The organism is Pseudomonas moorei (assembly GCF_042846945.1).
Taxonomy (GTDB): Bacteria; Pseudomonadota; Gammaproteobacteria; order Pseudomonadales; family Pseudomonadaceae; genus Aquipseudomonas; species Aquipseudomonas moorei.
The window spans coordinates 5,298,795-5,354,960 of sequence record NZ_AP035776.1 but is presented as its reverse complement, the minus strand read 5'-3'; the positions used below and the strand labels follow the sequence as shown (position 1 = coordinate 5,354,960).

At 62.2% G+C, this 56,166-nt stretch carries 50 protein-coding genes, 1 tRNA gene and 1 pseudogene (2 of these 52 running past the window's edge); 29 read left to right on the top strand and 23 right to left on the bottom strand.

Annotated elements, in window-relative coordinates:
- The 3 genes from ACGJAX_RS24990 to ACGJAX_RS24980 all read left to right on the top strand — a co-directional run.
- On the top strand, window positions 1-815 hold the 3' portion of the coding sequence (locus ACGJAX_RS24990) for an AMP-binding protein (protein ID WP_390956538.1). Its footprint begins 733 nt before the window's first position; 815 of the gene's 1,548 nt are visible here — the last part of the coding sequence; the start codon falls outside the window, past its left edge; its stop codon occupies window positions 813-815.
- A 13-nt stretch (window positions 816-828) separates the two neighbouring features.
- Window positions 829-1,992 carry an acyl-CoA dehydrogenase family protein gene (locus ACGJAX_RS24985; protein WP_390956537.1) on the top strand — a complete coding sequence of 388 codons (1,164 nt, stop codon included), beginning with the start codon at window positions 829-831 and terminating at the stop codon, window positions 1,990-1,992.
- Between the two features lie 110 nt (window positions 1,993-2,102).
- On the top strand, window positions 2,103-3,359 hold the full coding sequence (locus ACGJAX_RS24980; RefSeq protein WP_390959990.1) for an MFS transporter: 1,257 nt from the start codon (window positions 2,103-2,105) through the stop codon (window positions 3,357-3,359).
- A gap of 36 nt (window positions 3,360-3,395) precedes the next feature.
- Here the strand turns inward: ACGJAX_RS24980 and ACGJAX_RS24975 are convergent, their stop codons facing one another.
- Complete coding sequence (locus ACGJAX_RS24975) at window positions 3,396-4,349, bottom strand: LysR substrate-binding domain-containing protein (RefSeq protein ID WP_390956536.1); 954 nt, start codon at window positions 4,347-4,349, stop codon at window positions 3,396-3,398.
- Window positions 4,350-4,638: 289 nt separating this feature from the next.
- On the opposite strand from ACGJAX_RS24975, the gene ACGJAX_RS24970 reads away from it, so the two are divergent.
- The 3 genes from ACGJAX_RS24970 to ACGJAX_RS24960 are packed head-to-tail and all read left to right on the top strand — an operon-like array spanning window position 4,639 to window position 6,606.
- Complete coding sequence (locus ACGJAX_RS24970; protein WP_390959988.1) at window positions 4,639-5,934, top strand: DUF1329 domain-containing protein; 1,296 nt, start codon at window positions 4,639-4,641, stop codon at window positions 5,932-5,934.
- A complete protein-coding gene (locus ACGJAX_RS24965) occupies window positions 5,934-6,320 on the top strand; it encodes a DUF202 domain-containing protein (protein WP_390956535.1) in 387 nt (128 codons plus the stop codon). Before ACGJAX_RS24970 ends, ACGJAX_RS24965 begins: the two co-directional genes overlap by 1 nt.
- The gene (locus tag ACGJAX_RS24960) at window positions 6,313-6,606 is read left to right on the top strand and encodes a DUF202 domain-containing protein (protein WP_390956534.1); all 294 of its coding nucleotides are present in this window, start codon (window positions 6,313-6,315) and stop codon (window positions 6,604-6,606) included. Before ACGJAX_RS24965 ends, ACGJAX_RS24960 begins: the two co-directional genes overlap by 8 nt.
- A gap of 17 nt (window positions 6,607-6,623) precedes the next feature.
- Here ACGJAX_RS24960 and ACGJAX_RS24955 read toward each other — a convergent pair whose 3' ends face one another.
- Together ACGJAX_RS24955 and ACGJAX_RS24950 are read right to left on the bottom strand one after the other, a co-directional pair.
- On the bottom strand, window positions 6,624-8,585 hold the full coding sequence (locus ACGJAX_RS24955; RefSeq protein ID WP_390956533.1) for an alkyl sulfatase dimerization domain-containing protein: 1,962 nt from the start codon (window positions 8,583-8,585) through the stop codon (window positions 6,624-6,626).
- 100 nt (window positions 8,586-8,685) lie between these two features.
- Window positions 8,686-9,603: a LysR substrate-binding domain-containing protein gene (locus ACGJAX_RS24950; RefSeq protein WP_390956532.1), complete on the bottom strand. Its 918-nt coding sequence runs from the start codon at window positions 9,601-9,603 to the stop codon at window positions 8,686-8,688.
- An 80-nt stretch (window positions 9,604-9,683) separates the two neighbouring features.
- Here ACGJAX_RS24950 and ACGJAX_RS24945 point away from each other — a divergent pair, with 80 nt between their 5' ends.
- The 5 genes from ACGJAX_RS24945 to ACGJAX_RS24925 are packed head-to-tail and all read left to right on the top strand — an operon-like array spanning window position 9,684 to window position 15,538.
- Window positions 9,684-10,922, top strand: coding sequence for a 3-hydroxyacyl-CoA dehydrogenase NAD-binding domain-containing protein (locus tag ACGJAX_RS24945; protein ID WP_390956531.1), 1,239 nt, complete (start codon window positions 9,684-9,686; stop codon window positions 10,920-10,922).
- Complete coding sequence (locus ACGJAX_RS24940) at window positions 10,919-12,694, top strand: acyl-CoA dehydrogenase C-terminal domain-containing protein (protein WP_390956530.1); 1,776 nt, start codon at window positions 10,919-10,921, stop codon at window positions 12,692-12,694. Before ACGJAX_RS24945 ends, ACGJAX_RS24940 begins: the two co-directional genes overlap by 4 nt.
- A 35-nt stretch (window positions 12,695-12,729) precedes the next feature.
- On the top strand, window positions 12,730-13,893 hold the full coding sequence (locus ACGJAX_RS24935) for an iron-containing alcohol dehydrogenase (protein WP_390956529.1): 1,164 nt from the start codon (window positions 12,730-12,732) through the stop codon (window positions 13,891-13,893).
- Window positions 13,893-14,357 carry a thioesterase family protein gene (locus ACGJAX_RS24930; protein ID WP_390956528.1) on the top strand — a complete coding sequence of 155 codons (465 nt, stop codon included), beginning with the start codon at window positions 13,893-13,895 and terminating at the stop codon, window positions 14,355-14,357. Before ACGJAX_RS24935 ends, ACGJAX_RS24930 begins: the two co-directional genes overlap by 1 nt.
- Window positions 14,354-15,538: an acetyl-CoA C-acyltransferase gene (locus ACGJAX_RS24925; protein WP_390956527.1), complete on the top strand. Its 1,185-nt coding sequence runs from the start codon at window positions 14,354-14,356 to the stop codon at window positions 15,536-15,538. The genes ACGJAX_RS24930 and ACGJAX_RS24925 overlap by 4 nt, the downstream gene beginning before the upstream one ends.
- 354 nt (window positions 15,539-15,892) lie before the next feature.
- Here the strand turns inward: ACGJAX_RS24925 and ACGJAX_RS24920 are convergent, their stop codons facing one another.
- From ACGJAX_RS24920 to ACGJAX_RS24900, 5 genes are all read right to left on the bottom strand, one after another.
- Window positions 15,893-17,074 carry a hypothetical protein gene (locus ACGJAX_RS24920; protein WP_390956526.1) on the bottom strand — a complete coding sequence of 394 codons (1,182 nt, stop codon included), beginning with the start codon at window positions 17,072-17,074 and terminating at the stop codon, window positions 15,893-15,895.
- Between the two features lie 95 nt (window positions 17,075-17,169).
- Window positions 17,170-18,819 carry a dipeptide ABC transporter ATP-binding protein gene (locus ACGJAX_RS24915; RefSeq protein ID WP_390956525.1) on the bottom strand — a complete coding sequence of 550 codons (1,650 nt, stop codon included), beginning with the start codon at window positions 18,817-18,819 and terminating at the stop codon, window positions 17,170-17,172.
- 2 nt (window positions 18,820-18,821) lie between these two features.
- The gene (locus tag ACGJAX_RS24910; protein WP_247257260.1) at window positions 18,822-19,658 is read right to left on the bottom strand and encodes an ABC transporter permease; all 837 of its coding nucleotides are present in this window, start codon (window positions 19,656-19,658) and stop codon (window positions 18,822-18,824) included.
- Entirely contained in the window at window positions 19,655-20,608 is a 954-nt protein-coding gene (locus tag ACGJAX_RS24905; RefSeq protein WP_090323348.1) for an ABC transporter permease, read from the bottom strand. Before ACGJAX_RS24905 ends, ACGJAX_RS24910 begins: the two co-directional genes overlap by 4 nt.
- Before the next feature lie 76 nt (window positions 20,609-20,684).
- Window positions 20,685-22,319, bottom strand: coding sequence for an ABC transporter substrate-binding protein (locus tag ACGJAX_RS24900; protein WP_090323346.1), 1,635 nt, complete (start codon window positions 22,317-22,319; stop codon window positions 20,685-20,687).
- 552 nt (window positions 22,320-22,871) lie between these two features.
- On the opposite strand from ACGJAX_RS24900, the gene ACGJAX_RS24895 reads away from it, so the two are divergent.
- From ACGJAX_RS24895 to ACGJAX_RS24865, 7 genes are all read left to right on the top strand, one after another.
- On the top strand, window positions 22,872-23,804 hold the full coding sequence (locus tag ACGJAX_RS24895) for a LysR substrate-binding domain-containing protein (protein WP_090323344.1): 933 nt from the start codon (window positions 22,872-22,874) through the stop codon (window positions 23,802-23,804).
- A 245-nt stretch (window positions 23,805-24,049) separates the two neighbouring features.
- A complete protein-coding gene (gene aldA / locus ACGJAX_RS24890; RefSeq protein WP_390956524.1) occupies window positions 24,050-25,474 on the top strand; it encodes an aldehyde dehydrogenase in 1,425 nt (474 codons plus the stop codon).
- Between the two features lie 84 nt (window positions 25,475-25,558).
- Window positions 25,559-26,875 (top strand): nitrate/nitrite transporter, encoded by a 1,317-nt coding sequence (locus tag ACGJAX_RS24885; protein ID WP_247257263.1) that lies wholly within the window; start codon window positions 25,559-25,561, stop codon window positions 26,873-26,875.
- 1 nt (window position 26,876) lies between these two features.
- Window positions 26,877-28,094, top strand: a complete 1,218-nt coding sequence (locus tag ACGJAX_RS24880; protein WP_390956523.1) for an enolase C-terminal domain-like protein — start codon at window positions 26,877-26,879, stop codon at window positions 28,092-28,094.
- Window positions 28,095-28,257: 163 nt separating this feature from the next.
- Entirely contained in the window at window positions 28,258-29,865 is a 1,608-nt protein-coding gene (locus tag ACGJAX_RS24875; protein WP_390956522.1) for a GMC family oxidoreductase N-terminal domain-containing protein, read from the top strand.
- Between the two features lie 113 nt (window positions 29,866-29,978).
- On the top strand, window positions 29,979-30,389 hold the full coding sequence (locus tag ACGJAX_RS24870) for a response regulator (protein WP_247257266.1): 411 nt from the start codon (window positions 29,979-29,981) through the stop codon (window positions 30,387-30,389).
- Window positions 30,390-30,442: 53 nt separating this feature from the next.
- Window positions 30,443-31,111, top strand: coding sequence for an HAD-IA family hydrolase (locus tag ACGJAX_RS24865; RefSeq protein ID WP_390956521.1), 669 nt, complete (start codon window positions 30,443-30,445; stop codon window positions 31,109-31,111).
- Between the two features lie 117 nt (window positions 31,112-31,228).
- Here the strand turns inward: ACGJAX_RS24865 and ACGJAX_RS24860 are convergent, their stop codons facing one another.
- Together ACGJAX_RS24860 and ACGJAX_RS24855 are read right to left on the bottom strand one after the other, a co-directional pair.
- The gene (locus ACGJAX_RS24860; protein WP_390956520.1) at window positions 31,229-32,296 is read right to left on the bottom strand and encodes an alpha/beta fold hydrolase; all 1,068 of its coding nucleotides are present in this window, start codon (window positions 32,294-32,296) and stop codon (window positions 31,229-31,231) included.
- Between the two features lie 158 nt (window positions 32,297-32,454).
- Complete coding sequence (locus ACGJAX_RS24855; protein WP_390956519.1) at window positions 32,455-32,865, bottom strand: cupin domain-containing protein; 411 nt, start codon at window positions 32,863-32,865, stop codon at window positions 32,455-32,457.
- 324 nt (window positions 32,866-33,189) lie between these two features.
- Between ACGJAX_RS24855 and ACGJAX_RS24850 the strand changes: the two genes are divergently transcribed.
- Both ACGJAX_RS24850 and ACGJAX_RS24845 read left to right on the top strand, forming a co-directional pair.
- A tRNA-Gln gene (locus tag ACGJAX_RS24850) sits at window positions 33,190-33,264 on the top strand.
- 344 nt (window positions 33,265-33,608) lie between these two features.
- A complete protein-coding gene (locus ACGJAX_RS24845) occupies window positions 33,609-34,709 on the top strand; it encodes an extracellular solute-binding protein (protein WP_390956518.1) in 1,101 nt (366 codons plus the stop codon).
- Between the two features lie 65 nt (window positions 34,710-34,774).
- On the opposite strand, the gene ACGJAX_RS24840 is transcribed toward ACGJAX_RS24845, so the two are convergent.
- Window positions 34,775-35,053: a Rho-binding antiterminator gene (locus ACGJAX_RS24840; RefSeq protein WP_090323329.1), complete on the bottom strand. Its 279-nt coding sequence runs from the start codon at window positions 35,051-35,053 to the stop codon at window positions 34,775-34,777.
- A 193-nt stretch (window positions 35,054-35,246) separates the two neighbouring features.
- On the opposite strand from ACGJAX_RS24840, the gene ACGJAX_RS24835 reads away from it, so the two are divergent.
- The 4 genes from ACGJAX_RS24835 to ACGJAX_RS24820 all read left to right on the top strand — a co-directional run bounded on the left by ACGJAX_RS24835 (window position 35,247) and on the right by ACGJAX_RS24820 (window position 38,787).
- The gene (locus ACGJAX_RS24835; protein ID WP_390956517.1) at window positions 35,247-36,467 is read left to right on the top strand and encodes a helix-turn-helix domain-containing protein; all 1,221 of its coding nucleotides are present in this window, start codon (window positions 35,247-35,249) and stop codon (window positions 36,465-36,467) included.
- Window positions 36,468-36,502: 35 nt separating this feature from the next.
- Window positions 36,503-37,135 (top strand): glutamine cyclotransferase, encoded by a 633-nt coding sequence (locus tag ACGJAX_RS24830; RefSeq protein WP_390956516.1) that lies wholly within the window; start codon window positions 36,503-36,505, stop codon window positions 37,133-37,135.
- A gap of 178 nt (window positions 37,136-37,313) precedes the next feature.
- A complete protein-coding gene (locus tag ACGJAX_RS24825) occupies window positions 37,314-38,021 on the top strand; it encodes a TetR family transcriptional regulator (protein ID WP_390956515.1) in 708 nt (235 codons plus the stop codon).
- Window positions 38,011-38,787: a pyrroline-5-carboxylate reductase gene (locus tag ACGJAX_RS24820; protein WP_390956514.1), complete on the top strand. Its 777-nt coding sequence runs from the start codon at window positions 38,011-38,013 to the stop codon at window positions 38,785-38,787. Before ACGJAX_RS24825 ends, ACGJAX_RS24820 begins: the two co-directional genes overlap by 11 nt.
- 63 nt (window positions 38,788-38,850) lie before the next feature.
- Here ACGJAX_RS24820 and ACGJAX_RS24815 read toward each other — a convergent pair whose 3' ends face one another.
- Window positions 38,851-40,887: an FAD-dependent oxidoreductase gene (locus ACGJAX_RS24815; protein WP_390956513.1), complete on the bottom strand. Its 2,037-nt coding sequence runs from the start codon at window positions 40,885-40,887 to the stop codon at window positions 38,851-38,853.
- A 252-nt stretch (window positions 40,888-41,139) separates the two neighbouring features.
- Here ACGJAX_RS24815 and ACGJAX_RS24810 point away from each other — a divergent pair, with 252 nt between their 5' ends.
- Window positions 41,140-42,048, top strand: coding sequence for a glycine betaine ABC transporter substrate-binding protein (locus ACGJAX_RS24810; protein ID WP_390956512.1), 909 nt, complete (start codon window positions 41,140-41,142; stop codon window positions 42,046-42,048).
- A 22-nt stretch (window positions 42,049-42,070) separates the two neighbouring features.
- Here ACGJAX_RS24810 and ACGJAX_RS24805 read toward each other — a convergent pair.
- From ACGJAX_RS24805 to ACGJAX_RS24790, 4 genes and pseudogenes are all read right to left on the bottom strand, one after another.
- Window positions 42,071-42,298 (bottom strand): annotated as a pseudogene (locus ACGJAX_RS24805) (CAP domain-containing protein); the annotation flags it as partial.
- Between the two features lie 90 nt (window positions 42,299-42,388).
- Complete coding sequence (locus ACGJAX_RS24800) at window positions 42,389-43,033, bottom strand: MarR family transcriptional regulator (protein ID WP_390956511.1); 645 nt, start codon at window positions 43,031-43,033, stop codon at window positions 42,389-42,391.
- 19 nt (window positions 43,034-43,052) lie between these two features.
- Entirely contained in the window at window positions 43,053-43,682 is a 630-nt protein-coding gene (locus tag ACGJAX_RS24795; protein WP_390956510.1) for a hypothetical protein, read from the bottom strand.
- Between the two features lie 112 nt (window positions 43,683-43,794).
- Window positions 43,795-44,583: an alpha/beta fold hydrolase gene (locus ACGJAX_RS24790; RefSeq protein ID WP_390956509.1), complete on the bottom strand. Its 789-nt coding sequence runs from the start codon at window positions 44,581-44,583 to the stop codon at window positions 43,795-43,797.
- Window positions 44,584-44,679: 96 nt separating this feature from the next.
- Here ACGJAX_RS24790 and ACGJAX_RS24785 point away from each other — a divergent pair, with 96 nt between their 5' ends.
- The 3 genes from ACGJAX_RS24785 (at window position 44,680) to ACGJAX_RS24775 (ending at window position 46,906) form a co-directional block, all read left to right on the top strand.
- Complete coding sequence (locus ACGJAX_RS24785; protein WP_390956508.1) at window positions 44,680-45,624, top strand: aldo/keto reductase; 945 nt, start codon at window positions 44,680-44,682, stop codon at window positions 45,622-45,624.
- Between the two features lie 119 nt (window positions 45,625-45,743).
- Window positions 45,744-46,397, top strand: coding sequence for a peroxiredoxin (locus tag ACGJAX_RS24780; RefSeq protein WP_090320045.1), 654 nt, complete (start codon window positions 45,744-45,746; stop codon window positions 46,395-46,397).
- 143 nt (window positions 46,398-46,540) lie between these two features.
- A complete protein-coding gene (locus ACGJAX_RS24775; protein WP_390956507.1) occupies window positions 46,541-46,906 on the top strand; it encodes a type 1 fimbrial protein in 366 nt (121 codons plus the stop codon).
- A 338-nt stretch (window positions 46,907-47,244) separates the two neighbouring features.
- Here ACGJAX_RS24775 and ACGJAX_RS24770 read toward each other — a convergent pair whose 3' ends face one another.
- The 5 genes from ACGJAX_RS24770 to ACGJAX_RS24750 form a co-directional block, all read right to left on the bottom strand.
- Window positions 47,245-47,646 (bottom strand): heme-binding protein, encoded by a 402-nt coding sequence (locus ACGJAX_RS24770; protein ID WP_390956506.1) that lies wholly within the window; start codon window positions 47,644-47,646, stop codon window positions 47,245-47,247.
- A gap of 18 nt (window positions 47,647-47,664) precedes the next feature.
- Window positions 47,665-48,882 carry a glycolate oxidase subunit GlcF gene (glcF, locus tag ACGJAX_RS24765; RefSeq protein WP_248915177.1) on the bottom strand — a complete coding sequence of 406 codons (1,218 nt, stop codon included), beginning with the start codon at window positions 48,880-48,882 and terminating at the stop codon, window positions 47,665-47,667.
- 3 nt (window positions 48,883-48,885) lie between these two features.
- Window positions 48,886-49,950, bottom strand: a complete 1,065-nt coding sequence (gene glcE / locus ACGJAX_RS24760) for a glycolate oxidase subunit GlcE (protein WP_390956505.1) — start codon at window positions 49,948-49,950, stop codon at window positions 48,886-48,888.
- A complete protein-coding gene (gene glcD / locus ACGJAX_RS24755) occupies window positions 49,950-51,449 on the bottom strand; it encodes a glycolate oxidase subunit GlcD (protein WP_390956504.1) in 1,500 nt (499 codons plus the stop codon). The genes glcE and glcD overlap by 1 nt, the downstream gene beginning before the upstream one ends.
- 79 nt (window positions 51,450-51,528) lie before the next feature.
- Window positions 51,529-53,292 carry a lactate permease LctP family transporter gene (locus ACGJAX_RS24750; RefSeq protein ID WP_390956503.1) on the bottom strand — a complete coding sequence of 588 codons (1,764 nt, stop codon included), beginning with the start codon at window positions 53,290-53,292 and terminating at the stop codon, window positions 51,529-51,531.
- 179 nt (window positions 53,293-53,471) lie between these two features.
- On the opposite strand from ACGJAX_RS24750, the gene ACGJAX_RS24745 reads away from it, so the two are divergent.
- Window positions 53,472-53,708 (top strand): hypothetical protein, encoded by a 237-nt coding sequence (locus ACGJAX_RS24745; RefSeq protein WP_090320064.1) that lies wholly within the window; start codon window positions 53,472-53,474, stop codon window positions 53,706-53,708.
- Window positions 53,709-53,833: 125 nt separating this feature from the next.
- Here ACGJAX_RS24745 and ACGJAX_RS24740 read toward each other — a convergent pair whose 3' ends face one another.
- Together ACGJAX_RS24740 and ACGJAX_RS24735 are read right to left on the bottom strand one after the other, a co-directional pair.
- Complete coding sequence (locus ACGJAX_RS24740; RefSeq protein WP_390956502.1) at window positions 53,834-55,366, bottom strand: amino acid permease; 1,533 nt, start codon at window positions 55,364-55,366, stop codon at window positions 53,834-53,836.
- Window positions 55,367-55,545: 179 nt separating this feature from the next.
- On the bottom strand, window positions 55,546-56,166 hold the 3' portion of the coding sequence (locus tag ACGJAX_RS24735; RefSeq protein ID WP_090320072.1) for a DUF3445 domain-containing protein. It continues 420 nt past the right edge of the window; the window shows 621 of its 1,041 coding nt (coding positions 421-1,041); its start codon lies off the right edge, out of view; its stop codon occupies window positions 55,546-55,548.

Below are 56,166 nucleotides of genomic sequence, written 5' to 3'. Positions count from 1 at the left end.
GCGTCACCCGGTTATTCCTGGTGCCCGCGATGATCAACCGATTGGTGAATTTCCCGGGCGTGGAGCGCTACGACCTCAGCAGCCTGAGTCTGGTCATGTACGGCGCTGCGCCGATGGCGCCTTCTCTGGTCAAGCGCGCCATCGAAGTGTTCGGGCCGATCCTGGCACAAGGTTATGGTGCCGGCGAAACCTGTTCGCTGGTCACGGTACTGACCGAGCAGGACCACCTGTGCGAAAACGGCGACTTTCGACGCCTCGCCTCCTGCGGGCGCTGTTACTTCGAGACCGACCTGCGGGTGGTCAACGAGGACTTCCAGGATGTGCAGCCGGGCGAAATCGGGGAGATCGTGGTCAAGGGACCGGACATCATGCAGGGCTACTGGCGCGCGCCAGAGCTCACCGCCGAGGTCATGCGCGATGGTTACTACCTCAGTGGCGACCTGGCGACAGTCGATGATCAGGGGTATGTGTTCATCGTCGACCGCAAGAAGGAAATGATCATTTCCGGAGGCTTCAACATTTATCCGACGGAAGTCGAGCAGGTGCTCTACAACTTGCCTCAAGTCTTCGAGGCGGCGGTCGTTGGCGTGCCGGACGAGCAGTGGGGCGAGTCGGTGCGAGCCGTTATCGTACTCAAGCCGGGCACCGCACTGAGTGAGGTCGAGGTCATCGATCACTGCGCGCGAAACCTGGCCGGGTTCAAGAAACCCCGTGCCGTGGATTTCGTCAGCGAACTCCCGAAGAACCCCAACGGCAAAGTGGTTCGCCGTCTTATTCGCGATGCCTACTGGCAAAACTGCGACCGCCGCATCTGACAAGGAGATCACCATGTATCAGCCAAGTGAAAAAGCCAGCCAAATCATCGAGGCCATCGGTGGCTTCATTCGCGACGAAATTCTGCCCCTTGAACAGCGCGAAGGCCTGAGTTGGGCCCAGCCCCATCCTCGCGACGTGCTGCAGCAGGTCTGGCAGCGTTCCTGCGACCAGGGTTTTTACAACATCATGCTGCCCGAGGCCATCGGAGGCGCCGGGCTGAACGTTTCAGACCTGTGTGCAGTGAAGGAGTCCACGGTGCTGAGCGGTTCCATGCTGGCTCCGCACATCCTCGGTGAGCTGTCCGGTCCACCGCGCATCGGGCATCTGTTCAAGGTCGCCAGCCCTTGGCAAATCGAATCTTTCCTGCAGCCGGTGTGCCGTGCCGAGAAGGCCGTGTGCTTCGCGCTGACCGAGAGTGAAGCCGGCTCCGATGCAACGGCAATCAAGACGAATGCACGCAGCGACGGTGAAGATTATGTGCTCAACGGCAGCAAGCGTTTCATCTCGGGTGCTCCCTATGCCGATATCGCGGTGCTGCTCGCCGTTACCGGACCAGGCGCCGGCGCCCAGGGGATTTCGGCGTTCTTCGTCGATCTGAAGGCGCCAGGCGTGCGCATAGAGAGCGATTACGCGGTGATGTCCGGCGGTGGCGCCCATGGCGATATCTTCCTGGAAGAAGTTCGGGTGCCCGCGGCCCAGCGCATTGGCGAAGAAGGACAGGGATTCAAGCTGGCGATGGGGCGGATCACCCTTAATCGCTTGCTGCATTGCCCGACCTTGCTAGGCCTGGCGGGCCTGGCGCTGAACCTGTCGATCGACTACGCCCGTACACGCAAGCAGTTCGGCCAGCCGATCGCAATGTTCCAGTCGATCAACCACATGATTGCCGACATGGCGACCGAGTTGCATGCGGCGCGCAGCATGGTGTACGCGACAGCCGCGGTGAATGATGCCGGTGGGGATATCCGTACCCAGGCTTCCATGTGCAAGCTGTTCGTGTCCGAGACCGCTTTCCGTATCGCAGACCGCGCGGTGCAGATTCACGGCGGAGCGGGGCTGCTGCGTGGCCATCCGGTGGAGTGGATTTTCCGCGCGACCCGTATGATGCGCATCCTCACCGGCACCAGTGAAATTCAGCGCAACACCATTGCCAAGGGTGTCCTGATGCCCGAGTAGCTGTGCCCGCCGCACGTCCGGTCGCACCTGACCGGACGCTCTGACAAGAACAATAACGAGAGACAACCATGACTCACACTGACAACACCGCACGTCTGGGCACGGCCTGGATGGTTGCGGTACTGCTGGCACTGCTGATGCTGGTCAACTTCCTCGACAAGGTCGTCATTGGCCTGGTTGCAGTGCCGATGTCCAAGGAGCTTGGCCTGTCACCGACCGAGTTCGGTCTGGTAGGTGGCGCACTGCACTGGTTCTTCGCGATTTCCGCAGTGATCGGCGGCTTCGTCGCCAATCGTCGCCCCACGCGCACCCTGCTGTTGGGCATGGGCGCGTTCTGGGCGCTCATTCAGCTTCCGATGCTGTTCGTCACGTCCATGTGGGCAATCGTGGCCTGTCGTGTGCTGCTGGGCATTGGCGAAGGGCCGGCGTCGCCGGTGGCCACCCACGCCTTGTACAAATGGTTTCCCAACGACCGTCGCAACCTGCCGGTTGCAATGCTGCATACCGGCAGTGCCTTTGGCCTGCTGGTCGCGGGCGCGATGATCCCGTGGATCAGCGTGCATTACGGATGGCGCATGAACTTCATCGTCCTCGCTGCAATCGGCGCGGTCTGGTGCGTGTTGTGGTGGTTGCTGGGACGCGAAGGCACGCTCGATCGCATTCGCCCCGGCCAGCTCGCGCAGGACGAGGAGCGCGTGCCTTATAAACGATTGCTCACGGACAGTACGGTACTGAGCAATTACCTCTGTCATTTCGCTGCCAATTGGTCTTTGGCGCTGACGCTGACCTGGGTGCCGAGCTATCTGGAGAATGGCCTGGGTGTCGATCCGATCATGACCGGCCGGGTGTTTGTACTGTTCGTCATCGTCACCACGCCGCTCAGCCTGTTCATGGCCTGGTTATCGCAGCGCATGATGCGCGGCGGCATGGCGACGCGCTGGTCACGCGGTGCGTTCGTTTCGTTCTGCCTGATTGCCAGTGGTCTTCTGAGCGCCGCGCTTTTCCTGCCGGGACTGTCGAGCATTGAGCGGATCGTCTGCCTGACATTCAGCGGCGGCCTGGCGCTGGTGATGTATTCGGTGGGGCCGGCCATGCTCGCCGAGTTCACGCCGGGCAGCCAACGCGCAGGCATCCTGGCGATTGGCAACGGCATCGCCTCGCTGGCCGGTTTGTCGGCGCCTGTGGTCACCGGCATCCTGGTGCAGGGCGCGGGCGCCGAGCACCCGGCCGGTTACGGGGAGGGGTTCCTGGTCTGCGGCGCGGTGTTGGTGGTCGCGGGGCTGATCGGGTTGTTCCAGATGGATCCTCAGAAAACCCGGGAGCGGCTGCATCAGGTCGTCGGTGTCGCCGAGCCGCGGGTCAGTTGACACCGCCGGGCGCTGCGCAATTGAGGCGCAGCGCCCTCAGCGATGGGCCTGGCTCGAGTCTTCCTCGGGCGTGCGCTCGATCAAGCTGCCTTTCCAGCGGGCGTCGACCACCGCCTCGATGAGTAGACCGCGCACCAGATCGCGCATGCAGGTTGCCGCAAACGACAGCGGCTTATGCTGCGAGTAGGCCAGGGAAATGGTTCGGGTAATCCGGGGCTCCACGATCAGCCGTGCCGATATCGGTTCCAGCAGCTCCGTCAGCGGCGGCCAATTGCTGATGGTCGCCGCCAACCCGGCGCGCACCAGGCTGCTGATGCCCGGGGCAGACTGCTGTTCATAGCTTGAATCGAGCGTCACCCCGGTTTCCATTGCCGCTTGCTCGATACGCCGGCGCAGGTGCAGGGCGCGCGGGGGCATCACCAGCCGGGTCGCCGCGGCTTCGGCCAGAGTAATGGGCGAGTTGTCAGCTTCTTGAGCCGGTGTGCCGACCCAATACAGGTCTTCGGTGAAGACCGGTTCGGCAATCACGTGTTCCAGTTCTTCAGCGTTTGGCACTACCCCGAAATCCACTTTGCCCATTTCGATCGCCTGGCCGCCTTCGCGACTCAGGCCATCCCATATCGTTAGCTTGATCCCCGGAAACTTGGCCTGTGCCTGGGTGATGATGGTGGGCAGCAGCAGAGCCGACGCTGTCGCGGGTATGGAAATCGACACATGACCCATCGGATTGCCCTGGCTCGATTTGAGTTCGTCCTTCACCGAGTCGAGCTTCTGAATCACCGATCGCGCCACTTCGTACAACTGTCGGCCGGCATCGGTCAATTCAATGCCATCGTGCTGGCGGGCCAGTAACTGCATGTCCAGTTCGCTTTCCAGTAAACCGATCTGGCGGCTCAAGGCGGGCTGGGCGATGAACGCCCGGCGTGCGGCATTGGAGAAGCTTCCCGCTTCTGCAATGGCGATCAAGTAACGCAGTTGTTTCAAGGTCATGGGCAAATCTCTGGCTATGCCGAACTGATATGGCAACTATCTGAAGACGCTATTTGTCGGGGCCCAAGGCCCTACTTAGTATCCATTGATACTCAAGAAGAGGCTATCGGACCCCCCATAAAGATTGATCTTTCCACCTGCCCCGTCATGCGTTTGAAGCGTAATCGGTGGGGCATGCATTTGTTCACTCTCTGATAAACACAATAAGAGGTTAAGAGTGATGACAACCCGCACCCGAGGTTTTTTTCGGTCGTCGATGGCCCCCTTTTCCTGCTGCCTGCTGCTGGGAATGTCATGGACGACGGCAGCGCTGGCCACAGGCGAGTTGCCCCCTGAGCTGACGCCCATAGGCGCCCAACGAGGTGCTTCCGCTGACGGTCGAATCCCGGCCTGGCAGGGCGGGCTCACGGCAGCACAGCAACGATTGGAAAGTAACGGCACGCCGATCGACCCCTTCGCCGATGAGCGACCGCTGTACGAAATCACTGCGCGCAATTACAAGCAGTATGAGGATCAACTGTCGGCCGGGCAGATCGCTTTGCTCAAGCGATTTCCCGAGACGATGAAACTGCCGGTCTATCCCACCCATCGCAGTGTCGCCGTCCCTGCGGCGCTTGCCGCATCGGCTGCTCGCAATGCTCAATTCGCGCAACTGGCGGATCAAGGCAATGGCCTGCGCGGCTTTGCCGGGGCGATCGCTTTCCCTGTTCCGCGCAACGGCCTGGAGGTCATCTGGAATCATCTGACGCGCAACCGCAACGCCAGTTACAGCCTTGTCTCCGACAGCGTCACGCCGTTGGGCAACGGACGCTTTACCCTGATGAGCGCACGTCAGGAATTCGCCCGCCCGGACGGGCTGCCGGACGCAGGGGCCGACAATATCCTTTATTACTTCACTTACCGCATGACCGCGCCGTCGCGGCTCGCCGGAGATGCGATGGTGGTGCATGAAACGCTCGACCAGGTCGCCGAGCAACGACTGTCCTGGGTCTACAGTTCCAGCCAGCGACGGGTCAGGCGTGCTCCGGGTATCGACTATGACACGACCGGTCCCGGGACGGCGGGCCTGCGCACGGCCGACAGTCGTGACATGTTCAATGGCGCGCCGGATCGTTATGACTGGCATCTGGTGGGCAAGAAATTGCTGCACGTACCCTATAACAGCTATCGCCTGGCTTCACCCCACCTGCGTTACAGCGAGCTAATTCGCCCAGGGCATGTCGACCCCGTACCGACCCGCTACGAATTGCACCGGGTGTGGGAGGTCGTGGCGACCCTGAAACCCGGTGCCCAACACATCTACGCCAAACGTCATTACTACATCGACGAAGACACCTGGGCGATTCTCGAGGCTGACGTTTACGATCAACGGGGAACGTTGTGGCGCACGTCCGAGGCGCACAGTTTTTACCACCCCGGCGGTGAGGCTGCCGTCAATGCCATGGAGGTCACCTATGATTTGAAGAGCGGCCGTTATCACGTTTCGGGTTTGATCAATGAGCAGCGCAAACCTTATGTCTTCAATCTGCCGACCAGCCTTTCGTACTTTTCACCGGGCGCATTGCGCAGCTTCGGTGTGCGCTGATGGGGATGCCGCAAAAGCGCCGTACCTTGACTGAAGCCCTGTTGGGCGCAGGTGAGTCGCCTGATCCGCGATTCACGCTGGCCAATGAGCGCACCTTTCTCGCCTGGATTCGCACTTCACTGGCGCTGCTTGGGGGAGGGATCGCCGTCGAAGCACTCGCCGGGGAGGTCTTCGAACCTCGGCTACGCATGGTCATGGCGATCAGTTTGATGCTACTGAGCCAGGTGGTGAGCATCGGTGCATGCGTGCGCTGGCTCAAGGTGGAGCGAGCGCTGCGTCAGCGCCAGCCGCTGCCTCTGCCGACGCTCGCGCCGCTGCTGGCATTGGGATGTCTGACGGCGGTCGTGCTGATCGCCAGTGTGCTTTGGCCTCGCTGGCATGGGTGATCCGGGGCTGCAGGCGGAGCGCACCGAATTGGCATGGCGAAGGACGTTGTTGGCGTTGCTGGTGGTGCTGGTTCTGGCGGGGCGGGCTGGTGACCTGATGTCGGTGGGGATGGGCGGTGTCGTCGCGCTGACTTTGCTTGCAAGGCAAGGCCGCCGCTATCGTCAGGGATTGGCGATGCTCCAGTCGGAGCGGGCAGCGCCAGCCTCGCCGGCGATCCTGGCATTAGGCGCGTCGGTGTGTTTGCTGGCGCTCATCGGCATCATCGGGTTGCTGAGCGGCGCCTGACGCGCCGCCCACGCGGCTCACGGTGTGACGATATTGAAACGCGCGTCCGCTTCCTCCAGCCCACCCATGAAACGCAGGAATTTAACCCGTTCACCCTTGATCGTGATATCGCCCAGCGTTGCTTCTTTGAGAAAACCCGTCTGCTTGAGTGCGATGCGATCCAGCGTCGATTTCTTCATGCTGATTTGCACGTCGGCCTGGTCATGTCGTGCAAGGTCGCGGTGGGTGAGTACGCCATTGCGCAGGGTCAAGGCGTAATCCTCGTTCAGATCGGTGAAGCGCCAGTTGATGGTCAGGTCGTTGTCGGCAGCTTTCAGTGCATCGACGCGAACGCCGAGGTAATCGAAAAACATCGTCGGTGTCAGCGCCCGCACCATGTCATCGGTATTGCCGCCGCTGCCAGTGGCGGCGGCCACGCCATCGCGCAGTTCCTGGGCGCCGCTAAGGTAGGCATTGCGCCAGGTGGCGTTCTCGCTCTGATAGCCCAGTTGCTCCAGTGCATCGGCCTGCAATTGGCGCGCAGCGGCGTTGTCGGGCTCGGCAAATACCAGATGGTTGGTCAGTTGCGCCACCCAGCGATAGTCCCCTTCGTCGAAGGCTTTACGCGCGTGGCTCAGGACCTGGTCGGCACCGCCCATGGCTGCGACGTAACGCTTGCCAGCCGCTTGGGGCGGCAGCGGATTGAGGTTCGCCGGGTTGCCATCATAGAAACCCATGTAACGCTGGTACACGGCGCGCACGTTGTGGCTCAACGAGCCGTAGTAATCGCGGCTGTACCACTTGCTGGCCAGGCGCGGCGGCAACGAGCTCAGGGTCTCGGCGATTTCCATTGGCGTCTGGCCCTGATTGATCAGGCGCAGGCTCTGGCTATCGATGAATGCATACATGTCGCGCTGGTCAGCCAGATAATCGCGTATCTGCGCGCTCCCCCAAGTGGGCCAGTGGTGCTGGGCGAAGACCACCTCGGCCTGATTGCCGTAGCGCACCAGGGACTCGTCGAGGTAATGCGCCCAGATCTTCGGGTCGCGAACCAGTGCACCGCGCAGGGTCATCACGTTGTGTTGGACGTGAGTTGCGTTTTCGGCCATGCACAGCGCCTTGAACCGTGGGAAATAGATGTTCATCTCTGCCGGCGCCTCGGTGCCAGGCGTGAGCTGGAATTCGACTTCAATTCCCTCCAGGGTCAGGCGTTCCAGTGGCTTGCTGATTTCCCGGGTGGGGGCGATCAGGCTGACCGTCGCGTTTGCCGGTACGCCCTTGCCCAGCCCGGCGTCGACCTGGCCCCGCTCACCGCGCGGCAGCCCGGCCCCGTACATGTATTGGGCACGACGTTTCATCGCCGGTCCGGCCAACACGTTCTCGCCGATGGCGTGCTCAAAAAAGCCTTGGGGCGCGATGACCTGAACCTTGCCGGCCTTCACGTCCGCTTCGTCGATCACCCCACGCACCCCGCCGAAATGGTCGACGTGCGGGTGCGTATAAATCACCGTCGTCACCGGTTTGCGCGGACGGTGCTTGAAGTACAGTTCCAGGCCGGCTCTGGCGGTTTCCACCGCCAGCAGCGGGTCGAGCACGATAAGCCCGTTATCGCCCTCGACAATGGTCATGTTCGCCAGGTCCATGCCACGAATCTGATAGATACCCTCGGTGACCTTGAACAGACCGGCAAGCGTATTGAGCTGCGCGATGCGCCACAGACTCGGGTTGACGGTCCCGGGCGCCTCTTTGCGGTTCAGAAACGCATATTGCTTCAAGTCCCAGACTGTTTTGCCCCCCGCGTTACTGACGACATCCTCATACCGCTCGATCAGGCCCCGTTCAGCGGCCTCGAAATCTCCACGATCGGCGAAAGGCAGTCGCTGCAGCCATTGCTGGTTGTTTTGCAGGGTGATGGTTGTCGCATCCTTGGCAGGCGTAGTGGCGAGACTCGTCAGTGGTACCAGCATGGCGAGGGTGAGCAAAGGCTGTGAAAAACGCATGGAGCAGTCCTTGTTATTGTTCGGGCGATCCACTGTAGGGAGCGGTTCGGGTCGCAGCCAATACCAGAGCGGCATGCCAGCCATCGCATTGGGTAATGGCTCACCCCGGTTGAATGGCCAGGACCTGCGCCTCGAACCAGGTCAGCGCCGGGTCGTGCTGGCGATGGGTCAGACGTACCAGCTCAAGATCGAAGGGCGGCAGCGCGAACGGCAGTTCATACAGCTTCAGGGGCAGCAGCCGGGCGAACTGCTGCGCCAGTAGCGTCGGCAACACGACACAGAGTTCGGTCGCAGCCACCAGGTGCGCGGCTTGCAGGTAATTGGGCGTGGTGTAGACGATCTGTCGCACGAGGTTCTGCTCCGCCAGCCATTGGTCGACCATGCCTCGGGTCTGGCCACCATGGACCCAGACGTGGCGCAACTGCAGGAAACGCTGCAGGTCCAGGCCGTCACTCAGTCGCGGATGGTCCTGACACACCGCGACTCGCAGGGTTTCGCTGCGCCAGATCTGGCGCGTGAAACGTGCCGGTACGTGATCGAAACGGCCCAGCACCATGTCCAGTTCGCCTCTGTCCAGTGCCTCAGCGGGCAAGCTGGCACTCAGGTGGGCGACATCGATGCGCAGGTGCGGCGCCTGCGTCTGCAGGCTTGCCAGCAAGGACGGCATGCACAGTTGTTCGACGAAGTCGGTCAGGGCAATTCTCAATTGGCGATGGCTGTGCTGTGGGTCGAACGCATCGCCGGTGGACAGTGTTTGCTCGATTTGTTGCAAGGCGGCGCGAATAGGCCCTTCCAGCGCGAGCGCTCGAGGGGTCGGGCACATGCGCCGACCTACGCGCACAAGCAGGGGGTCGCCCAGCATATCGCGCAAGCGCGCCAAGGCGTTGCTCACCGTGGGTTGGGTCAACGCCAGGCGTTGCGCTGCGCGCGAGACATTCTGCTCACGCAGCAACATGTCGAACACGCGCAGCAGATTCAGATCAAAGTTTGAAGTATTCATGCACAGAATATATGGCATATGAAAATGAAATTTCAAAAATACTTGAAGCCTGCTTAGGGTGACGGCTGTTCATTTTTCCCAATGCAGGAGCACCGCGTGTGAGCACCCCTTTCGATATCCAGCAGGTCGCCGTGGTCGGCGCCGGCACCATGGGCCGGGGCATTGTCATCAGTCTGGCCAGCGCCGGGTTGCCGGTGCTGTGGCTGGACAGCAATACCCAGGCACTCAACGCGGGCCTGTCCATGATTGAGCAAACCTGGTCGCAGCAGGTGGGTAAACAACGCATCACGCCGCTCGAGGCGCACGCCAATCTCGAGCGAGTACGCCCGGTACAAAATTACGCGGCGCTGGCAGAGGCGGACCTGGTGATCGAAGCCGTGTACGAAAGCCTGGAGCTCAAGCAGGAAATCTTCCGCGCGCTGGACGCGCACCTCAAGCCCACGGCGATTCTGGCAAGCAACACATCGGCGCTGGACATCGACGCGATTGCGGCGGTCACCGGGCGTTCACGGCAGGTGTTGGGTCTGCATTACTTCAGCCCTGCCCACATCATGAAACTGTTGGAGATCGTTCGTGGCCAGGACACCGACGACCAAGTGCTCGAAGCGGCCCTCAGGCTCGCCCAGCGAACCGGCAAAGTAGCCGTGGTGGCGGGAAATTGCCCCGGTTTCATCGGCAATCGCATGCTGCGCAGCTATGTGGCCGAGGCGCGAAAATTACTCCTGGAAGGCGCATTGCCTCAACAGGTGGACGAGGTGCTGCAGCAATTTGGTTTCGCCATGGGCCCGTTCCGAATGTATGACGTGGTCGGCATCGATCTGGAGTGGCGCGCGCGTCAACTGGCCGGTGAGGGCATGGACGCCCCCTTGGTGCAAGTCGACAACGCCTTGTGCGAACTCGGGCGGCTGGGTCAGAAAACCGGTGCCGGGTACTACCGCTATGCTCCCGGCAGTCGCCAGGCCGAGCATGACCCATTGGTGGACGAATGGGTGCTCAAGGTGTCTCAGGGGCTGGGCTACCGCCGCCGCGAAATCGATGCACGAGAAATTCTCGATCGCTGCCTTTTGGCACTGGTCAATGAAGGCGCGAAAATCCTCGAAGAAGGCATTGCGGGCAGCCGCCATGACATCGATCAGGTATGGCTCAACGGTTATGGCTTTCCGATTGAAACCGGCGGACCGATGCGCTGGGCGGATGAGCAGGGCATGAATTCCCTGCTGACTCGACTGGAACGTCTGCAAGTTCTTTTCGGCGAGCATTGGCAGCCCGCCGGGCTGATTACCCGATTGATGGTCAACGGCAAACGTTTTGCCGATGTCGGGGAGGGCCGCGTATGAACTACCAGGCACCGCTGCGCGATATGCGCTTCGTATTGCATGAAATGTTCGATGTCACCGGGCACTGCCAACACCTGGGTCTGGACCTGGACCGCGATACCCTTGACGGCATCCTGGAAGAGGCGGGGCGTTTCACCGCAGAGGTGATAGCCCCACTCAACCGTAACAGCGACGAGCAAGGCTGCCAGTTGCTCGGTACTGAAGTCAGCACGCCGGATGGCTTTCGCGAGGCCTATCGTCAATTCGTCGACAACGGTTGGGCGAGCATGACGGGCCCGATGGCCTACGGGGGACAAGGCTTGCCGCAAATGGCGTCGGCCTGTGTCCACGAGATGTTAATGGCGGCGTCATTGTCGTTTCGAATCTATTCAGGGTTGACCGAAGGAGCGGTCCTGGCCGTGCACCGCCATGGCAGCGAAGCGCTCAGGCAAACCTGGCTGGGCAAGATGGTCAGTGGCGAATGGACTGGCACCATGTGCCTCACCGAGCCGCAGGCCGGCACGGACCTGGCGTTGCTGCGCACCCGCGCGCAGCCTCACGCCGACGGCAGCTATCTCATCACCGGCAGCAAGATTTTCATCAGCGGTGGTGAGCAGGACCTGACTGACAACATCATTCATCTGGTGCTGGCTCGCTTGCCCGATGCCCCGGCGGGTGTGAAAGGCATCAGTCTGTTCCTGGTACCGAAAATCCTTACCGATGGCCGGCGCAATGCGCTGAGCTGTGGCGCGCTGGAACACAAGATGGGCATCAAGGGCGCATCGACTTGCGTGATGAATTTCGACGGTGCCCAGGGCTGGCTGGTCGGAGAGCCGAATCAGGGCCTGTCCTGTATGTTCACCATGATGAACGATGCGCGATTCCAGGTTGGGTTGCAGGGACTGGGGATCGCTGAAGCCGCTTTCCAGGGCGGTCTGACCTATGCCCGTGAACGCCTGCAGTCGCGCTCGCTGACCGGTACAGTGGCGCCGGACAAGGCCGCCGACCCGATCATTGTTCATCCGGATGTGCGCCGCATGCTGCTGACGCAGAAGTCCCTCACGGAGGGCTGCCGGATGCTGGGCGCTTACACCGCACGGCAACTCGATCTCGAGCACGGTGCGCCACAACCCGATGATCGTCGTGCAGCCATGCGTCGCGCTGCGCTTCTGATCCCGATCGTCAAAGGGTTCTTCACCGATGTGGGCCAGGAGGTCGCCAGCCTGGGCGTGCAACTGTATGGCGGGCATGGCTACATCCGCGAATGGGGTATGGAGCAGTTGATGCGTGACAGCCGCATCACCCAGCTCTATGAAGGCACCAATGGCATCCAGGCGCTGGACTTGGTTCGGCGCAAGCTGATGGGCGATGGCGGTGCCGAAATGCACGCGCTGATCGATGAGCTCGCTCGGCACGTCGAGGCTGCCGGTCATCAACCCCAGCTGCAGGAAATGGCGGGCGCAGTCAATCAGCGTCTTGAGGAATGGCGAGAATTGGGCAAGACCATCATCGATGCTTGCCAGCGGGATCCGCAGGAAATCGGCGCGGTCTCTGTGGATTTCCTCGCGTATTCGGCTTACGTCCTGCTGGCCGGGCTCTGGCTGCAGGCAGCGGTTCGAGCGGGTGAAACCCTGACTGACGGGACCGGTGAAGGCGCCTTTTATCAAGCCAAGCTGCAGACCGCCGACTTCTACTGGCGGCGCGTATTACCCCGTGCAAGTGCACACCGGGAAGCATTGTTGGGTGGCGCGAACTGCTTGATGGCGATGCCAGCGAGCGACTTCAGTTGCTGATTGCAGACGTAGTACAAAAATCAGGAGTCGCTGACATGCAGCCTTTCAGCTTTGCCACTACGGCACAGATTCTCTGCGAAACCGGCGCCGCGCAGCGCCTTGCCAATCTGTGCAGGGAACGCGGCGCGCGCCGTGTATTGATAGTCACCGACCCGGGCATTGCTCGCCTGGGCATGCTTGATGATGTGTTGCCCGGTTTCACCCTCGCAAAAGTTGCCGTGGCGGTCTTCAGTGACGTGTCGGCGGATCCGAGCGAGGCCTGCGTGCTCGCCGCCGTTGAACGGGCCCGGCATGTCGATGCCGACCTGATCGTCGGCTTCGGTGGCGGCAGTTCGATGGACGTCGCCAAACTGGTGGCGCTGCTGGCGCATCCGCAGTGCACTCAGCCGATCACCGAGTGCTATGGCGTTGACAAGGCCAGGGGGCAGCGCTTGCCGCTGATTCAGGTGCCGACGACTGCCGGGACCGGTTCGGAGGTGACACCCATCGCGATCGTTACCACCGGTGAAACCACCAAGATGGGCGTTGTCTCGCCGTTGTTGCTGCCGGATCTCGCCGTACTCGACGCCGTCTGTACGTTAGGCTTGCCACCTGCCGTGACGGCTGCCACGGGCATTGATGCCATGGTGCATGCGATCGAGGCCTACACCAGCAAGCTCAAGCGCAATCCGCTGTCCAGCTTCTTGGCGCGAGAGGCGTTACGGCTTTTGGCCTGCAACCTCGACCAGGCCGTGCACAACGGCAGTAACCTGGCCGCGCGCCAGGCGATGTTGCTGGGTGCCTGCCTGGCCGGCCAGGCATTTGCCAACGCGCCGGTGGCGGCGGTGCATGCGCTGGCGTATCCGCTGGGCGGGCACTTTCACATTCCTCATGGGCTGGCGAATTCGCTGGTGCTGCCTCATGTGCTGCGCTTCAACCTGCCGGTAGCGATGGCGGACTACGCGGAACTCGCTCTGCCTTTGCTGGGAGAAAGGCTGCAGGCAGGTGATCACCCGTCTCGCGCCGATCAATTTGTCACTGAGTTGGCGCAATTGGGATCTCGTTGCGACCTACCGATCACGCTGCGTGCTGTTGGCGTTCCCAGAGAAAGTCTGGCCCAACTGGCCAATGACGCGATGCAACAGCAGCGCCTGCTCGTGAACAACCCGCGCGCACTCACCGAAGCCGATGCGTTGGCCATCTATGAAGCGGCGTACTGATGACTGACCTCAGGCAGCGTGCTTGCTATCGGCACTTCACAACGATCAGCACCCGCTGGCACGACAACGACGTGTATGGACACGTCAACAATGTCGTCTTTTACGGTTTCTTCGACAGTGCCGTGAACAGCGTCCTGATCAAGCATGGCGGGCTGGATATCCATGCAGGTCCGGTTATCGGCCTGGTAGTGAGCTCCGGCTGCGATTACCACGCGCCGGTTGCGTTCCCGGAGCCTATCGAGGTGGCGCTGACGGTAAGCAGGCTGGGTAACAGCTCAGTGCATTATCAGCTTGCGGTATTCCGTGAAGGCCAGGCATTGGCCTGTGCGACCGGGCGTTTCGTGCATGTGTTTGTTGACCGTTTTCAAAGGCGCCCGGCGCCGATTCCCGAACGGCTGCGCCTGGCCCTGAGTGAGCTGGTTAGCGACTGCCTGCCCTCTTCAAACAAGGAACTTGAACCATGAGAGACGCCGTGATTGTTTCCACCGCTCGCACACCGATCGCCAAGGCGATGCGTGGCGCATTCAATGACCTCAAGACGCCCAGTATGACGGCCATTGCCATTCGCGCCGCCGTCGAGCGTGCCGGCATCGAGCCGGCTCAGATCGAAGACCTGGTGCTGGGTACGGCCATGCAGAGCGGCACCGCGGCAATCAACCCGGCGCGTTTGTCGGCCTTGGCCGCAGGCTTACCCATTTCGGTCAGTGGGCAGACTATCGACCGCCAGTGCGCATCGGGGCTCATGGCCATTGCCATCGCCGCCAAGCAGATCATCGTCGACGGCATGCTGGTGACCGTTGGTGCCGGGCAAGAGCAGATCAGCCTGGTGCAGAATGCTCACAATCAAATGGCGAGCGAGGCGTTCGATGCCACCGTGCTGCGCATGAGCGAGCATGCGTACATGCCGATGCTACAAACGGCCGAATGCGTTGCGCGCCGGTATGGCATCAGTAGGGAAGCGCAGGACGCCTATGCGCTTGAGTCTCAGCAACGCACGGCGGCGGCGCAGGAAGCCGGTTTGTTCGCCGACGAAATTGTTCCGGTCACGACACGCAAGCGAGTCGTTGACAAGGCGAGCGGGGCGGTGAGCTATCAGGATGTCACGCTTACCCAGGATGAAGGCAACAGGCCGGCCACCCTACTCACCGATTTGCAAGGGCTCAAGCCAATAGTGGAGGGCGGTAGTGTCACGGCCGGCAATGCCAGTCAGTTGTCAGATGGCGCCAGTGCCTGCGTTTTACTCGAGGGCGGCGTGGCTGCGCGATCAGGCATTGCACCATTGGGCCTGTATCGAGGGATCGCAGTCGCCGGACTGGCGCCGGAAGAGATGGGTATCGGCCCCGTATTGGCAGTGCCCAAGCTGCTCCGTCAACATGGGTTGAAGGTGGACGATATCGGCTTGTGGGAATTGAACGAAGCTTTTGCCTGCCAAGTGCTGTATTGCGCAGAACAGCTGGGGATCGATCCGGCGAAACTGAACGTCAATGGCGGCGCTATTTCCATTGGGCATCCCTATGGCATGAGCGGCGCGCGAATGGTTGGACACGCGTTGCTGGAGGGCAAGCGTCGCGGTGTGAAGTATGTGGTGGTGACCATGTGCGTGGGTGGCGGGATGGGTGCGGCAGGATTGTTTGAGGTTTTGTGACTGAAGCCCGAACGTGGCTGCCAGCGTGTAGGCTATTGTTCGGAAAAGTCTCCCGAGTGTCAGCAGAAAAGCCGATCAGTTGGATCGACTTTTTTTGTGTGCTTTTCCCGTCTTGGTTAAAGGTTTCGCACTCTGTTGTCGATGCTGCGTGGCGAGCGTTGCTCGCCAGGTCTGCCAAGTCAGTATTCTTCGCTGAATCAGGACGCGTGGGGGTTGTTGAAGACATATTCCAGCTCGTCCGCCAGCAGTTTGGCTTGCAGGGTGATCAACTGCTGACTCCGGTACATCATGGAGATGTTTAGTGCTGTTACCTGCTCCAGCAGGTCAAGCGCCTGACCGTTTCGAGAACCTGGATCAGAAGTAATACCCGATGTTCATGTACAGCTGATTCTCCCACTGGTTCGTGCCCCCGGCACCCAGGCTCTGGGTGTAGCTGCTGCCGCCAATGTATGGATCGTTCTTGCCGAACAGCCATTCGGTGGCGATCCACAGTTTGTTCAGGGAAAACGACGTACCAAGGATCATCCGTTGCGAGGTCTCGAAGTCGCTGGCGGATTTGTCGAAGGCGCTGTAGTTGGCGTAGAGCTTGACGCCGCTGATCTGGTCGAACAGGTACTTGCCGGCCACGTCGTAGCTGACGTCGGCCACATACAGATTGCCGCGACTGGCAACGTTGTAGGTGCCGTCGTAACCACCGAGGGTCACCAGTTCATCGGAGCCCGGGTTGCGGGGGGACATCTGCTGGCGCGCCGCCTGCAATTGCACGCCCCACGGACCATTCTTGCCCATGTAGTGCACGCCCACGACGTTGCGTCGGCCGTTGTTGTCGGTGTCCTTGTTCTCCAGTGTCGAGGTCAGGCCGGAGAGGCCGACTTCGGATTTCCATGGCCCCAGGTCCAGGGCCTTGGCCACCCGTAGCACCACGGTGTTGCGTTCCTGGTTGTGGCTGCCATCGGCGACATAACCGTCGGCTTCGGACACCACGCTGGAGTAGGTGACCCCATTACTCGTGCCTTTGCCTTGCCACGCCGGACGCAGGTAGTAACCGGCCTGGACGTTCCAGTCTCCCGATTGCTGGATGTACTTGGCGCCGACCTGTTGCACGTCTTCCAGGCCGATGACGTTGCCCAGGGTTTCGTAGAAGGTGCTGCCGAAATACGGCTGCAAACCGAACGGCACGGTGTTCAGGCCCACTTGCACCTGCTGGTCGGGGTTGAACTTGTAGCCGGCCCAGGCGTACTTGGCGAATTGGATGTCGCCGTAGTTCTTGGTGTACTGGTAAGGATAGGAACGCCCGTAGAAGCGGTACTGGGCTTCACCGATCCAGGTGTCGGAGTTGTACTTGGCGCTGAGGAACACCGTGTCCAGGCCGAACTTCTGGATGTCGCGATCCGGGTCATAGTCCCAGCGGGCACGCACGGCACCGCCTAGGTCGAGGTTGTCGGTGACTTGCACGGCCATGGCCGGTGCCGCCAAAGCGCCGAGGACAGGAATTAAAGCAATGGAACGGATAGCGCGTGGGGTGATTGTGCGCACGGTCTTACTCCCGATTTCTGATTTTTATGGGCAACAGCAACCCCGGCCGCGGCGAGCGCCGCAGCACGGGGCAAAGGGTTTTGGCTTCGCTGGACCTAAGGCCGGATCAATCTCAACGCCGGGCCATCCACCGGCACGTCGGGTATCGCCGATGCACCGGGCGCCGCCGCGAGCAGCGTCTGGGTGTAGCTGTTTTGCGGTCGCAGCAGCACCTGTTCGGCGGTGCCGTACTCGACGACTTCACCCTGGCGCATCACCGCGATGTAATCGCTGATCTGCGCGGCCACCCGCAGGTCGTGGGTGATGAACAAAATGCTCAGGTTCAGTCGCTGTTGCAGTTCGGCCAGCAACTCCAGCACCTGCTTCTGCACCGAGACATCCAGCGCCGAGACGCTTTCATCGGCGATCAGCACTTCGGGGCGCATGGCCAGTGCCCGGGCGATGCCGATGCGTTGGCGCTGGCCACCGGAAAACTGCCGGGGTTTGCGTTTGAGGGCGTCACGCTTGAGCCCCACCTGCTCCAGCAGATCGCCGGCCTCGGCCCACGCATCCCCGGCCGACAAGCCGCGCAGTTGTGCGGCGCGGGCGATGATGTCGCCGACCCGGTGGCGTGGATTGAGCGAGCCGTAAGGGTCCTGGAAAATCATCTGGATGCGTCGCCGGTTGGCGGCCAATGCCGAGCCGCGCAGGGCCAGGAAATCGGTGTCACCGACCCAGACATGACCGCTGTCGCTGTCCACCAGGCGAATGGCCGCCTTGACCAGGGTGCTCTTGCCCGAACCGGACTCGCCGACGATGGCCAGGGTCTTGCCCCGTGGCAGTTGCAGCGAGACATCCCGCAGGGCCGCCACCGATCGACCGCCGACGTTGTAGGTCTTGGTCAGGTGTTCGATGCGCAGTGCCAGCTCTCCGTCGGCGCTGGGCACGTGCAGTTCCGGGTGCAGCGCCGGGACGGCGGCGATCAATTTGCGCGTGTACGGATGCACGGGGGCGTTGAGCACCTGATCGCGCTCACCGATTTCCACCAGGCGGCCACCTTCCATCACCGCGATGCGGTCGGCGATTTCCGCGACCACGCCAAAGTCGTGGGTGATGAACAGAATCCCGTGCTGACCGCGTCCGCGCAGCTCACGCACCAGTTTCAGCACCTGCGCCTGGGTGGTGACGTCGAGGGCCGTGGTCGGCTCGTCGGCGATCAGCAGGTCCGGGCTCATCGCCAGGGCCATGGCAATCACCACGCGTTGGCATTGGCCGCCGGACAACTGGTGGGGAAAGCTGTTGGCGATCCGTGGCGGGTCGGGCAAATGCGTCGAGTCGAGCAGGGCGAGCATGCGTTCGCGGCGCTCGGCGGCAGGCATCTGCGGTGCATGAATGTCGAAGATTTCCTCGACTTGCTCTCCGATGCGGATGGCCGGGTTCAACGCCGCCATGGGCTCCTGGAAAATCATCGCGATGCGATTGCCGCGCAACCGGCGCAAGGAGTGTTCGTCCATGCGGCAGATGTCGCCGCCGAGAAAATCGATGACCCCTTCGCTGTGCCGCAAGCCCTTGGCGTAGTCGCCCATGATGGCGGCCGAGAGCACCGATTTGCCTGAACCGGACTCGCCGATCACGCAGAGGATTTCGCCTTTGCGCACATCCAGGTTGATGCCTTGCACGGCGTGGGTGCGGTCGGCGCCGGCAGGCAGTTCGATGGAGAGGTTCTCCACCCGCAGCACTTGTTGCAGATTTTGATGTGGGCTCATGCTCAGCTCCTTGTGCCTTTCTGGGCGTGTTCATCCAGACCGTCCGCCAGCAGGCTCAGGCCCAGCATCAGGGTGGAGATGGCAATGCACGGGAAGATCACCAGGTGCGGGAACGCGATGGCCATGCTGCGACCCTCGTTGATCATGCCGCCCCAGTCCGGGGTGGGCGGTGGCAGGCCGAGGCCGAGGAAGCCGAGGGCGCCGATCATGATCGCGGTGTAGCCGATGCGCAGGCAGAAATCGACGATCAGCGGGCCGCCACAGTTGGGCAGGATTTCCACCAGCATGATGCGCAGCGAACCCTCGCCCTGGGTGATCGCACTGAGTACGTAGTCCCGGGAACGGATATCGATGGTCAGGGCGCGCATGATGCGGAAGATCGCCGGGGCGCTGGTGAAGGTCACCGCGATCAGGATGTTCAGTGCCGAAGCACCGAGGGCGATGATGATCACGATGTACAGCACCAAGACCGGGAACGACAGCACGGTGTCGGCGACGTAGGACAGGAACCCGTCGACCTTGCCATTGAAGTAGCCGGCGCACAGGCCCATGGCGATGCCCACGGCGAAGGCCGTCAGCGTCGCCAGGATCGACCAGAACAGCACGGTGCGTGTGCCCCAGATCAGCCGCGAAAGAATGTCCCGGCCTATCAGGTCGGTGCCCAGCAGGAAGCTTTGCCCCGTGCCGTCGGCGGTCATTGGCGTCAGCAGCGGGCTGAAGCTTTCCAGCGGGTCATGGGGGGCCAGCCACGGGGCAAACGCCGCGATCAGCACCCAGCCACCGACCAGCAGCAGACCGAGCAGGGCCAGGGGATGTTTGAACGATTGCAGGAAGCTCATTGGCCACCTCCGCCAAGACTGCGCAAGGTGATGCGCGGGTTGAGCCAGGTGTAGGCCAGGTCGGAAAAGATTTTGGTCGCGCCAACCACCGCGCCACTGATCATTGCGCAGGCTTCGATCAGGTAGACGTCGTGGTTCAGCGAGGCGGTGTACAGCAACGAACCGAAGCCCTTGTAGGCGAAGAACACCTCGACCACGATCACGTTCGACAGCAGCCACGGGATGTACAGCATGATCACCGTGATCGGCGCGATGAGTACATTGCGCAGGGCGTGGCGCAATACGATGCGCGAGGTCGAGGCGCCTTTGAGGCGAGCGGTGCGGATGTACGGCGCCTGCATCACTTCGACCATCGACGCGCGGGTGATGCGGGCCAGGTAACCGATGCCGAACAGGCACAGCACCATCAGCGGCAGGGCCAGTTCGGCGGCGTTGAAACCGTCGCTCATGCTGCTCACGCCCGGCAGCCAATTGAGCCAGAACACGAAGATCGCCGAGACGAACACCGCACTGGCGAAGTCCGGAATCGAGGTGGTGACGATCGACAGGAACGACACCAGGCGATCAACGAAAGAGCCCTGGCGGATGCCGGCCAGAATGCCCAGGGTCAAGGCCACCGGCACCATCACCAGCAGCGCCAGTCCGGCGAGGGTCAGGGTCTGCCCCAGGTTTGGCAGCAGCAGGTTGATCACCGGCTCGCGAAAGTGCACGGACGTGCCCCAGTCGCCACTGACAAAATCCTTCAGCCACACCAGGTAGCGCCACAGGAAGGGCTGGTTGTAGCCATGTTCCACCAGCCACGCGGCGCGTTGGTCGGCGGCGGAGTAGGGGCCGAGGACGTTGATCGCCACGTCCTCGATGTTCAACTCTAGGGCGACGAACACGATCAGCGACACCGACAAAAGGGTCGCGATCAACGCCAGTAATTTGCGTAACAGAAATTCAGCCATGCTTGCAGGCTCCAGCTAATCAAGGGATGCCGGCCCGCCGCACCCTGGGGTGGGCGAGCGCGTAGGGGGCTGCGCGTCAGGCGCTCAACCAGACTTCATCCATTGGGTAGAAGTCCGAAGGGTGAACCTTGAACCCCTGGACCTTCTTGCTGGTGGCGGTGAACTTGTCGGCCCAGAACGGCTGCACCATCACGCTGGCTTCCTGGAGGATGCGTTCGACGTCCTGCATGGCGAGGGCGCGTTGCTTCGGATCGATGATGCCCATGGCCTTGTCCAGCGCGGCGTCGAACGCCGGGTCGCTGTAATGGCTTTCGTTCCAGGCGGCGCCGCTGCGGTAGGCCAGTTCCAGGGACATCACACCCAGCGGACGGTGTGCCCAATAGGTCAGACTGAACGCCGCCTTGTCCCAGATCGGCCAGTACTGGGTGGCCGGGATCACTTTCAGGTTGATGCGGATTCCTGCTTCCAGGCAGTTCTGTTGCAGGATCTGCGCGCAGTCCTGTTCGTAGCGGCCCTGGGTGTTGCCGACGATCAGGTCGATGTCGATGCCATTGGGGTAACCGGCGTCGGCCAGCAGCTTTTTCGCCCCGGCCACGTCCCGCTCGCGTTTGGGCAGCGGCGCGTATTCCGGGTGTGACGGCGCGACATGGTGGTTTTCGCCAAGGGTGCCCATGCCGCGATAGGCGATTTTCAGCATCTGCGCGTTGTCGGCGCACAGCGCCACGGCTTTGCGGATGCGCACATCGGTGAACGGCTTCTGGTCGCAAGCCATGCGCATGACCACGGTTTGCGCCGACTTGCAGCTGAGCAACTGCGCGCCCGGCAAGCGCTTGGCCAGGTCCAGCTCGGCCACTGTGACCCGATACAGCACATCGACCTGACCGGCCTGCAAGGCCGCCAGATGGGTCGAAATGTCGGTGCCCATGTCGACGTAACGCAGCTCGTCGAGGTTGGCCGGTTTACGCCAGTAGTCTGCCCGTTTGGCGAAGGTCGCCTGTTTGTTGACAGCAAACGACACCAGTTTGAACGGGCCGGTGCCGATCGGGTTTTTCGTCCAGTCGTCACCGGCCTTGAAGCTGCGGTGCACGAGGGTACAGGTGAAGGCGCTGAGCATTTCCGGGATGGCCAGGATCGGGCGCTTGAGCACCAGGCGGAACTGGTACGGACCGGTTTTCTCGAAGGAATCGATGTCCTGGAAGGCCGTGCGGTTGACCGACTTTGAGTCGGCGGCGATCCAGCGATGGATATTGTGTTCGACATCGTCGCTGGTGAACTCGTCGCCGTTGCTCCACTTGACGCCCTGGCGCAGGTTGAAGGTCCAGACCTTGAGGTCTTCGGACGGGCTCCAGCTCTCGGCCAGATACGGATGGGTGATGTTGTCGGCGTCGACCCAGGTCAGGAACTCCAGGGAATTGCGCAGCAGGTTCGAGGCTTCGATCCAGGTGATCAGCATCGGGTCCTGGATTTCCTGGATGGCGCAGGCAAAGCGCAGGCTGCCACCTTGACGCGGCGGCTGTTGCTCGGCGGCGAACGCCGGGTCGCTCAGTAATGCCGAACCGACGAAGGTGCTGGCGCTGGCGACGGTGACGCCCAGCAGGACGGCGGTGCGCAGGAATTGTCGACGGTTGATCTGGCCATTCGTTACCTGTGAGCACAGGTCTTCCACGGCTGGGTGCGGCGCGGCGCCGTCCAGTGTCTTGAGCTCGTTCATAAAGCCTCTCCGATACGTAGCAAAGTGCGTTTTTCGACTGGCCGCAGCGATGGCAGGCAGTCTGGAACTCGGGGGATCAAGTCAGCGAAAGAGTCAGCGCCGGGCACCGGGCAGGCGCAGGCGAGGCGGGCGTGAAGCCGGCGGAACAAGCGGGAGGAGGGAGCAGGTGAGGTAAGGCATTGGGGCAGCTCTCATGTTGTTTTTATTAGAGATGCCATCAGTTTTGTCACCGGGGAAAAGATCGACAAACGATTAATTCAGCGAGCAAACGTTCGATAAACGCATGTTACTGGCGCAACGCTAGGTCAGCGCCTGAAATAGACGGGTGAAAGACAACCCCTGTGGGAGTGAGTTTGCTCGCGATGGCGCTGTGCCAATCGACTTTTATGTGTCAGATACTCCGCTTTCGCGAGCAGGCTCGCTTCCACAGACAAGCCATCTGCGGGATGTGGAAATTGTCCGACACAACACAAAAACGCATGTTGCTCGGGAAATTTTCTCCAAGGCATGGGATGCTTTGCCCCTGGTCAGCCTTCCACGAGTGCCTTTTTCATGAAACGCAAAATGCCCGGCCTGAATGCCCTCAAAGCCTTCGAAGTGGCCGGTAGCACGGGCAGCTTCACCCGGGCCGCCGAGTTGCTCAATGTCACCCAGAGCGCGGTCAGCCGGCAGGTGCGTCAGCTCGAAGAACAGTTGGGCGAGCACCTGCTGGAACGTCGTCACCATCACCTCGAATTGACCAGCGCCGGGCGGATTCTGCTGCGGGCATTGCATCAGTCCTTCGACAAGATCGAGTTGACGGTGCGCAGCATCCAGCAGAAAACCCATGCCAATCGCCTGCACATCAATGCGCCGCCGACCTTCACCCATCGCTGGCTGATGCCGCGCCTGGGCAGGCTGCGCGAGCAGCACCCGGACCTGGAATTGAGCATCACCACGCGGTTGCAGGACAGCCTGGCGGAAACCAGCACCCTGGATTGCGCGATCCGTTTTGGCGATGGCGAGTGGGATGGCCTGGACAGTTCGCTGCTGTTCCAGGAGCGCCACATCGCGGTGTGCACGCCATCGCTGTATGCGCGGGAGTGGACCGAGCAGGGCATCGACCTCAACCGCCTGACGCTGCTGCACGTACTGGCCCGGGAGGACCAGCGCTACCTGACCTGGAAGCACTGGCTGGACGCCGCCCGCATCACCGGCGTCGACACCCAGGGCGGTTATGAATTCGATTTGCTCGACCTGGCAATCCGCGCGGCCGTCGATGGCCTGGGCATCACCATTGCCGACTGGCACATGGTGGCTTCGGAACTGGCGGCCGGGCAGTTGACCCAGGTGCTCAACGTGCATGTCGACGGGCACCAGTCCTATTGGCTGGTGACCCGGCCGGAGCAGACACAGATGCCGCAATTGCAGGCGTTCAGCCAGTGGTTGCAGGAGGAAATCTGGTTGGCGCAGCGGCAGTTGGAGCCCTCAACCGCCGCCATTTGAAACGCCACCAATCCCTTGTGGGAGCGAGCCTGCTCGCGATGGACCTGAACGATGACGCAGGCTGCCTGAAAAAATCCGTTGCCTGCACGTTCATCGCGAGCAGGCTCGCTCCTACAAGGGATCTCCATCGTTTGTGGAGTAACCTGCATTTTTAGAATGTTACACCGCTCAATAAATCGTTTGTTCAACGCGAGCCGTATGCCAAAACTGCTCGAACTGGATAAAAACAACGATGGGCGATTCACATGCGACTCGAGCGAAACTTTGTTAATGGTCAATTCATTGAGCCGGCCAGCACTGCGCTGATCGCGGTCTACGACCCGGCGACCGAAGAACAGGTCGGTCAGGTCTCGGCGGCCACCGCCGATGAAGCCACATTTGCCGTTGAAGCGGCGGCCGCCGCGCAGAAAAGCTGGGGCCAACTGACCAGCATCGAACGCGCCGAACACCTGCGCTCCTTTGCCGACGCCCTTGAAACCCGCGCCGAAAGCATCGGCGAAGCCCTGGCCGCCGAGTCCGGCAAGAGCCTGGCCGATGCCAGCAACGAAGCGCGCTACGCGGCACAGATCACCCGCTATCACGCCGAATGGGCGCGCCGCATCGAAGGCGAGATCATTCCCAGCGACACCCCCGACGAAAACCTGTTCCTGCACCGCGAACCGATTGGCGTGGTCGCGTGCCTGATTCCGTTCAACTACCCGGTCTACACCCTGCTGCGCAAAATCGCCCCGGCGCTGATTGCCGGCAACACCGTGGTCGTGCGCCCGAGCAACAACACACCGATCTCGGCCTTCGAAATCGCCAGGGCGGTGCAGCAATCCGGTTTGCCGGCCGGAGTGGTCAACATCCTGACCATGGATCACGCCACTGCCGCCGTGGTTTGCACCCATAAGGCCGTGGGGCTGATCACCTTGACCGGCAGCGTCAACGCCGGTCGCATCGTGCTCGACTACTGCAAGGCCAATATCGCCAAGCCGTCCCTGGAACTGGGCGGCAAGACCCCGGCCATCATCGAAGCCGACGCCGACCTCGAAGCGGCCGCCACGGCGATCGTCGCCTCCAAGACCACCCACTGCGGCCAGTTGTGCACGGCGGTAGAGCGGGTCTATGTGCAGGAAAGCGTCCACGACCAATTCCTCGCCCTGCTCAAGGCGAAAATCAGTGCCGTGGCATTCGGCGACCGGGCCAAGGAGCCAGGTTTCATGGGGCCACTGGTCAACGCCAGTTCGCAACAGAACATTCATGCCATGGTCCAGCGCGCCATTGCCGACGGTGCGGTACTGGAAACCGGTGGCGTACTGCCTGAAGGCAAGGGCCATTTCTACCCGCCGACCCTGCTCAGCCACTGCCGCCAGGACATGGAAATCATCCAGGAAGAAATCTTCGGCCCGGTACTGCCGGTGCTCAAGTACCGCGACATCGACGAAGCCCTGGCCATGGCCAACGACCACCAGTTTGGCCTGGCCTCGGTGCTTTATACCGAGAACTACCGCACCACCATGAAAGTCGCCAACGCCATCGAGGCGGGCGAGCTGTACGTCAACCGCACCCCGGCCGATCCGTACCAGGGCTTCCATGCCGGCTGGAAACGTTCCGGCCTGGGCGGTGATGACGGCAAGCACGGCATGCTCGAATTCACCCAGACCCGTCTGGTGGTAATGAAGTACTGATTCACCCGTAACACGCCTCACGCTGTCTCTATAAAAACAATTAACAGGGACGCCCGGACCCACCGGGCGCCCGAGGTTTACTCGATGTCCAAGCATGCACCTACTGCTGCCGCTGTTCAGGGTTCGAACGCGGGTTCAAAAAGCCACAGTGACAAGGGAAGTCGCTATTTCCAACTGATGCTGCTGGTACTGGCCGCCGGGGCGATCTACCCGATCCTGTACCTGCGCCAGGTCTACCAGACCACCATGCTCGACGTGTTCCACATCAACCACAGCGAGCTGGGTTACCTGTACTCGATGCTCGGCACGATCTTCCTGCTCAGCTACTTGCCCAGTGGCTGGCTGGCCGACCGTGTTGCGCCGCGCTTCCTGATTTTCTTCTCGCTGGTCGCCACCGGAGCCTTGGGCCTGTGGTACTCCACGGCGCCTTCGATGACCGGCCTGATGATCATCTTCGGTTGCTGGGGCCTGACCACCGGCCTGACCTTCTGGGCCTCGGTGCTCAAGCGGGTGAAGATGATTGCCCATCACTCCGAGCAGGGCCGTTTCTTCGGCATCCTCGATGGCGGTCGCGGGTTGGTGGAAGCCTTGCTGGCAACCGTTGCCCTGGGCTTGTTCGCCTTTGCCACCGAAACCCGTGGCGAGTCGGCAGCCGAAGGCTTCAAGCACGTGGTCTACCTCTATGCCTTCACCTGTATCGCCATCGGCTGTGTGCTGGTGCTGATCAAGGACCCGAAGTCGATGGAGGACACCGCGGCGGTGGAGAAGGGCAAGTTCAACCTGCTCAGCGACCTGGCCACGCTGGTGAAAATCCCCGAGCTGTGGCTGGTCACCGCCATCGTGTTCTGCGGTTATCACATCTTCTGGGCCACCTACAGCTTCTCCGACTACCTGCAGGGCGGCGGCATGACCGCGGTCATGGCCGGCACCATCACCACCATCAAGCTGTGGATGCGTCCCATCGGCGGCATCGGCGGGGGCTGGCTGGGTGACAAGTTCTCGAACATTTCGGTGCTGGTCGTGGCGCTGTTGCTGGCCACGCTGGCGATGGTCGGCCTGATCGTGTTCCCGGCGCTCAACAGCATGGGCCTGCTGATCGGCACGGTGATCTTCATCGGCCTGATGACCTACGCCATTCGCGGCCTGTACTGGGCGATCCTCGACACCTGCAACATTCCGCTGCGCATCACCGGCCTGGCCATCGGCATTGTCTCGGTGGTGGGTTACCTGCCGGATGCCTTCATTCCGTTGATCAATGGATACCTCACCGAACATTTCCCCGGTGCCTTTGGTTACAAGCTGTATTTCGGCTACATCGCGTTCGTCGGCCTGCTCGGGACCCTGGCGGCCCTGACCCTGCGTGCACGTATCCATCGTCAATCTTTGAAAACAGGTGCCTGAGATGAAAATCGTCGCCCTTGAAACCCACATTGTTGCCGTACCACCACCGCACGTTGGCGGCATGTACTGGCTGTTCGTCAAGATCAAGACCGACTGCGGCATCGAAGGCGTGGGTGAAATCTACGCCGCGACCTTCGGCCCCAAGGCCATGCTGCCCATCATCGAAGACGTGTTCGAACGCTACCTGCTCAACCAGGACCCGCACCACATCGAGCGCTTCTTCCGCCAGGCGTACTCCAGCGGTTTCACCCAGCGTCCGGACCTGACCATGATGGGCGTGGTCAGCGGTCTGGAGATGGCCTGCTGGGACATCATCGGCAAAGCGGCGAACAAGCCGGTGTACGAGTTGCTCGGCGGCAAGGTTCACGAACGCCTGCGGTCCTACACCTATCTGTACCCGGTCAACAGCCAGGGCGAATACGACTACGACGACCCGGACCTGGCCGCCGAGTGCGCCATCGAGAACATGAACCAAGGCTTCACCGCCTTGAAATTCGACCCGGCCGGGCCGTACACCGCGTACTCCGGGCATCAGATTTCCCTGGAAGTGCTGGAGCGCTGCGAAACCTTCTGCCGCAAGATCCGCGAAGCGGTGGGTGACAAGTGCGACCTGCTGTTCGGCACCCACGGGCAAATGGTGCCGTCCTCGGCGATCCGCTTGGCCAAGCGCCTGGAGAAGTACGACCCGCTGTGGTTCGAAGAACCCGTGCCGCCGGGCCAGGAAGAGGCCATGGCGCAAGTCGCGGCCAAGACCAGCATCCCGATTGCCACCGGTGAGCGCCTGACCACCAAGTACGAATTCTTCAAGCTGCTGCAGGCGGGCGGTGCGTCGATCCTGCAGATGAACGTCGCTCGCTGCGGCGGTCTGCTGGAAGCGAAGAAGATCGCCAGCATGGCCGAGGCCTATTACGCACAGATCGCCCCGCATCTCTACAACGGGCCGATTGGCGCCGCCGCGAGTTTCCAGCTGGCGACCTGCACGCCGAACTTCCTGATTCAGGAAAGCATCATGACCTGGGGCGGCTTCCATGCCGAAGTCCTGACCAAACCGTTGCAGTGGGAGGATGGCTACATCATCCCGTCCACCGAGCCGGGCCTTGGCGTGGAGCTGAACATGGATGTGGTGCGCAAGCATTCGCCGTACACCGGCGAGCGCCTGCACCTGCAGATGGCGCCGACCCCGGCTGACGTCAAGGACACATCGCCGGCCAAGGGCTGACGGGCCTGATGCGGTTCCTGTGGGAGCCAGCCTGCTGGCGATAGCGGTGGATCAGTCGACATCGATGTTGAATGTCAGATCTCCATCGCCAGCAGGCTGGCTCCCACAGGGGGATCGCATCGTCCATCCCAATTTTGTATAACGACTTACGCGGTAACCGTGCATGACATACGACTACATCATCGCTGGCGCTGGTGCCGCAGGCTGCGTGTTGGCCAATCGCCTCTCGGCCTCCGGGAAACACACGGTGCTGCTGCTGGAAGCGGGCGGAAAGGACAGTTCCCTGTGGTTCAAGATCCCGGTCGGCTTCGCCAAAATGTATTACAACCCGACCTTCAACTGGATGTACTACAGCAAGCCGCAAAAACAGTTGGGTAACCGCGAAATCTACGCCCCGCGCGGCAAAGTGCAGGGTGGTTCGGGCTCGATCAACGCGATGATCTACGTGCGTGGTCAGGCCCACGATTTCGACGATTGGGCGGCCAACGGTAACGACGGCTGGGGCTTCAAGGACGTGCTGCCGTATTTCCGCAAACTGGAGAACCACCCGCTGGGCGACAGCGAGTACCACGGCGGCAGCGGCCCGATCAGCATCACCCCGATGAAGGGCCAGACCCACCCGATCTGCGACGTGTTCCTCAAGGGTTGCAAGGAGCTGGGTTACCCGCACAGCGACGATTTCAACGGGCCGAAGTTCGAAGGCGCGGGGATCTATGACGTCAACACCCGCGACGGCCAGCGTTGCTCCAGCAGCTTTGCGCATCTGCATCCGGCATTGAGCCGGCCGAACCTGACCATCGAGCATTACGCGCTGGTGGATCGGGTGTTGTTCGAGAACGGCCGTGCGACGGGAGTTTCCATCACCCAGCACGGCGTGCCCCGGACCTTTACCGCCAACAAGGAAGTGATCCTCTGCGCCGGCGCCGTGGACACACCGAAGATTCTGCAATTGTCCGGTGTGGCCGATCAGGCGCTGCTGGCCAGGCACAACATCCCCTTGGTCAAGCATCTGCCGGCGGTCGGGCAGAACCTGCAAGACCACCTGTGCGCCAGCTATTACTACAAGGCCAATATCCCGACGCTCAACGATGAGCTCAGTTCGCTGTTCGGCCAGTTCAAGCTCGGTCTGCAATACCTGTTCACCCGCAAGGGCGCCCTGGCGATGAGCGTCAATCAGGCCGGCGGTTTCTTCCGTGGCGATGAGCAGCAGACCAATCCCAACCTGCAGTTGTACTTCAACCCGCTGTCGTACCAGATCCCGAAAAACAACAAGGCCAGCCTCAAGCCCGAGCCGTATTCCGGCTTCCTGTTGTGCTTCAATCCGTGCCGGCCAACCAGTCGCGGGCACATCGAGATTGCCTCGAAAAACCCTCGGGATGCGGCGTTGATCGACCCCAACTACCTGAGCACGCAAAAGGACATCGACGAGGTGATCCAGGGCAGTCGGCTGATGCGCAAGATCATGCAGGCACCAGCCCTCAAGGGCATCACGGTCGAAGAAGTGTTGCCAGGCCCGGCGGTTGAAACCGACGAGCAGATGCTGCAGTACTTCCGCGACAACAGCGGCTCGATTTATCACCTGTGCGGTTCCTGCGCCATGGGGGCGGACACTCAGACGTCGGTGGTGGACAAGCGCCTGAAGGTGCATGGCCTCGATGGCCTGCGGATCGTCGATGCGTCGATTTTCCCCAACGTGACCTCCGGCAACACCCATGCCGCCGTGCTGATGGTGGCGGAGAAGGGCGCTGATCTGATCCTGCAGGACGCCTGACTTTAGCCTTTACCTGTATCAAAAATGAATTTCCGCCGTTTCCGCTGCTCCTACCTGTAGGCAGCGGAATTGAGCCCGCACATTCATTGAGACAATCAGGGAGCGGCACGGTCATGAGTCGAGTACCGACAGCGGGCGAATACCTTCCTGGCGGGGTGATCCTGGTGGTTGAGGATGACCCGCTGATTCTGGAATTTCTCTGTGAAGTCCTGCAGGACGAAGGCTTTGTGGTGCAGCCGCAGACCAGTGCGGACGCTGCATCCCGGTACCTGGAACAGCATGCGCAGAATGTGCGGATGCTGCTGACGGATATCACCATGCCAGGCAAGCTCAATGGCGCGGACCTGGCCAACCTGTTCGGCGATCGCTGGCCGGGCAAACCGATCATGATCATGTCCGGCTATGAAACCCCCGAAAGCTCGGGCGTGCGGCATGCGGTTTCGTTCATCAAGAAACCCTGGGCGCTGGGACAGTTGCTGGACTGCGTACAAAACGCATTGCAGGGTAATCCTCCGTTGCATTGATCCTGTACATTGGCCGTCACACCCGCCAGATCCTTTAGACAGGAAGGACCGCCTTGTCCGCTCAATCCTCTGTTTTCCATAACCCGTACCGCGCCTTTCTGTTCGATATGGACGGCACCGTGCTGACTTCCATTGCGGCCGCCGAGCGCGTCTGGGCGACCTGGGCCGAGCGTCACGGTGTCGATGTCGAGACCTTCCTGCCCACCATCCACGGTGCCCGCGCCATCGACACGATCAAGCGCCTGGCATTACCCGGCGTCGATGCCGAAGCCGAAGCGGCGTGGATCACCCAGGCGGAACTCGAGGATGTCGACGGGGTGGAAGAGGTGATCGGCGCGGCGGTGTTTCTCCAGTCTTTGCCGGCGCAGCAATGGGCCATTGTCACGTCCGCGCCGAGGGCGCTGGCCTTGCGCCGAATGGCCGCAGCCGGGATCCCCGAGCCACAGGTGATGGTCACGGCCGAGGACGTCAGCGCCGGCAAACCTGATCCGGCGGGTTATCGCTTGGCGGCCCGGCGGTTGGGGGTCGAGATCACCGAGTGCCTGGTGTTCGAAGATGCCACGGTGGGGATTCTCGCCGCCGAAGCGGCAGGGGCGGATTTGCTGATCATCACGGCCACCCATGAACAACCGATCGACACCCAGCACCCGACCTTGGCCGGTTATGACGTGGTGGCCGTTTCTGTGGATGCCGCCAGTCTGATTCGCCTGCGCACACGCTGACGGGGTTGCAGGCGCTGGCTTGTCGGAACGCCGCCCGGATAAACGCGGCGCACCTGAGTCCAGCGCCAGCAAGCTGGCTCCTGCACGTTACACAACCTCGCCTATACCGGCTCGTTCTCAAAGATGATCGGCATCAATCACTGCCTTGGCGAACGCCTGCGGATCTTCCTGGGGCAGGTTGTGGCCGATGCCGCCGTTGATCAGACGGAACTCGTACTTGCCGGTAAAGCGCTTGGCGTAATCCTCGGGGGTCGGGTGCGGCGCGCCGTTGGCATCGCCTTCCAGGGTGATGGTCGGCACGCCAATGGACGGCGCGGTGGCCAGCTTCTGCTCCAGGGCTTCGTAGCGGGATTCACCCTGAACCAGGCCCAGGCGCCAGCGGTAGTTGAACACGGTGATGTCGACGTGGTCGGGGTTCTCCAACGCCTTGGCGCTGCGGTCGAACGTGGCGTCATCGAACGCCCATTTCGGCGACGCTGTTTGCCAGATCAACTTGGCGAAATCGTGGGTGTTTTTCTCGTAACCGGCACGACCGCGGTCGGTGGCGAAGTAAAACTGGTACCACCACTGCAATTCAGCCTTGGGCGGTAGCGGGTTCTTGCCGGCCGCCTGGTTACCGATCAGATAGCCACTGACCGACACCAACGCCTTGACCCGTTCCGGCCACAGCGCCGAGACAATGTCAGCCGAGCGCGCACCCCAATCGTAGCCACCGAGCACGGCTTGCTTGATCTTCAACGCATCCATGAAGTCGATAACGTCGCTGGCCAGCGCAGCCGGTTGACCATTGCGCAGGGTTTTATCGGACAGGAAATGCGTATCGCCATAACCCCGCGCATAGGGCATCAGCACACGGTAGCCCTTGGCGGCCAGCAAGGGGGCGACCGCGTCGTAGCTGTGAATGTCGTACGGCCAGCCGTGCAGGAGAATCACCACCGGTCCGTCGGCCGGCCCCGTTTCGGCGTACGCGACGTTCAACAGCCCGGCGTTGACATGCTTGAGTGGGCCGAACGGCGAGGGCGCCGCGTAGCTAGCGCTGGCCTCGGTCGCGGCTGGCTGAGCGGCGGCGGTCGATTGCGCGTGGGCCGTGCCGAGCGCGCCGAACAGGCTGAGGGCGAGGATCGACGCGCCGAACAGGTGCCGACGGGTTTTCCCGGTTTCGTGGTTCTGCAGTGCCATCGTCATGTGGATGTCTCCCTTGCAAGCCGTTGGTCAGGAGTTCTGGATGATCCCCTTCAAACCGTGCCTGCATTGGAGCGCGGCGATGTATCTGGCCTGTGTCCGGTGCGCAGGCCAGATGCAAGCGGATGTATCGCGATGTCATCCGGATACACTGTGATACATCACGCCACGGGCGGACCGACGTTGTATTCCTCGTCCGTGACTTTTTCCATCCAGACCACACTCACACCGTCCAGCGCTTCCTGGACGCCGATGTGGGTCATCGAGGTGGTGGCGCTGGCACCGTGCCAGTGTTTGTGGTCAGGCGGGCACCAGATGACATCGCCGGCGCGGATTTCCACGATCGGTTCGCCTTCACACTGGGTCCAGCCGCAGCCTGCGGTGACAATCAGTGTTTGCCCCAGTGGATGGGTATGCCAGGCGCTGCGGGCGCCGGGTTCAAAGGTGACGCTGACGATGGAAGCCCGAGCGGGTGGCGGTGGGGCGTTGAGCGGGTCCATGCGCACGCTGCCGGTGAAGCAGGCTTCAGGGGCTTTTATCGAGGGCTGCGAGCCTACGCGCTTGAGGATCATGATCGGGTCCTATTGATAAATGAACAGGTGCGCCCGGGTTCAGTCATCTGCAGGGGGAATCGACGCTTTGATGACGACCCAGGGGGCATTCAGCACAGCCGTATCAATCTGCGCCTGCCCGCGGGCAAGCGCAACGTACGCGTCGGGTCATTCGGTGTGGATCGGCAAAAAACGCCGCCGAAGGTGTTGCGTTTATCCTTGTTTAATAATAACTGGCTGTTTTCAAACAAATATTTTCTGTTTGGGCTTCACAGGTGCAACGAAAGTTGATAAATTTCCGCCCACTCTCGCACAGGGCCTCACGGGGCTTTAAGTCGCAGATACAGGGGCGTCGCCAAGCGGTAAGGCAGCAGGTTTTGATCCTGCCATGCGTTGGTTCGAATCCAGCCGCCCCTGCCATATTCCTGATGCTCATTCAGTTGCAACTCAGTCGGCAGCTTGAGAATGATCATGAAAAAACGCCAGTCCGAATCGGTCTGGCGTTTTTTTTGTCCGCGACAAAACCCTCCGTTGCCCATCCTTTGTCCCCTCCTGCGGCCACCGATAATGGCCATTACGATCCCCTTTTGGCCAACGCCACGCTATGAAGCGTGCAGTCTGTCAGCAAAAATCGGAACCAGGCTGCCGACCCGGCGCCCCTCGAATCCATAACCAGAATCTTTGATCTTCCTTGCCCTTGGCTGTTTGCGGGCCGCTGCCGTCTCAAAACATAAAAACCAGAGCTGACATTGGGGAACTGATCCATGGACACTATGAAACGCATTTTGGGCGCCACGGTGTGTGGGCTGACGTTGCTGGCCAGCGCCGTGCACGCCGAACAGCGCGAGTTGAGGGTGTACAACTGGGCGGACTACATCCTGCCGTCCGTGCCCAAGGACTTCGCCGCGCAAAGCGGCATCAAAGTCACCTGGGACACCTTCGACACCAACGAGTCCCTGGAAGCCAAGCTGCTGACTGGCAACTCCGGGTACGACCTGGTGGTGCCGTCGAACCAGTTCATCGAAACCCAAATCAAGGCCGGGGTGTTCCAGAAGCTCGACAAGTCCAAGCTGCCCAACTGGAAGCACCAGGACCCGGCACTGCTCAAGTTGCTGGACAAGAACGACCCCGGCAACCAGTACGGCGTGCCCTACATGTACGGCACCGTGTTGATCGGCTTCAACCCGGCCAAGGTCAAGGCTGCGTTGGGTGAGAACGCACCGGTGGACAGCTGGGATCTGGTGTTCAAGCCCGAGAACATGGAAAAGCTCAAGTCCTGCGGCGTGGCCATGCTCGACTCGCCGTCGGAAATCCTGCCCCTGGCCCTGCATTACCTGGGGCTGGACCCGAACAGCCAGAACCCGGACGACTACGAAAAAGCCAAGGCACTGATGCTGAAGATTCGGCCTTACGTCACCTACTTCAACTCCGCCAAGTACATGACCGACATCGCCAATGGCGACATTTGCGTGGCCATCGGTTACTCCGGCAGCTTCTACCAGTTCGGCAATCGCGCCAAAGAAGCGGGCAACGGCGTGGTCGTGGATTGGCGCCTGCCGAAGGAGGGGGCGCCAATCTGGTTCGATACCTTCGCCATTCCCAAAAGCGCGAAGAACGTCGAAGAAGCCCACGCGTTTCTCAACAATTTGCTGGACCCGAAAGTCATCGCCCCCATTAGTGACTTCCTGGGGTATCCGAACGCCAACAAGGATTCGCTTGCCCTGATCAACAAGGACATCACCGGCAACCCCGACCTGACGCCGACCCCCGACGCCCTGAAGACCCTCTATGTCGTGCAGCCGTTGCCGCAGAAGCTGGAGCGGGTGCGCACCCGGGTCTGGACCAGCATCAAGTCGGACAAGTAGCCGATCCACGGTGGGAGCGGGGCGGGGCGCTCCCACCTCGGCCCGTCGCTTGCGGCAACCCGACCCTAGAACGTGCAGACGGCATCGGAAAACACCACCCGGCCAAACTGCGCATTCGCATCCAGGGGGGTGATGGCCAGCAATTGGTCCAGGCGAATCTCCTGTTGAGCGTCATCCGTCTGCAGCAGGATGAACTCTTCCTTCTCGCTCGAGGTGCGCGTGGTCAGTGCCTTGGCCACCAGGCGTGCGCCGTCCTTCAACTCGATGTCCAGTCGATAACCGCGCATGCAGGCGATTTCGAGATAGTCATAGAGGTCGCAACTCATGGGCTGGTATTCGTTCATGTCGATTCTCCTGGCAACGCAGCGGTTCGATTGAGCATAGACAGGGCGAGTCAGTAACGATAACGCGTGTGGTCTGGAAAAACGCGGCGTACTGGAGTCCATCGCCAGCAGGCTGGCTCTACAGGACTGTGCCGTGAGATAGACTCACCCCGGGTCTTCTGAAGGCAGGAGTGACACGCGTGGCAGGATTGCAATGGATTCGCTGATCACCGCCGCGGCGCAGGCGCTGGCGGCGGGTGACCCGCTTGGTGCGCTGGACCGTGTGGCATTGCGCGAGGATGCACCGGCGCTGGCGCTGCGTGGTATCGCCATGGCGCAACTGGGCGATCTGGCGCGTGCCAGGGCACTGGTGCGCAGGGCGGCGCGGGCCTTCGGGCCGAAAGAGGCGGTGGCGCGGGCGCGCTGCGTGGTCGCTGAGGCCGAGATCGCGCTGGCCTCGCGGGAGCTTGGCTGGCCGGTGAAGGCGCTCGACGCCGCGCGGGTCACGCTGGTGGCCCACGGCGATTCCGTCAACGCGGCCCATGCGCGCTATCTGCAGATCCGCCGCTTGCTGCTGATCGGACAGCTCGATGAGGCGCAGGCATTGCTCACGGACCTCGATCCGGCAATCCTGCCTCCCGCATTGCGGGCCACCCATGAACTGGTGGTGGCGGGAATTGCGATGCGCTGTCTGCGTTCCCAAGCGGCACGGGCGGCGCTCGTCAGGGCCGAACTCGCCGCCCGCCAGTCCGGCATTCCCGCGCTGTGCGCTGAAGTCGACAGCGCGGCACTTTTGCTCAACAGTCCCGCCGCGTGCTTAATCTCCCAAGGCGAACCACGACCCCTGTTGCTCGACGAAGTGCAAGCGCTGCTGGCCTCGACATCGTTGGTGGTCGACGGCTGCCGCTCTGTCGTGCGCAGCGCGGGCATGTCGGTTTCCCTGGCCACGCGTCCGATCCTCTTCACCCTGCTGCGAACCCTCGCCGAAGCCTGGCCGGCGGACGTGTCGCGGGAAACACTGATCGCCAAGGCCTTTCGCCTGAAGCTCAGCGATGAATCCCACCGGGCCCGTTTGCGCGTGGAAATCGGCCGCCTGCGCGCGGCACTGAAACCCCTCGCCAGCGTGACCGCCAGCAAACGCGGATTTGCCCTGGTCCCCCAGGTTTCAACCGATGTGGTGTTGCTCATGCCACCGGTCGAAGCGCGACATGCCGCGGTGTTCGCCTTGCTCGCCGACGGTGAGGCCTGGTCGAGCTCGGCCCTGGCACTGGCGTTGGGCAACAGCCAGCGCAGCGTGCAACGGGCACTCGACACACTGGCGACGGCGGGCAAGGTGCAGTCGTTTGGTCACGGCCGGGCACGGCGCTGGGTGACTGCGCCGGTGCCCGGTTTCGCGACGACCTTGTTACTCCCCGGTCCGCCGCCCGGTGGCTAGGATGAACGCCACAACCCCTAGCGAGGAACACCCTCATGAAACAGTCAGCCGCCGAAATCCTCCGTGAATATGGTCCCTTTGCCGATGTCGATAAGGTGCACGGCCTGACCTGGGACGGCCGGCAGGTATGGTTTGCCAGCGGAGAAAAGATCAATGCCCTCAACCCCGACACCGGCAAGACCCTGCGCTCGATCGACGTTGCCGCCCACGCCGGCACCGCCTTCGACGGTGAGCACCTGTTCCAGATTGCCGAGGACCGCATCCAGAAAATCGACCCGCATACCGGCCGGATACTCGGCACCATCCCGGCCCCCGGTGGCGGCAATGACTCAGGCCTGACCTGGGCCGAAGGCACCCTGTGGGTGGGGCAGTATCAGGCGCGGAAAATCCATCAGATCGACCCCGAGAACGGCGCGATTCTGCGCACCATCGAGTCCAACCGGTTTGTCACCGGCGTGACCTGGGTTGAAGGCGACCTGTGGCATGGCACCTGGGAAGCCGAAGAGAGCGAACTGCGCCGCATCGATCCGCACTCGGGCGAGGTTCTGGAAAGCCTGAAGATGCCGGCCGGTATCGGCGTGTCGGGGCTTGAGTCCGATGGTGGCGAGCGGTTCTTTTGCGGCGGTGGCATGAGCGGGAAGGTGAGGGTGGTGCGCCGGCCTTCCTGACATTTTCGTCTACGAGTCGGGCTTGGTGATCCTGGGAAAAGATCATCAAGCCCGAGTTCGGCTATCAGCACTCAGCATCCCGCTGTCCTGAAAATGTACGGCTGTGTACAGGTCGTGTACGCCATGGATTCCGAGGTGTACAGTTGAGCGCAATTCTCAGGTAAAGGCGCCAGCCAAGATGTCGCAGACAGGAAAGGGGAAAACCAAGGCTCAGGATGCAGGATGGCGGGGTTCGGTCGATGGCTGGCTGGACGCCGCCTATGATGCGTTGAAGGAGTCCGGTGTCGATGCGGTGCGGGTGATGCCGCTGGCCAAGCGCCTGAATTTGTCGCGCACCAGCTTCTATTGGTTCTACGAAGATCGCGAGCAATTGCTGGCGGCACTGCTGGCCCGCTGGCGGGACAAGAACAGTGGCGGCCTGGTCGGGCAGTGCGAGAGTTATGCCGAGAGCATTTGCGAAGCGATCCTCAACGTCTTCGAGTGCTGGTTGAACCCCGAGCTGTTCGACTCGCAATTTGAATTCGCCGTGCGCAGCTGGGCGCTGCAATCGGCGGAGGTCACCGCCGAAATTGCCCTGGCCGATGAGGCGCGCATCAATGCCCTGACCGCGATGTTTCGCCGGTTCGGCTATGAAGCCGAGGCCGCCGACGCGAGGGCCAGGACGATCTACCTGACGCAGATCGGCTACATCTCGATGAAAACCAGCGAGGACATCGTGGTGCGTTTTCGCCGCATCCCGCAGTACGTCACCGTGTTTACCGGCAAGGCACCGAAGCGGCGTGAACTGGATCGTTTCTTCGGCAAATTCGGTTACGCGGAAAAAGAGCCCGGCGTGTTCGGTCCGCTGGTTGAAACCACCGAGGAACCGGCAGCCGATGAACAATAGAACCCTGGGCATCATTGGCGGTACCGGCTGGCTGGGCCGCGCGATCGCCGAGGCGCTGCTCGATAGCGGTTTCATCGAGCCTGCCGCGCTGCTCATTTCCAACCGCTCGGGCCGCAGCACGCTGCGACCGGACGTGCGGGTGCTGGCCGATAACCAACAGTTGGTGGCGCTCAGCGATGTGCTGGTGTTGTCGATTCGTCCGGAGCAGTTTCGTGAACTGCGGATCGACGCCAGCGGCAAACAGGTGATTTCCCTCATGGCCGGGATCCCGGCCGCCGTCATCAGCGCCGCCACCGGTGCGCAAACGGTGGTGCGGGCCATGCCGAATGCGGCCGTGGAGATCAGGCAGTCGTACACCCCTTGGTACAGCACTGGCGTGCTTGGCGACATGGATCGTCAGTGGCTGCAGCAGTTGTTCGAATGCGTGGGCGCGGCGGATGAAGTGCCGAACGAAGACTGCATTGATTACCTCAGTGCGTTGTCCGGCACCGGGCCGGCGTTTCCCGCCTTGCTGCACCAGGCGCTGGCCAGTCAGGCCGAGGCGGCGGGTATTCCCCACCACATCGCCCAGCGTGCCGCCCGAGGCGTGGTGGTCGGAGGCGGGCAGATGCTTGCCAGTCGTGATCCGCTGCAAATGATCGAAGCACTGATGGCTTACCGTGGCGTGACGGCGGCGGCCTTGCAGTCGATGAGCGAACAGGGCATTGATGCCATCGTCGGTCGGGCCTTGCAGGCCGGCGCGGAGGTTGCGCGGCGGGGGATGTAGCGAACTCCGATAAAGGTTCTGTGGCGAGGGAGCAAGCTCCCTCGCCACAAGTGAATCGCAGGATCAGAGCTCCTTCACCAGCCGCAACGCATCGTAGATCGCCGCGTGGGTGTTGCGCGCGGCCACGGCGTCACCAATCCGGAACAGCTGGAATTGCCCCTGGGGATTGGTCACGATGTTTTGCGCCTTGCCGGCGATGAGGTCGTGCTGTTCCACCGCGCCGCCGTTGCTCGAATGCGGGCGAAGCTCGAAGTACAGATCGTCCAGGGGCAAGGTGCCGTGGTTGACCACCACCTGATCGACGATGCGCTGCTTGTGCACCTGGCCGTAATCGCTGCCGAAGGTCACGAGCAGGCGACCATCGCGTTTCTCGACCGTCTCGACGCGGTAAGTCACGGTGAAGGTGACGTCCAGATCCTGCAGGCTGCGCATGTAGGGCACCAGGTTCATGGCCATGACTTCCGGTGCGAACGAACGGTCAGGCGTCACGATCTCCACGGTCGCGCCGCTTTTGGCGATGACTTCGGCCGCCTGCAACGCGGCATGGTCACCGGCATCGTCGAAGATCAATACATGGCGGCCGGGCTTGATGTCACCGGAAATGATGTCCCAGGTCGACACCACCAACTCGTTGCCCTGGGTCAGCACCTCGGTGTGGGGCAGGCCGCCGGTGGCGACAATCACCACATCCGGCTCGTGGGCCAATACCGTGTCGGCTTCGGCCCAGGTGTTGAAGTGGAACTTGACCCCCAGGCGCTCGCACTGGGCCATGCGCCAGTCGATGATGCCGATCATTTCGCGGCGTCGCTCATTGAGGGCCGTCAGGCGGATTTGCCCACCGGGTTGATCGGCGGCCTCCAGCACCGTCACGTCGTGCCCGCGTTCACCCGCGACCCGCGCCGCTTCCAGGCCCGCAGGGCCGCTGCCGATCACCAGGACTTTGCGCTTGACGGCAGCCTTGGGAATCTCGTGGGGCATGGTGGTTTCCCGGCCGGTCGCCGGGTTGTGGATGCAATAGGCCGCGCCGCCCTGATAGATGCGGTCCAGGCAGTAGTTGGCGCCCACGCAAGGGCGAATGTCGTCCTCACGCTTTTCGATGATCTTGCGCACGATGTGCGGGTCGGTCATGTGCGCCCGGGTCATGCCCACCATGTCGACCTTGCCCGAGGCAATCGCGTAGCGCGCAGTGGCCACGTCCGGAATCTTCGCGGCGTGGAAGGTCGGGAACCCGGTGGCCGAGCGAATTTCGCCGGCGAAATCCAGGTGCGGTGAATTACGCATGCCCTGGATCGGGATGACATCGGTCAAACCGGCGTCGGTATCGATGTGGCCGCGCACCACATTGAGGAAGTCCACCAGCCCGCTGTCCTTGAGCATGTGCGAAACCTGCATGCCTTCGCTGGCATTGAAGCCCCCCGGCAGTTGCTCGTCACCGGTGTAACGCACGCCGAGCAGGAAGTCTTCGCCCACCCGCTGGCGAATGCCCCGCAGGATGTCGAAGGTAAAACGCATGCGGTTTTCCAGCGAACCGCCGTAGGGGCCGTCGAGTTCGTTGGTCAGCGGTGACCAGAACTGGTCCATCAAATGCCCGTAGGCCTGCAGTTCCAGGCCATCCATGCCGGCCGCCTTCATGCGTTCGGCCGCGTCCACGTAGTCCTTGATGATCCGCTCGATGTCCCAGTCTTCCATTTTTTTCGGGAAGGACCGGTGCGCGGCCTCGCGGTGGTGGGAAGGCGACACCACGGGCAGCCAGTCGGCCTTGTCCCAGCGGGTGCGCCGGCCCAGGTGCGTCAACTGGATCATCACCGCCGCGCCGTGTTCATGGCATTCGTCGGTCAGGTGCTTGAGCCATCCGACCACTTCGTCCTTGTAGGCCAGCACGTTGTTGAACACCGGCGGACTGTCGCGCGAGACCGCCGCGGAGCCGGCGGTCATGGTCAGGGCAACACCGGCCTTGGCACGTTCGACGTGATAGGCGCGATACAGGTCCTTGGGCATGCCGTCCACCGGATAGGCCGGTTCGTGGGAGGTGGTGATGATGCGGTTTCTGAGGGTCAGGTGCTTGATCGTGTACGGCTGCAGCAAGGGATCGCTGGACATGGTGGTGCGCTCCAAAGTGGGCTTCATCAGGCTCGGCGACTTGAAATTAGGATAACTGTACAGGTGTGTCAATCCTTCATGACACAGGTGTACATTTTGCTTGCGCGGGATAAAAGTCGTGGATAAGATCGGCGCACAAGGAGAAGGGATCGGTCAAACCGACCTGCCGCGCAAGGCTGCATTTTTCACGACCGTAAGGCCGTTCAAATTAAGACAAACCTGCCAATAACAACCAAAACAGGAAGACGCTTGATGAACGCTCATTCGCCGTATCGAAAAACAATCTGTGCCGGATTGATCAGTGTTGCGCTCGCCGCCGGCGCTGCGCTGGCGCAAGCCGCGGAACCCGCGCCGGTGCGTATTGGCTGGGTCAACTGGTCGGACACCGAGATCACCGTCAAGCTGGCCACCACGGCCCTGGAGGACCATCTCAAGCAGCCGGTGAAACTGGTCATGGCCGACATCGGCATCCAGTTCCAGGCGTTGGCCAACGGCAATATCGACCTGATCCCGATGGTCTGGCTGCCGAGCACCCACAAGGCCTTCTACGACAAGTACAAGGACAGACTCGAAGACCTCGGCGTGCTCTATGAAGGGCGGATCGGCATGGCCGTGCCCACCTCGATACCGGCCAGCGAGGTGGCCAGCGTCGAGGACCTGAACAAGCCCGAAGTCAGGGCGAAATTCGACGGCAAGATCCTCACCTCAGAGGTGGGCAATGGCCAATACAAGCTCACGGTCAAAGCCATCGACGAATACAAGCTCGACGGCTACAAACTGGTGGCGTCCTCGGAAACCGGCATGCTCAACGAGCTCGATCGCAACCTCAAGCGGGACAAATGGTCATTGGTCAATGCCTGGAGCCCGCACTGGATGTTCTCCAAATGGTCGCTGCGTTACCTGGATGACCCCAAGCAGATCTTCGGTGGCGCCGAGCAGATCCACGCCATGGCCCGCAAGGGTTTCAGCCAGGAGTACCCGGAAGTGGCGTACTTCTTCGCCCACTACTCGATTCCCCGGGCCGACCTGGAAGCGCTGATGATGCAGTCGCGGCAGAGTTCTCCCGACAAGGTCGTCGCCGACTACTACGCCGCCAACAAGCCGCGCTTCGAAGCGATGTTCGAGGGCAGCGAGCAGCGGGTCAGCAGTCGGCAGCCTTGAGCAAGCCGGCTCCCATGCCTCTTTACGGCGCCCCAAACACCATCGTCCAGTAAACCCCCTCGTCACTGCGCGCGTCCGTCGCATAGGCCGCGCCGACCTGGGTGAACATCGGGTTCATCAGGTGGGCGCAATGGCCTTGCTGTGGCCTTGCGCCGCCGCGCCCAGGCTGGCGTTCCAGGACAGTGGCCGAGCAGCGGCAGCGCTGGCGCCCGCAGAGGCGTGGTTTCGCGCGGGCAGCATTGACCTGCGCCCTTGGTTCACAGGGCTGGAGAGCATTTTTGCGTTGGGGGAGGAGCATCCGACGGTCGTAGCGAGTGAAGTTTTTTTGCCTGCACGGGGATCAGACAGCCTGGGTATCGGGGTTTTGCGCGGTTCCGGTGGGTCTGAGCTTGAAGCGGCAGACATGACCGCCTCGGACCATGCATTCGCTGTGATCGACCTCACCGCCGCCCAGCACCCCGATCAATTCCAGGTCCAGCTCGCAAACGACCGGGTGTGCAGCGGCCAACCGATGGAATACGCAGTTATGCGCGACGATTTCCTGTTCGCCGGATGAGCGAAAAAACACCTCGGCTTCATAACCCGCCTGGTTCATGTGCTGCACGATCGTTGATTCATCAACCACGTGCTGCTCACGGTCCCGGGCCAGTTTGCGGCCCAGGCTGCGCATCAACGCAGCCAGAGCCTCGGGGCCGATGAGGTCGGCCACTTCATCGATCAGCACGCTGGCCAGCATCTGGTACTGGCGGGGGAATTGCTCTTTGGCATAGTCAGTGAGCCGATACAGCTGCTCGGGCCGTCGTCCCGTCGGGCGGGTTGCTCCGCGCCGCACCAGGCCGTCACGCTCCAGCGCCGCCAGGTGTTGGCGAATCGCTGTGCGGGTGACCGCCAGATGCTCAGCCAGCTCGTCAATGCTCATGCCGTCCCCATGGTGCAGCAGCGCATTGAGCAGGTCCTGCTGTGTTCGGCCCAGTCCTTCCAGCATGGTGCGTCCTCGTTCGGCATCAGAACTTGTCGGGGAATTGCTTGACCAGTGCGGCGGTCAACGCGTCGGCCAACGCCAGGATATGGCTGCGCATCATCTGCCAGGTCCGCGCTTCGCCGGCGTAATCGTGCGCGGCAAACTCATCGATCTGGGCGATGTGGTGCCCGCCATGGGCAGACAGCATATTCACCAGCGTGGCTTCGGGCAGATTGGGGTTGGCGGACGCCAGGAACGCCGCGATGGCCTTGGCATTGCCGGTCAACTCGGCCACGGCGGCTTGCTTGCCCTTGGCGTCTTTGCCCACCGTGGCGTCGCTGTAGTGTTTCACCGCGCCCCAATGACCGGCAAGCAACTTGAGCAGCTGATCGGCGGCTGGCTGGCCATAGAGCGGGGCGATGCTGTTGGCGATTTTGCTCGCGTTATCGACGACCTGGTCAGCCGCGATTTTGGCTTGTGCGTGGTCGGCGGCCTGATTGGCGAGCGCGTAGTTCCTGATCCAGAAAACATGCTCGACCCACAGGTCGCGCAGGGCCAGGCGCGTGGTCAGCGCGGGGCTTTCGGCAGCGGCTGCCGAGGTGGCAGGCATTTGGCTCCAGACCGGTGGCGCGCAGAAAGCCAACAGGATCAGAGCCAGGATTTTGATATTCATGACGGCACCCTCGTGTGGTGGGATCGTTCGACAATATCAATATAGACATAAAAATATGTTTTTATTGGGCCAAGGTGAAACCTCGGATCAACGGTCGTTAAACCTTCAGTCGCTACAAACCCTCTCCCAAGGCCTTGAGGTACTCCGGGCTGTCGCTGATCGAATTGTGCCCCGTGCCGGCAATCACCTGCATTGACGCCACGCCCTGGGCGAAATGGCTGTAGAGCCGCCGGGTGCTCGGGCCTGGCACCACTTCGTCGTGCTCGGCTGCGATCAGCCGCGTCGGCACCTTGATGCGCTCGGCATAGCGCCACGACTCGAATTTGTCCTTCAACAGCCACTTCACCGGAAACCAGCGGAACTGGCGGGCGGCGAGGCCCTCAAGGCTGTTGTAGGGCGTGATCAGCACCAGCCGCGCTGCCGGGCGTTGGCTGGCCAGGCGCACGGCCACCCCCGAACCGAGGCTGCGCCCGACCACCGCGACATGCCCATGGCTGGCGTGCACGTTGTCGAACAAGGCCAGGGCGTCGCGGGCAATGGCTTCTTCCGAGGGCGAGCCGGTGCTGCCGCCGTAGCCTCGGTAATGCAGCAAATACAGGGCGTAATCGGGGAACGCCTGGCTGAACTCCGGCAGGCTGCGCGAGACGTCCTCGGCGTTGCCGCCAAAATAGATCAGCGCGTTGGGGCCGTCGTGAGGCCGGACGGAGACCTGCAACTGCGCGTCGTCGACGGGCAGGGTGAGCAGTGAGGCGGCGGTCCCGACAGCGTGGGGTTGCGGGTAGTAGATCAGCGCGCGTTGAAACACATACAGCGCCGCGCAGAGCATCAGGTACAACACGGCCAGGACGACGACAAGCAGCATCAGGTTGTGTGACATTCGACTAACGTTAGTGGACGGCATCGATGGCTCGGGGGTGAACACGGCTACGCTGGATCGCTGCCAGAGTGTAGTCAATCACCAGCGGGGCACGCCGGCCGTCTGCCGAGGTCATGCTCAATGCACCAACCCGAGGGGTTCACCCGCAGGAAAATACTCACGCTGGCTGCCGGAGCCTCGGCGGTCTTCACGTTCGGTCCGGCCGCCGCGCCCTCTGCGCCGTCGACGGGAACAGGAGGCAAGACCATGCAGACCCGTGCCATTCCTTCGAGCGCCGAAGCACTGCCCATCGTCGGGCTGGGCACTTATCGCGGCTTTGACGTTGCCCCGGCCGATGCCGCCTACAAGCAACTGCCCGCGGTGCTGCGTGCACTGTTCGAGAAGGGCGGGACGCTGATCGACAGCTCGCCGATGTACGGTCGCGCTGAACAGACCACGGGCGAGTTGCTGTCGATTCACGAACCCCGTTCACCGGCGTTCCTGGCGACCAAGGTGTGGACCCGTGGCCGCGAAGAGGGCATCGCGCAGATGGAGCAGTCCTTTGCGTTGTTGCAGACCGACCGCATCGACCTGATGCAGATCCACAACCTGCTGGACTGGCAAATCCACCTGCCGACCTTGCGGCACTGGAAGGAACAAGGGCGCATTCGTTATATCGGCATCACCCATTACACCCCGTCGGCGTATGACGAAGTGGAGGCCGTGCTGAAAGCCGAGCCACTGGATTTCCTGCAGATCAACTATGCGCTGGACGATCGCGGCGTCGAGAAACGCATCCTGCCGCTGTGTCGCGAACGCGGGGTGGCGGTGATCTGCAATCGGCCGTTCGGTGGCGGGAACCTGCTCAACCGGCTCAAAGACAGACCCTTGCCTGGTTGGGCCGCGCAAGTCGGGGTCAAGAGCTGGCCGCAACTGGCGCTGAAGTTCCTGTTGTCCCATTCGGCGGTGACCTGCGTCATCCCCGGCACCGGCAACCCGCGCTACATGGCCGAAAACGCCGGGGCCGGCTTCGGTCCGACACTCACCGATGCGCAGCGTCATCAGTTGATAGCCCTGGTGGAGTAGCGGGCGGCGCGCCCTCGAACCTCTCCTATACTGTTCGCGTCAACCGTCTTCCCCATGCCGTTGGAACCGCAGTCGACCCTCTGACGGCTTCTCCATCCAACACTGCAAGGAGTTCGAAAATGTCCATCCGCATTGGCGACGAAGCACCGGATTTCACCGCCGAAACCACCGAAGGCACGATCAACTTCCACCAATGGATTGGCAATGGTTGGGCCATCCTGTTTTCCCATCCGAAGGATTTCACCCCGGTCTGCACCACCGAGCTGGGCTACCTGGCCAAGCTCAAGCCGGAGTTCGACAAGCGCAACACCAAGGTCCTCGGACTGAGCATCGACCCGGTGAGCGACCACAACAAGTGGGTCGGTGACATCGAGGAAACCCAGGGCACTGCGGTCAACTATCCGTTGATCGGTGACGAAAACCTCGTGGTGGCCAAGCTCTACGACATGATCCACCCGAACGCCAGTGGCGGTTCGCGCACGGCGGTGGACAACGCCACGGTGCGTTCGGTGTTCATTGTCGGCCCGGACAAGAAGGTCAAGGCCATGCTGGTCTACCCGATGAGCGCCGGGCGCAATTTCGACGAAGTGCTGCGGCTGCTCGACGCGCTGCAACTCAATGCCAAGCACACCGTGGCCACCCCGGTGAACTGGCGTCCGGGTGAAGACGTGATCATCCCCACATCGGTTTCCGACGAGGATGCGAAGAAGAAATACCCGGACGGTTTCAAAACCCTGAAGCCCTATTTGCGCACCGTGGCGCAACCGAAGTAACCGACTCGACAGCAGCGTCACCCCGAAGCGGGTCTTCGGGGTGACCGATGGTCGGTACGACCTCTTTCGACACGCTCTTCAGAAACCGGCTATCCGGTCGATACAGCCTCAAGGACATGAGCTATTTCGAAGGGAGCGTGAAGATGAGCCAATTGCGTAGTTGCATCGCCATGGGGCTGCTGGTCAGCCTGAGTGGAACCTGTTTCGCCTCGACAGGGGTTATCGCCTTCCGCGGAGCCATTGTGGAGCCGCCTTGCCCGGTTTCGACGTCGGCCGAAGGGTTCGCCTTGCACGGTTGTTCTCTCGGGGCCGCAGGCCAGGACGGCAGTGCACGCAAGGTGCAGCCACTGCAATCTGTGCGCTCAATCGACGGTTCGACCGCCCAGGTCAAGCTGATCGGCGAAAACAGGGAAGAGGGTGGCGTGCTCCGTCAGCAGTACGCCTTGGTGGACGGCAATTGCCGGGCGCTGACCTCGGGCAATTACGTGGTGACCCTGACTTACCCCTGATCCTTATCGCTGCGACAACGCCTGGACCAGATAGCGGTTAGGGATTGAGCCCGCGATTCTCATGCACCACCACCACACTCCCGACCTCGCCGTAATGCTGTTCATTTAAGAGATATTGCGAACAATCAGTAACCTGTGGCGAGGGAGCTCGCTCCCGCTGGGGCGTGCTGGTGGGTACGGACTTAATGAGGCGGCAAACATGGCCTTTGCAGGAGACGCGAACCCTGTGGGAGCGGGCTTGCCCGCGATGATGGCGGCACATCCGGCATCGACGTGTCAGGCATGCCGCTATCGCGGGCAAGCCCGCTCCCACAATGCGTGCGGCGAAAGTGGCGCGTTCATTTCAGACACTGCGCCCCGACTTTCGCCACCTGCGCATCCTGCTCGGCCTTGACCCCGGACACCCCGACGGCACCAATCACCTGGCCGTCGACCATGATCGGCACGCCGCCCTCCAGGGACGTCAGCAAGGGCGCCGAGAGGAAGGCATGGCGCCCGCCGTTGACCATGTCTTCATAGCCCTTGGATTCGCGCCGGCCCAAGGCCGAGGTGCGGGCTTTTTCGGTGGCGATGTAGGCGCTGATGGGCGAGGCGCCGTCGAGGCGTTCAAGGGCCAGCGGATGGCCGCCGTCATCGACTACCGCAATGGTCACCGGCCATTGGTTGTTCTGCGCCTCCTGTCGGGCGGCAGCGAGGATTTGGCCGACTTCGGCCTGACTCAGCACGGCTTTGCTTTTCATGGGGTTCTCCAGGGCTCATTAAGGCAGGGCGGCTTCGACCAGTTCGATCCAGTGCCGGACAGGGGTGCGACCGGCGCCATCAAGGTGCGACTGACAGCCGATGTTGGCAGTGACGATCACCTCGGGATAACCGCTTTCCAGTGCATTCATCTTGTTATCGCGCAGTTGCCGCGCCAGTTCCGGTTGGGTCAGCGAGTAAGTACCCGCCGAGCCGCAGCACAAGTGGCCGTCGGGCACGGTCGTCAAATTGAAACCCAGGCGTATCAGCAGCGCTTCCACCGCGCCACCGAGCTTTTGCGCGTGTTGCAACGTACACGGGCAATGGAAGGCCAGGCGCTGGGCGCTGTGTATCCCCAGTTGCTCAAGGGGTTCGTCACGCAACACTTCGATCAGGTCCCTGGCCAGCGCGCTGACGGTTCTGGCCTTCTCGGCATAGACCGGGTCGCTGCGCAGCAGATGGCCGTAGTCCTTGATAAACGCACCGCAGCCGCTGGCGGTTTGCACGATGGCCTCGGCGCCTTTTTCGATGCTCGGCCACCAGGCGTCGATGTTGTGCCGGGCGCGATCCAGGCCCGCGGCCTGCGCGTCGAGGTGATAGTCCACGGCGCCGCAGCAACCGGCCTCGCGACTCGGCGTGACGCTGATTCCCAAGCGATCCAGGACCCTCGCGGCGGCCACGTTGGTGTTGGGTGAGAGACTCGGTTGGACGCAGCCTTCGAGCATCAGCACCTGTCGCGTATGACGGGTGATGGGGCGCGGTTTGCTCGGCGCAGTGCTGCGCGGCAGTTTGCTTTGCAGAGTGCCGGGCAGCAGCGCGCGAAACACCTGGCCGCCGCTGACCACGCCCTTGAACAGGTGCGCATGGGGCACCAGCGTGCGCAAACCCTCGCGCAACAAGCGCTGGCCGACCGGACGCGGCACCGCCGCGTCGACCACGGCGCGGCCAATGTCCAGCAGGTTGTGGTAGTCGACCCCGGATGGGCAGGTGGTTTCGCAATTACGGCAGGACAGGCAACGGTCCAGGTGTTGCTGGGTCTTTTGCGTGACCTCATTGCCCTCCAGCACCTGTTTGATCAGGTAGATGCGCCCGCGTGGGCCATCCAGTTCATCACCGAGCAGTTGATAGGTCGGGCAGGTGGCATTGCAGAAGCCGCAGTGCACACAGGTGCGCAGGATGCCGTCGGCTTCTTCGGCTCGGGGCAGTTGACGGGCGCTGTCGCTCAACGTGGTCTGCATGGCTCAAAGCTCCGCGTACAGGCGACCGGGGTTGAAGATGCCCCGGGGATCGAGTTGCTGCTTGAGGCGCTGATGCAAACGCATCAAGGCACCGGGCAGCGGCTGGAAGGGGCTGTCGGTGAGCCCGTGGCTGTAGCAGGTGACATGGCCGCCGACCTCAGCGACGACCTGGCGAATGAACGCCGCGTCGGCGTCGGACTTGAGCCAGCGCTGGGCGCCGCCCCAATCGATCAACTGGCGGCCGGGCAACGACAGTTTCGACGTGTTGTTCGGCAGCGACAGGCGCCACAGGGGCTGGTCTTCATCGAAGAAACTCAAGCGTTGTTCATTGAGGTCGGCCCAGTACGAGGCGTCCAGCAACTCCCCGCCCAAGCGGTCGTGGGCGGCCGCCACCGACCCTTCGCCGCCCTCGAGCCGCAAGTGCAAGCGCTGGCCGTCATGGCACGCGGCACTGATCGGCAACGGTTGCTGGCCCCATTCCCCGAGGCGCATCAGGGCGCGGTCGCTGTCCATTTCCAGGCTGATGCTCAAGGCTTTTCGGGGTTTGGGCAGGACTTTGAGCGAGACTTCGGTGATCACGCCCAGGGTGCCGTAGCTGCCGGCCATCAGGCGCGACAGGTCGTAACCGGCGACGTTTTTCATGACTTCGCCGCCAAAGCGCAAATGCTTGCCGTGGCCGGTGATCACCCGGGTGCCGAGCACGAAATCCCTCACCGAACCGGACCAGGGCCGACGTGGCCCCGACAGGCCACAAGCAATCATGCCGCCCACGGTGGCGCCATCGCCAAAGGCGGGAGGCTCGCATGGCAACATCTGCTGCGCGGCATCCAGTACTTGCGACAGCTCGGCCAATGGCGTGCCACCGCGAGCGGTGATCACCAGTTCGGTCGGGTCGTAACTGACGATGCCCCGGTGCGAGCGGGTGTCGAGTATTTCACCCGCGGTCACCCGTCCCAGAAAGGCTTTGCTGTTGGAACCCTGGATGCGCAGGGGCGTGGCGTTTTGCAGCGCCTGATTGACCTGCTCCAGCAGCAGGCCGCTGTCATCGAAATCGCCCGCGCCTTGCATCAGAAGCGCTCCAGGTCGGGGAAGGGCAACTGTCCGCCATGCACGTGCATGGCACCGAATTCGGCGCAGCGGTGCAGGGTCGGAATATTCTTGCCGGGGTTGAGCAGGCCGCTGGGGTCGAATGCTGTTTTGATTGCATGAAACAGGGTCAGTTCATCGCTGTTGAACTGCACGCACATCTGATTGATTTTCTCGCGACCGACACCGTGTTCCCCGGTGATGCTGCCGCCGACCTTCACGCACAGCTCCAGAATCTTGCCACCCAGAGCCTCGGCGCGATCGAGTTCGCCCGGTTGATTGGCATCGAACAGGATCAGCGGGTGCATGTTGCCGTCGCCGGCATGGAACACATTAGCCACCCGCAGGCCGTACTCCGTCGATAGCGCGGCGATGGCGTGCAACACGCCAGGCAGTTCGCGGCGGGGAATCGTCCCGTCCATGCAGTAATAGTCCGGCGACAGGCGACCTACCGCCGGGAAGGCATTCTTGCGCCCGGCCCAGAAACGCACGCGCTCGGCCTCGTCCCTGGCCTGGCGTACTTCGGTGGCACCGGCTTGTTCCAGCACTTCACGCACACGATTGCAGTCGTCGTGGACGTCGGCCTCAACGCCGTCGAGTTCGCACAGCAGGATGGCCTGGGCATCGACCGGGTAGCCGGCGTGGATGAAGTCTTCGGCGGCGCGGATGGCCAGGTTGTCCATCATCTCCAGGCCTCCGGGGATGATGCCGGCGGCAATGATGTCGCCGACGGCGCGGCCGGCTTTCTCAACGGCATCGAACGCTGCCAGCAGCACTTTCGCGGTTTGGGGTTTGGGCAGCAGTTTGACCGTGACTTCGGTGATCACCCCGAGCATGCCTTCGGAACCGGTGAACAGGGCCAGCAAATCAAGACCGGGCGAGTCCAGCGCGTTCGAGCCCAGGCTCAGGTATTCGCCGTCGACGGTAAGGATGTCGACCTTCAGCACGTTGTGCACGGTCAGGCCGTATTTCAGGCAATGCACGCCGCCCGCGTTTTCGGCGACGTTACCGCCGATCGAACAGGCGATTTGCGAGGAAGGGTCCGGCGCGTAGTACAGGCCGTAGGGCGCGGCGGCCTGGGAGATGGCCAGGTTGCGTACGCCGGGCTGGACCCGCGCGGTGCGCGCAGCGGGGTCGATGTGCAGAATCTGATTGAAGCGCACCATCACCAGCAGCACGCCCTTTTCCAGTGGCAAGGCGCCTCCGGACAAACCCGTGCCGGCACCACGGGCGACCACCGGCACCTGACGCTCATGACACAGGCGCAGCACGCCCTGAACTTGCGCAATGTCTCGGGGCAACACCACCAGCATCGGCGTCGTGCGGTAGGCCGACAGCCCGTCGCATTCGTACGGTTTGAGTTCTTCCTGCTGATGCAGCACTTCCAGGTCTGGCCACTGCGTGCGCAGAGCCTGCAACAACCCGGCCTTGTCCACGTCCGGCAGCACGCCGTCGACGCGTTCATCGTAGAGAATGTTCATGGTCGCTTTACGATACTCCCTTCGTGAAAAGCCCGGACGATTGCCCGGGCATTTCGAGGCTGGCCAGGACCTGGGGCGATCAATGGCCGCCCACCACCAGGTGGCTGAACGGCGCCACATAGGCCTGCAACGTCACCAGCCCGCCGACCAGGATCGCCAGGATGATCGAGTGGAAGAACACGTAGCGCAGGATTTCCCCTTCATGGCCGTACCAGCGGGTGGCGGTGGAGGCGACCACGATCGACTGGGCATCGACCATCTTGCCCATGACCCCGCCGGAACTGTTGGCGGCGGCCATCAACACCGGGCTGAGGCCCAGTTGCTCGGACGTGACCCGTTGCAAGCCGCCGAACAGCACGTTGGACGCCGTGTCCGAGCCGGTCAGGGCGACGCCGAGCCAGCCGAGCAGGGTGCCGAACATCGGATAGAAAATCCCCGTCGCGGCGAACGCCAGGCCCATGGTGGCGTCCAGTCCCGAATAACGCGTGAGAAAGCCGAGGGCGAGCATGGCGGTGATGGTGATCAGCGAATAGCGCACCACCCACAGTGTTCGCAGGTATTGGCTGATCAGCTGCGGGATGGAGTAACCCATCAGCAATCCGCCGAGAATCGCCGCGAGCAGGATGCCGCTGCCGGTGGCGGTGAACCAGGTGAACTTGTACACCGCGTCCTCGGTTTTCGGCGCCGGCACCACCGGCGGCACCTTCTCGATTTGCTGGTGGATGGTGGTAAAGGTCAGGATCGGCGCGAATATCGGATTGGCCTCGGACAACGGTTTGCCCTGCGGGTCGAGCCTGGCCGAGTGGGTGGCCGGATCGATCGCCGGGCGCGTGTCGAACAGGTTCTTGAAGCCCTGGGTGCCCCAGGCGAAGACGAAGATGGTCAGGATGATCCATGGCATCCACGCACGCATCACCGCAGGTTTGGCATCGCTGGCAAAGGTCGCGTTCGGCTCGGCTTTGCTCTCATGCTCGGTATCGATTTTCGAATGGTCGACCCGTCCGGAAAGGGCGGCGGACGTATGCACCGTGGCCGGTTTCCAGACCTTGAGGAACGCGGTCAGGCAGGCCATGGAAATCAGCGCAGCGATCACATCCACCAGCATGGGCCCGTGATAGTTGGACACCAGGAACTGCGGCACGGCAAAGGTGACCCCGGCCACCAGGATCGCCGGCCAGATCTCCAGCATCTTGCGCCAACCGGCGAAGGCCCAGATCAGCCAGAACGGTACGATCACCGAGAAGAACGGCAGTTGCCGGCCGACCATCATCGACAGTTCCATTTCATCCAGCCCGGTGACCTTGGCCAGGGTGATGATCGGCGTGCCCAGGGCGCCGAAGGCCACCGGCGCGGTGTTGGCGATCAGCGCCAGGCCAGAGGCGGCCAAAGGTGAGAAGCCCAGACCGATCAGAATCGCCCCGGTCACCGCCACCGGGGTCCCGAAGCCGGCCGCCCCCTCGAAGAACGCGCCGAAGCAGAAGGCGATCAGCAACAATTGCAGGCGACGGTCGTCGGTGATTCTCGCCAGGGAATCCTGCAGCACTTTGAACGAGCCGTTCTCCGTGGTCAGCCGGTGCAGGAAGATGATGTTCAGCACAATCCAGCCAATCGGCAGCAGACCATTGGCGGCGCCGTACAACGCCGCCGACCCGGCCATGTTGGCGGGCATGCCGAAAGCGAAGATCGCGATCAGCAAGGCGGAGGTGAGGGCGAGCAGCGCCGCCAGGTGCGCCTTGACGTGAAAAAATGCCAGGGAGGCCAGCATCACCACCACCGGCACGGCCGCCATGAGGGTTGAAAGCACCGGGTTGTTGAACGGATCGTAGACCTGCTGCCAGACCATGTTCCACCTCTGCTTATTATTGTTGGGCGTGAAGACCCCTGAGGGGAGGTGGCTTTTAGTATAGGTGGCATTACGCCGCTGTCAGGGTGCGCCTCTGGTCCTGTGAATCAGCGCTGTTTGCCGGGTCTGAGCTAGCATGGCCAATAGGGTCCAAATCCAGTACGGGGAGGAATGCCGCAATGACTGAGCGCCATCTGGTCCACAAGGAAACGCTGTCCAATGGATGCAGCATCGAGGTCAAGGCCGAAATCCTCAGGGACGGCTCGCTGGGGATGTTCATCGGTGTTTACCGGCCGGACGGCACGGTCATTGACGAGAACCATGATCCCAAACCGCACATGATGGACATGGAGGCGGCGATGGATTGGGGCATCGATATTGCCAAGGGCATTGGCAATAGTCAGCGGACGTTGTAGGGGGGCCGCACAATTGCGTAGGACACAAAGCCCGCAGGAGCAGACTTGCCAGCGAAGGGGCATTCAATGACGCCAAAAGCTTCGCCGGCAAGCCAGCTCCTACAGGTCGTTGAGGGGCGATGGCCTCAAGGCCGTTGCAGCGTTGCGCCGGTCACTCCCGTCGCGTTGGCCTTGGGTTTGGAGAACTTCCACGCATCACCCGCCGGCGCCGTGCCCTTGTCGTAAGGCTTGCCCAGCAGCATGTAGACCAGCCCGGCGCCCATCACCACCAGCGTGGTCAGGATCATCGAGTAGTTGATGTACCACGCCGCGTCGGGCGAGCGCGGCCAGACCATGTTGATGATGGCGCACACACCGTAGACCAGCGCGGCCAGGTTCACCCACAGGCCCCAGGCGCCGAGGGTGAATTGACCGTTCGGGCGCCAGCCCTTGGCCCGGGCGATCAACGCGGCGACCACGATCAACTGGAAGGCCACGTAGATACCAATGGCCGCGAAGCCGACGATGGTGGCCACGGCATCGGCCATGAACAAACCCAGGCAGACAATCGCCGCGGGCACCAGGCCGCTGACCAGCAGGGCGAACGACGGCACATGGTTGGCCGACAGGCGCTTGAACAGCGAACTGCCGACGATCATTTCGTCGCGGGCGTAGGCGAACAACAGCCGGCTGGCCGCCGCTTGCAGGCTCAACACGCAGGAAATGAACGACACCATCACCACGGCCATGACCAGGCGCGATCCGACCGGACCGAAGGCGTTGGCCAGGATGGTGGCGACCGGGTCGGTGTCTTCACCGGCCAGGACCTTGGCCATGTCCGGCACCGAGAGGATCAGCGCCAGGCAGGCGAACATCGCCGCCGCACCACCGATGTAGATGGTCATGCGCATGGCTTTGGGAATGCGCTTGCCCGGGTTGGGCGTTTCTTCGGCGACATCGCCGCAGGCCTCGAAGCCGTAGTACTGGAACAGGCCGGCCAACGACGCCGCGAGGAACGCCGGCAGGTACGAACCATTCACCTCGAGGTTGAAGGTGTTGAACAGCACGCTGAGCGGCTGATGACGCTCGAAGATCAGCAGGTAGCCGCCGACCAGAATCGCGCCGACCAACTCGCACATAAAGCCGAACATCGCCACCCGCGCCAACAGTTTGGTGCCCACCAGGTTCAATGCGGTGGAGAGCAGGATGATCGCCAGGGCGATGAGGATGTTGGCCTCGGGACCGGGCTTGAAGCCGAGCAGGATAGCCAGATACGGCCCGGCACCCACCGCGACCCCGGCGATGGTCGCGCACAAGGCCCAGGCATACACCCAGCCGACCATCCACGCCCAGCGTTTGCCCACCAACCGGCGGGCCCAGGGGTACACCCCCCCGGAAATCGGGAATTGCGACACCACCTCACCGAAAATCAGGCACACCAGCATCTGTCCGGCGCCGATCAGCAGGTAGGACCAGAACATTGGCGGGCCGCCAGCGGCCAGGCACAAACCGAACAGGGTATAGACGCCGACGACCGGCGACAGGTAGGTAAAACCCAGGGAAAAGTTCTCCCACAGGCTCATGCTGCGATTGAAGTCCGAACTGTAGCCGAGGGCGCGGAGCTGTTCCGCATCCTGATCGGCGCTGACGCTTGCACGCGCGTTAGGTGAGCCACTCATGTTATTTCCTCATTATCAATGGCAGTGATTAAGGCTGGCGGGCGGGGCCGCTCTTGCTCCTGTGGAGCTTGTTGTTCTGTTCGCTGCACATCCGACCCGTGGGAGCCGGCTTGCCAGCGATGGCGTTTTCATGGACGCCTTTGCCGGCAAGCCGGGCTCCTGCGAAGGGCGGTTGCGATTCAAGCCTGCTGCTTCACTTCGCTGTCGCGCCCGTCGTCGTACTGCGAAAGCCACTCGACCGCCGCGTCGCGGTAGCGACTGAAGCCCTTGTAGTCGACCAGTTGCTGGTTCAGGTCGCGCAGCACCCGATGCATGCGTCGGGCCCAGGCCGGGTTGGTGGCGATGTCTTCGAGGCTGAGCAGGTAGGTGCGGATCGGGAAGACGATGGCGTTGCTGCGCGGCAAGCGATGCAGGGGCTGCAACTCGATGCGCAGGTAAACCAGCTTGCCGGCGTTCTGCGCGGTCACGAGGGTCCGGTCCGGCGCCCATTCCGGCAGGCTTTCGGCCGAGACTTCGAGGCGTGGGTTGACCGTCAGCGACCAGTTCAGGCGGCGAACCGGATGCCCGGTGCGCAGGCGCAACAGGAACTTCAGCGCCCGGTCGAGCATGCCGATTTCCTTCACCAGCGGCACCGGGCCGTGGAACTCTTCCCAGCTCATGCCGAGGTTGAATCGCAGGGAATAATCGGCGCGCTGGGTAGCGATGCCCGCGCCCCAGTACAGCGTGCCGTCGCGCTCCTCCTGCAATACCCAGTCGCCCTGGGCCTGGCGGGTCACGTACTCCATCGGCTCGTAGGGCAG

What these genes read in the sequence shown, in the direction of transcription:
- ACGJAX_RS24985 (WP_390956537.1), top strand. Translation starts at nt 829, where the DNA reads ATGTATCAGCCAAGTGAAAAAGCCAGCCAAATCATCGAGGCCATCGGT.
- ACGJAX_RS24980 (WP_390959990.1), top strand. Translation starts at nt 2,103, where the DNA reads ATGGTTGCGGTACTGCTGGCACTGCTGATGCTGGTCAACTTCCTCGAC.
- ACGJAX_RS24975 (WP_390956536.1), bottom strand. Translation starts at nt 4,349, where the DNA reads ATGACCTTGAAACAACTGCGTTACTTGATCGCCATTGCAGAAGCGGGA.
- ACGJAX_RS24970 (WP_390959988.1), top strand. Translation starts at nt 4,639, where the DNA reads ATGTCATGGACGACGGCAGCGCTGGCCACAGGCGAGTTGCCCCCTGAG.
- ACGJAX_RS24965 (WP_390956535.1), top strand. Translation starts at nt 5,934, where the DNA reads ATGGGGATGCCGCAAAAGCGCCGTACCTTGACTGAAGCCCTGTTGGGC.
- ACGJAX_RS24960 (WP_390956534.1), top strand. Translation starts at nt 6,313, where the DNA reads ATGGGTGATCCGGGGCTGCAGGCGGAGCGCACCGAATTGGCATGGCGA.
- ACGJAX_RS24955 (WP_390956533.1), bottom strand. Translation starts at nt 8,585, where the DNA reads ATGCGTTTTTCACAGCCTTTGCTCACCCTCGCCATGCTGGTACCACTG.
- ACGJAX_RS24950 (WP_390956532.1), bottom strand. Translation starts at nt 9,603, where the DNA reads ATGCCATATATTCTGTGCATGAATACTTCAAACTTTGATCTGAATCTG.
- ACGJAX_RS24940 (WP_390956530.1), top strand. Translation starts at nt 10,919, where the DNA reads ATGAACTACCAGGCACCGCTGCGCGATATGCGCTTCGTATTGCATGAA.
- ACGJAX_RS24935 (WP_390956529.1), top strand. Translation starts at nt 12,730, where the DNA reads ATGCAGCCTTTCAGCTTTGCCACTACGGCACAGATTCTCTGCGAAACC.
- ACGJAX_RS24930 (WP_390956528.1), top strand. Translation starts at nt 13,893, where the DNA reads ATGACTGACCTCAGGCAGCGTGCTTGCTATCGGCACTTCACAACGATC.
- ACGJAX_RS24925 (WP_390956527.1), top strand. Translation starts at nt 14,354, where the DNA reads ATGAGAGACGCCGTGATTGTTTCCACCGCTCGCACACCGATCGCCAAG.
- ACGJAX_RS24915 (WP_390956525.1), bottom strand. Translation starts at nt 18,819, where the DNA reads ATGAGCCCACATCAAAATCTGCAACAAGTGCTGCGGGTGGAGAACCTC.
- ACGJAX_RS24910 (WP_247257260.1), bottom strand. Translation starts at nt 19,658, where the DNA reads ATGAGCTTCCTGCAATCGTTCAAACATCCCCTGGCCCTGCTCGGTCTG.
- ACGJAX_RS24905 (WP_090323348.1), bottom strand. Translation starts at nt 20,608, where the DNA reads ATGGCTGAATTTCTGTTACGCAAATTACTGGCGTTGATCGCGACCCTT.
- ACGJAX_RS24900 (WP_090323346.1), bottom strand. Translation starts at nt 22,319, where the DNA reads ATGAACGAGCTCAAGACACTGGACGGCGCCGCGCCGCACCCAGCCGTG.
- ACGJAX_RS24895 (WP_090323344.1), top strand. Translation starts at nt 22,872, where the DNA reads ATGAAACGCAAAATGCCCGGCCTGAATGCCCTCAAAGCCTTCGAAGTG.
- aldA (WP_390956524.1), top strand. Translation starts at nt 24,050, where the DNA reads ATGCGACTCGAGCGAAACTTTGTTAATGGTCAATTCATTGAGCCGGCC.
- ACGJAX_RS24885 (WP_247257263.1), top strand. Translation starts at nt 25,559, where the DNA reads ATGTCCAAGCATGCACCTACTGCTGCCGCTGTTCAGGGTTCGAACGCG.
- ACGJAX_RS24880 (WP_390956523.1), top strand. Translation starts at nt 26,877, where the DNA reads ATGAAAATCGTCGCCCTTGAAACCCACATTGTTGCCGTACCACCACCG.
- ACGJAX_RS24875 (WP_390956522.1), top strand. Translation starts at nt 28,258, where the DNA reads ATGACATACGACTACATCATCGCTGGCGCTGGTGCCGCAGGCTGCGTG.
- ACGJAX_RS24870 (WP_247257266.1), top strand. Translation starts at nt 29,979, where the DNA reads ATGAGTCGAGTACCGACAGCGGGCGAATACCTTCCTGGCGGGGTGATC.
- ACGJAX_RS24860 (WP_390956520.1), bottom strand. Translation starts at nt 32,296, where the DNA reads ATGACGATGGCACTGCAGAACCACGAAACCGGGAAAACCCGTCGGCAC.
- ACGJAX_RS24855 (WP_390956519.1), bottom strand. Translation starts at nt 32,865, where the DNA reads ATGATCCTCAAGCGCGTAGGCTCGCAGCCCTCGATAAAAGCCCCTGAA.
- ACGJAX_RS24845 (WP_390956518.1), top strand. Translation starts at nt 33,609, where the DNA reads ATGGACACTATGAAACGCATTTTGGGCGCCACGGTGTGTGGGCTGACG.
- ACGJAX_RS24840 (WP_090323329.1), bottom strand. Translation starts at nt 35,053, where the DNA reads ATGAACGAATACCAGCCCATGAGTTGCGACCTCTATGACTATCTCGAA.
- ACGJAX_RS24835 (WP_390956517.1), top strand. Translation starts at nt 35,247, where the DNA reads ATGGATTCGCTGATCACCGCCGCGGCGCAGGCGCTGGCGGCGGGTGAC.
- ACGJAX_RS24830 (WP_390956516.1), top strand. Translation starts at nt 36,503, where the DNA reads ATGAAACAGTCAGCCGCCGAAATCCTCCGTGAATATGGTCCCTTTGCC.
- ACGJAX_RS24825 (WP_390956515.1), top strand. Translation starts at nt 37,314, where the DNA reads ATGTCGCAGACAGGAAAGGGGAAAACCAAGGCTCAGGATGCAGGATGG.
- ACGJAX_RS24820 (WP_390956514.1), top strand. Translation starts at nt 38,011, where the DNA reads ATGAACAATAGAACCCTGGGCATCATTGGCGGTACCGGCTGGCTGGGC.
- ACGJAX_RS24815 (WP_390956513.1), bottom strand. Translation starts at nt 40,887, where the DNA reads ATGTCCAGCGATCCCTTGCTGCAGCCGTACACGATCAAGCACCTGACC.
- ACGJAX_RS24810 (WP_390956512.1), top strand. Translation starts at nt 41,140, where the DNA reads ATGAACGCTCATTCGCCGTATCGAAAAACAATCTGTGCCGGATTGATC.
- ACGJAX_RS24800 (WP_390956511.1), bottom strand. Translation starts at nt 43,033, where the DNA reads ATGCTGGAAGGACTGGGCCGAACACAGCAGGACCTGCTCAATGCGCTG.
- ACGJAX_RS24795 (WP_390956510.1), bottom strand. Translation starts at nt 43,682, where the DNA reads ATGAATATCAAAATCCTGGCTCTGATCCTGTTGGCTTTCTGCGCGCCA.
- ACGJAX_RS24790 (WP_390956509.1), bottom strand. Translation starts at nt 44,583, where the DNA reads ATGCCGTCCACTAACGTTAGTCGAATGTCACACAACCTGATGCTGCTT.
- ACGJAX_RS24785 (WP_390956508.1), top strand. Translation starts at nt 44,680, where the DNA reads ATGCACCAACCCGAGGGGTTCACCCGCAGGAAAATACTCACGCTGGCT.
- ACGJAX_RS24780 (WP_090320045.1), top strand. Translation starts at nt 45,744, where the DNA reads ATGTCCATCCGCATTGGCGACGAAGCACCGGATTTCACCGCCGAAACC.
- ACGJAX_RS24775 (WP_390956507.1), top strand. Translation starts at nt 46,541, where the DNA reads ATGAGCCAATTGCGTAGTTGCATCGCCATGGGGCTGCTGGTCAGCCTG.
- ACGJAX_RS24770 (WP_390956506.1), bottom strand. Translation starts at nt 47,646, where the DNA reads ATGAAAAGCAAAGCCGTGCTGAGTCAGGCCGAAGTCGGCCAAATCCTC.
- glcF (WP_248915177.1), bottom strand. Translation starts at nt 48,882, where the DNA reads ATGCAGACCACGTTGAGCGACAGCGCCCGTCAACTGCCCCGAGCCGAA.
- glcE (WP_390956505.1), bottom strand. Translation starts at nt 49,950, where the DNA reads ATGCAAGGCGCGGGCGATTTCGATGACAGCGGCCTGCTGCTGGAGCAG.
- glcD (WP_390956504.1), bottom strand. Translation starts at nt 51,449, where the DNA reads ATGAACATTCTCTACGATGAACGCGTCGACGGCGTGCTGCCGGACGTG.
- ACGJAX_RS24750 (WP_390956503.1), bottom strand. Translation starts at nt 53,292, where the DNA reads ATGGTCTGGCAGCAGGTCTACGATCCGTTCAACAACCCGGTGCTTTCA.
- ACGJAX_RS24745 (WP_090320064.1), top strand. Translation starts at nt 53,472, where the DNA reads ATGACTGAGCGCCATCTGGTCCACAAGGAAACGCTGTCCAATGGATGC.
- ACGJAX_RS24740 (WP_390956502.1), bottom strand. Translation starts at nt 55,366, where the DNA reads ATGAGTGGCTCACCTAACGCGCGTGCAAGCGTCAGCGCCGATCAGGAT.